Here is a 57,671-nt window from a genome sequence, read left to right on the forward strand (position 1 = left end):
CGGACCGGCCGCGGGGGTCGCCGGTGAACAAACCACCGACACGTGTTGTTGCCGCAGTCCTGCTGCCGTTGGCTGCGGCGGTGGCCTGGCGCGGGTTGCCCACCGCCAGCCACGGTCGGCAGCAGCCACACGACGGGGATCCCGCACCGGCACCCGGCGGCGGCGACACTCCACAGGACGGTCCCCCTGAGACACCGTCCCGCCAGCACCCGGATACAGCCGGGACGACCACGAACGGTGACCTGCCCGGTGACAGTGACACCGCCGCCGTGCCCGCCGACGAGGCCGCAGACCCCGCAGCAGAATCCGCGGGGCCCGCACAGCCGCGCGTCAGGGGGCCGTTGCGGCGCAAACGCCGTGACCTGGTGGCTGCCGGCGTCATTGCCGCGGTGTGCTGCGCACTGGTGACCACCGTGTGGGTGGGGGCACCGGTGCGCCACTCGCATCTGACGACGTTCAGCACACCGTTTGACCCGGTTTCCGCGATTGACCGGGCGCCGGACAATCTGGCGGAAGCCTGGCGCCGGCCATCGCCTGCGGTGCCGGAACTGGCCCTGCCGCTGGTCGACAAAAACTCCGGGCTGGTCTTCGCCGGAACCGACGCCACCGTCACCGCCCTGGATCCCACCGACGGCCACGAGGTGTGGAGCTACACCCGTGACAGCACCCTGTGCTCGATGTCGGTGGCCAGCTGGGGAAGTGTCATTGCCGCCTACGCCTTCCCGGGCGGCTGCGGTGATGTGACCGCCATCAACGCCGATACCGGCACCTACCGGGCGACCCGCAGCGATATCGCCTCTTTGTCGGGGGCACCGGTGATGTCCAACAGTGCCGCGGGCACCGTCGGCCCCGACCGGCTGGAGTTGTGGCGCTCCGATCTGGTGCGCACCATCGAATACGGGGACAAAACCGCCAAACAGGAACCGAATATGCAGCCCACCGAGAACTGCACCATCGATTCTGCACTGACACGGACTGAAACAGTGGCCATTGTCGAGGTCTGCCCGGCCAACCACACCGAAACAGACGGCGATGAGGGCACCAAAGCAACAGGTGAGCCGATCATTGTCGACGGCCAACAGTGGTGGCTGCGTTTTGTCGGCCGCGTTCCGGAGGATTCCCGCAAACCCGAGTTCAGCGCATCCGTCCCGCTGGACGCCCCGGCCCATCTTGTCGCCGTCGGCCAGGGACTTGCCGCAGTGGAGCTTCTCACCGGCCGGGACAGTGCCGAGATCGCCTCATTCGATGACGCCGGCACACAGATCAGCCGGCAGCCGGTGCCGCGGATGCCCGCCGATCCCCCGGGAAGCGGTGCGGTGTTTACCCCTGTCACCAGCGATCTTGCCCATGCGATGAGTTTTTTCGATGGCGCCCGGCTGATTCTTTTCTCCCCCGACACCCTGGAGATCATGGCCGTCTTCGATCAGGCGACCGGCACCCCGGTTGACATCGACGGCCAGCTGTTCATCCCCACCAACCAGGGCTATGACGTCACCGACGGCTACTCGACGGTGATCACCCGCTCCATTGCGGTGGACCGGGACAGCTACACCGGTGTCGTCGGCGTGGCGGTGGCGGGACCGGCCATCGTGGAAAAACGCGGCCGCACCCTGGTGGGGCTGCGCGACGCCGACGAAGTCGCCAAAGAACAGGCCGCCACAGGCCAGGCCACCACCACCCCGGCCGGGAGCTGATACACCCGACCGGCCGTCAACCGGCGGGCGGACACCGACACCGCCGGACGGAAAAGAACAACCTCCGCTGCCCCTGCCCCGCTGACAACACCGTGAGGGTGGGGGAGAAAAAGCGGGGTTGGCAGCAAAGGTTTTTTCCCTGCGCTGCCGACGGTGGCGCGCAAGCGGTCACGGTGCACAGGCGGTGCTGTTTATGCGGCCGTCAATGACGACGAGCCTTCAAGAAGACACCACTCACGGGGGTCAACAGCGTTGTCCTTTTCCCGGCTTCAGGAGCACGGCGCACGGTGAGGCTCTCACTGTTTGAAGGCGTAGGTGGACTGTGCCCGGCTCACCGCGGCCGGATGGATGAGCAGATACAGGCCGGTCAGTGCCACAGCAGCCACCACCACGGCCACCGGCCAGTGGCCGGATTGGATGATGTACCAGCTCACCGGCAAAAGAAGAATCTGCAGCATGAACACCGGGCCGCGCCCGAAGCGTCCGCCGCGCATGTAGTTGACCCCGGCGGCGGCCACCCCGCCGAACATGAGGATCAGGCACAGCGCTGTTCCCACCCCCAGAAAATCGGCCCGGCCCGCCGCCTGCTCGGCGAACACCGCCGAGGGATCCCGGTAGCCGAGAACATCCCGGATGATCAAAAACACGGAATAGACGAGGACCAGTGCCGATTCAGCGATCGCCAGCATTCCCGCCGCACGGACGGGCCAGGGCACGGGCACGGGATCTGTGGTGGTGGTGTCAGTCACGGGCTTCAACTCTACCCGGCGGGCGGTCGCGGCCTGCAACAGGTTTTCCGCTACACTGCCCACCATGCGAGCCCTGATGCTGTCGAATCCGGAATCGACGTCCCTGACGGACTCGGTGACCCGCCGAATCGTCGGCCCCCTGACCAAAGTCTGCACGATCAAATCAGTGCACACCATGTACGCCGGACACGCCGAAGACATCTGCCGCGGACTGTCCCGCAGCGACTTTGATGTGGTCATCGTTGTCGGCGGCGACGGGACGGTCAATGAGGCCGTCAACGGGTTGTTGGGCCACGATCCCGACCACCGGCCCGGCCCGGGGGATATTCCCGCTCTGGCGGTGGTACCGACCGGCAGCGCCAATGTTTTCGCCCGCGCCCTGGGCTTTCCCAACGATCCGGAACCGGCGGCCAAACAACTCGCCTCCCTCATCGCCTCCCGGTCGGTGCGCCGCCTGCCCCTGGGCAGAGTGGAAAACCGCTGGTTCTGCGTCAACACCGGCATCGGTTTGGATGCCAATGTGATCGACAAAATGGAACGCCTGCGCAAGCGGGGCATGATCGCCACCCCGGGCGCCTATCTGGTGCTGGGCCTCAAGGCCTGGGCAGAGGTGGTCAAACGCCGCCCGACGATCAGTTTCCGGGCGCACTCCGGGGAGAAAACCACCCATGGGGAGCATCTTCCCCTGGTGATGGTCTCCAACACGAACCCGTGGACCTACGCCGGCCCCCTGCCGGTGATCCTCAACCCGTCGGCCGCCGTGGACAACGGCCTGTCGCTGTACGGGCTGCGCGATATCGACGGGCCGGGCGGCGCGGCGGCCCTGCTGCACGCCCTGGGAATCGGCCAGCGCCGCTGGAGTCTCATGCGGGTGGATTTCCGCGAAATCCGGGTTGACGATATCGACCGTCTCGTACTCACTTCCCAGGAACCACTGAAATGGCAGGTTGACGGCGAATCAGCGGGCAAATCCAAGAAACTCGAACTTGTTTCGTGTGCCGAAGTGATCGATGTTGTGTCACCTAGCGACAATGGAAAATAGTGTTCTTTGTCACATTTTCGTCTTAAACACTAGTATTTTCGGGATATCCGTGCGAGCATAAACCCTCGTTGGATCAGCCGCGGTCACGCGTCCGGCGATGCCACCCACTCTGTCACAGGGGTCGGTGGCGGTAGTTTCCGGATCGTATATCCCGGCTGACGAGATTGACGGTCACATGCGACCGCCCAAGGTTGACGGGGTTGACCACCTCCACCGCTTCCCTTGCACAAAGGCGGGCGGCGGACAACCTCCTTCGGACCCGTCGGAAAAGTTTTTCCGCCCGACCGGTTGGTCCCCTGTCCCTGGTACCACCGCAAGGTTTTTCCGTGTCTGTGGAAATGCCCTGCTTTTCGCGTGCGATCAGTCAGTTCCAAAGAAACTATCAATAACGTCCGTTTTCCGGCAGTACAGCGGCGGGCAACAGAACTTTTACCCAGAATTAACATCAAGGAGACAATCATGGACTGGCGCCACAAGGCAGTATGCAGAGACGAAGACCCCGAACTGTTTTTCCCGGTCGGTAACTCCGGCCCGGCTTTGGCCCAGATCGCCCAGGCCAAAAAGGTGTGCAACCGCTGCCCGGTGACTTCCCAGTGCCTGGCATGGGCACTTGAGTCCGGCCAGGATGCCGGCGTGTGGGGCGGTATGAGCGAAGATGAGCGCCGCGCCCTCAAGCGCCGCAAGAACCGTGGCCGCGCCCGCGCCGCCAGCCGGGTCTAGTATTTAGCCGCAGCCCGCAGCACAGCTTCCGGGCGAGAGGTCTCCACCACCGGAACCTGTCACCAACCTTCCACCCCGCCGGGTCGGCCACCGCCGCCCCGGCGGGGATTTTTTTTGAAAACCGGGACCGGTTTGGGTGCACCATCCGGTCCCGACTAGACTTTTGGCGAACCATCCGCGGCGCGGATCACTTTTCCTCCGGCAGGTCACAGACACTCCGGTTTCGCCGCACCACCCCCAACGACTAAGGAGACCGACCATGAGCAAACGTGGCCGCAAGCGTAAAGAACGCCGCAAGAAGAAGGCCAACCACGGCAGGCGCCCCAACGCCTAGTACCGGCCCCTGACGCAAGCACTGTCAGGACTGCCTGTAACCGCCCCCGGATATTCATCCCCCGGCCGGTTGTGTCGTTTTCCCCCGCCCGCCGCGGCAGGTGCAGCCCAGCTGCGGCTGCACCTGCCGCGGCGGGCAAAGACAAGTCCCTGACAGCGCCACCGGCGTGTTCTGTTCGCCCCCACCGGCTGCGCCGGTGGGGGTTTTCACGTGCCTGCGCCATCCGCCCGCGGATGATGGTGGCGGCGGTTGCCGGGGCCTGCGGCTCAGTCGCGGCTGTGCCGGATGGTGGTGGTGTGCACCCGCAGGCGCACCACAATGCGTTCTTTCAAGTGCGCCGGGGCCGGTTCACAGCAGGAACGTTTGATCAGGCGGGCAACCTGTTTTTCAATGCCCAGTTTCTCCAGGCAGCCGGGACAGTTGTCGATGTGGGCGACAAGGGCGGCGCGACGGGATTCGTCGCAGCGGCCGTACACCAGCTCGTAGACGGAGGCGTAGACCTCCGCGCAGTCGCAGTTGCAGTCGTTGCGGCTCATTTCGTGGCTCCCTTCGCGGTCGTCGGATCGGCAGCATCGACATCAATGCCTGAATCACGTGCCACTTCACGTAACTTGTCGCGGAGCTGTTTTCTTCCCCGGTGCAGCCGGCTCATCACCGTTCCGATCGGGGTGTCCATGATCTCGGCGATCTCTTTGTAGGCCAGGCCCTCCACGTCGGCGTACCAGACCACCATCCGGTAGTCGTCGGATAAATCATTGAAGGCTTCGGCGATATCGTTGTTGGGCAGCAGCTTCAGCGCTTCCACTTCCGCCGACTCCAGTCCCTGCGCCTGGTGGGAGGACGAGGTCAGAAGCTGCGAATCGGTGATCTCGTCGGCCGATGTCTGCGACGGGCGCCGTTTCGCTTTCCGGTAGGCGGAAATGTAGGTGTTGGTCATAATCCGGTACAGCCAGGCCTTCAGGTTGGTTCCCTTTTTGAAGGATCCGAACGCCTGGAAGGCCTTCATGTAAGTGTCCTGCACAAGATCTTCCGCATCCGCGGGATTGCGGGTCATGCGCAGTGCACCGGCATACAGCTGATCGATAAAGGGCAGTGCTTCCTGCTCGAAGCGCCGTTCGAGTTCGTCTGGCGTGTCATCGGCCACGACGCTCACCTCCGCTGGGTAGTCGGGTCCGGCGGTAGCACCGGGGCCTTGCAACATGCGGTGTCCGCCGCAACCATAGTAGTGGATGGCCCTGCTGCAGCAGTCCCGCTGCCGGGGGGGGCGGAACCCGGGCGCGGCAACTGCCGCCACAGCTTTTCCCGCAACAGACGGCACGGTCCTAGGCTTGGGCACATGGCAAAGAAGAAGAAATCGGCGGCCACCCCGGCCCTGCAGGTGCTGACGCAGTCCGGTGTTGCCTTCGGTGTCCACGAATTCGACCCGGGTCACGACCACTTCGGTGACCATGCCGCGGCGCAACTGGCTGCCGAGGGAATCGAAGCCGGCCAGATTTTCAAGACACTGGTGATCCGGGAACACGGCACCACAGGCAACCGCGGACTGGCTGTCGCCTGTGTGCCGGTCACCGGCAGCCTGTCGCTGAAAAAGGCCGCCAGGGCGCTGGGATGGTCGGCCAAAGCGGATATGGCCGACCAACAGGATGCGCAGCGCTCCTCCGGCTACATTGCGGGCGGCATCTCCCCGGTCGGACAGAAAAATCCGCTGCCCACGGTCATCGACTCTTCCGCCAACAATTACGGCCGGATATGCGTCTCCGGGGGCAGGCGCGGACTCGACATTGAGCTTTCCCCGCAGGATTTGGCAGCGGTCACCGGCGCAGTCACCGCCGATATCGCCGCCGACTAGAACAGTTCACCTGCCGGGCTGATCAGGTGCCCGCCGGTGGTGCGCGAATCACCCACTTGCCTGCCGACCCGGCGGGTCACGAGGCTGTTGACAATCGTCTCCTGCGTGGTGGCGGCAACAGCCACGGCCTCGTCCGCGTCCCGGGTCAGCCAGCGGACGGCATTGTCGCCCTCCAGAAACACCGGCATTCTGTCGTGCAGCCAGTCGATCGGTTCCCGCGCAGCGGTGGTGACAATGGCCGCGGACACCAGGTCCAGCCCGGTATCCCACAGGCCGGCCGCCCACAACACGGGCGCGGTGCTGTCTCCGGCTTCCGCCCCGCATCCGCTGTCCCCGGCGGGTGAGACAAAGTAGGGCTGTTTGCTGCGCCACTCGTAGTAGCCGTTCATCGGCACCAGGCAGCGGCGGTATTTCACGGCCGCCCGGAAGGAGGGTTTGGCGGCCATCGTTTCCGTGCGTGCATTAAACAGCACGGGACCGTCCAGGTCTTTTTTCCAGTGCGGCAGCAATCCCCAGCGGGCGGGAACAACCAGCAACTCCAGCCCTGCAGGTGACGACCCGACCACCGACAGTGCCCCGCGGGCGGCAGCTGCCGCCGATGGATTGTCCCCTTGACCTGCCGCCCGCACAATCGGGACCGGGGTGGTGGGGGCGATATTGAATCTGGGACCGGGCAGACCTTCCGGGGCGACAACTGTGCCGATTCCCGGCCACGCCGCAGCTGAGGCCAGCAGATGGTCACCGCCGCTGAACAATACGTAACGCCCGCACACGGCCACCGATTGTATCGGCTTGTTTTTCCCGCCGGTGGGCCGCCGGACCGGCGGGCCGGCACCCCCTATGATGGGCTGTGTGACCGAAACCCACCACCACGCTGATTCCTGGCCCGCCCCGCACCCGCGGCACCCTGTGACCGGCACGCTGAGCGTTCCCGGCAGCAAGTCGATCACCAACCGGGCGCTGATCCTGTCAGCCCTGGCTGATGGCCCGTCGACGATTACCGGTGCCCTTGTGTCCCGGGACACTGAACTGATGGTTGACGCATTGCGCGGCCTGGGGGTGGCCATCACCATCGACACCACCGGCCCGCTGCCGGTGATCAGCGTCGACCCGGCGCAGCTAGGCCCCGGGCACATCGAGTGCGGGCTGGCAGGAACCGTCATGCGGTTCGTGCCGCCTGCCGCCGCCCTGGCCGGCGGGGAGGTCACTTTCGACGGTGATGCCCAGGCCCGGCTGCGCCCGATGTCGACCATGCTGGATGCGCTGGCCGATTTGGGGGTGACAGTCACCGGTTCCCGGTTGCCGTTTACCATCGATTCCTCCGCCGGGGTACCGGCCGGCGGCAGGGTCACCATTGATGCGTCGTCCTCGAGCCAGTTTGTCTCCGGGTTGTTGTTGTCGGGGGCACGCTATGCAACCGGCATCACCGTCACCCACGTCGGTGGGGCGCTTCCCTCCCAGCCGCACATCGACATGACCGTCGACATGCTGCGGCAGGCGGGCGTCACAGTGGACGCCGGATCGGATTCGTGGACCGTCCACCCGGGTCCGGTGGCGGCACACCACTGGGTCGTGGAACCGGACCTGTCGAATGCGGGTCCTTTCCTGGCGGCGGCGGCTGTCACCGGCGGCAGTGTGGGCATCAGGGCCTGGCCCAAGACGACAACCCAGCCCGGCGCGCAGTTCATCCCCATTTTCGAGGCCATGGGATGCACGAGCCGGTTCGACGCTGATCCGGATCATCCCGGATGCGGCACCATGACCTTGACGGGGCCGAAACCGGGGACTGTGACCGGCATCGATATTGATTTGAGCGATCTCGGGGAGTTGACCCCCACTGTGGCCGCGGTCGCCGCTGTAGCCACCACCACGTCCCGGCTGACCGGTATCGGGCATTTGCGCGGGCATGAAACCGACCGTCTGAAAGCCCTGACCAATGAGATCACCCGTTTGGGCGGGTGCTGCCGTGACAGCGCCGACAGCCTGATCATTGAACCGGCGCAACTGCACGGCGGGCATGTGCACACCTATGCCGACCACCGGATGGCCACCTTCGGCGCGATCATCGGCCTGGCGGTTGCGGGGGTCACTGTCGCCGATATCGGGACCACCAGGAAAACCCTGCCCGATTTCAGTAGCCTGTGGCACCGGCTGGTCGACGGGCCGTCACCGCGGCTGAGCGTGGTCGAGGACGGTGAGAACTAGTGGCAGCACGTCGCCGGTGGGATGAATCGGATGTGAAAATCCGGCCCGGTAAACGCTCCCGGCCCAGATCCAAGGTCCGGCCCAGCCACGATGACGCCGAGTTCGGGCTGGTGGTCACCAAGGACCGGGGCCGCTGGGGGGTGGTGCTGGACCGGGACGCCGGCAGCCCGGACAGAGAGCCGATTGTGTGCATGCGCGCCCGGGAACTGGGTCGGACCGGCATTGTGGTCGGGGACCGGGTGGGTGTGGTCGGTGACACCTCCGGTGCACCGGGCAGTTTGGCCAGGATCGTCAAACTGGAAGAGCGCACCAGTGTGCTGCGGCGGACCGCCGATGACACGGACGCCTTCGAACGGATTGTCATCGCCAATGCCGACAAGCTGCTCATTGTGTGCGCGGTCGCCGATCCCCCACCCCGGGCCGGTTTCGTCGAGCGTGCCCTGGTGGCCGCCTTCGCCGGCAAGATTGAACCTATTGTGTGCCTGACGAAGTCGGATTTGGCGGATCCGGCCGAATTCGCCGCCAACTTCGCCGCCCTGGATGTGCCGGTGGTCACCTGCGGTATCGACGATCGGCTGGAATCGGTCACCGATCTCATCGACGGGCATGTCACCGCGTTAATCGGCCATTCCGGGGTCGGTAAATCCACTCTGGTCAACAGGCTGGTACCCGATGCCGACCGGGCGACCGGGGAAGTCTCCGGGGTGGGTAAAGGCCGTCACACCTCCACCCAGTCGGTGGCACTCAGGCTGCCCGGCGGCGGCTGGATCATCGACACCCCCGGTATCCGCAGTTTCGGTTTGGCCCATATCCAGCCCGACACCGTCATCGGGGTGTTCGACGATCTGCGCGACACTGCCGCCGACTGCCCCCGCGGCTGCACCCACCTGGGTCCACCCGCCGATCCCGAATGCGCCCTGGACAGTCTCGACGGGGCATCGGCCAGGCGGCTTGCGGCCATCCGCCAGATCATTGAGGCCCTCAACACCAACGACGACTGGGATATGTAGACCCCTCCGCAGAACCTGAAAACCCTTAAACCCTCCGGTTTTCGCCCTCCCGGCACGCCGGCCGGATCATCACCCGGTGACCCGGGTGTCCAACGGGTGCCCCACCGGCGGGTTTGATCCGCCCAATCGGCCGGCAACAGACCTTGTGACCGGTTAGTCTGGGTGAGACAACCCTTAAAATTTCCCGGCAGCACCGTAAGCCGGGCGGAGTATTTCCTTCATTTTTTCAGTACCAGGGAGCATTCATGGGCTGGTGGATCGGCAGCGGGCATTCCCGCGACGATGACCATGCTGGGCGCCCCCTGCCTGAACGCCGGGTCGATGACGCCCATCATGACCGGTCCCCCAACCCGGACACCCGCTCTTCGGGGGCCAAACGCCGGCACAAAAAACGGTCCAGGCTGTGGGGAAGAAAACGGCGGCACCACAAAACCGTCGAGCACAAGGACAATTCCTCCCAGGCTTCACCACCCATCCTGCGGGCCCCGATGACTGAAACACCGCTGAACCACCTGGCGCTCTATGCGGTACTCACCGGCATTGTCACCGGTCTTTTGACGGCAGCTTTGAACTACACGGTGCTATGGACCGAGGAAAAGGTCTACGGCGTCAACCACTACTCATCGGTGTTTCCCGGCTCGAATGTCAGCCCTTTCCGACTGGCGGTCACCTTGTTTCTGGTGGGGCTGTTCAGCTCCTGGACGTGGTATCTGCTCAAACGCTTCGGCCGTCCGGCAGTATCTGTGCCGGGTGCCATGGCAGGGACGAAAATGCCGGTTTTCGAAACAACCGTGTCAGCGTTTGCGCAGGTAACAGCCGTTGCCGCGGGTGCACCGGTGGGACGCGAAAACGCCCCGCGCCTGGCTGGTGGTCTGGCAGCTTCACGCATCAGCTCTGCGCTGCACCTGGACAGTGACGCCCGGCGCATACTGGTCGCATCGGCCGCCGGTGCCGGTTTGGCGGCATCCTTCCACCTTCCACTGGCAGGCGCCCTGTTCGCCCTGGAACTGCTGCTGGTTGAGATGTCCACCCGCACCGTCGTCACCGCCATGTTGACCTCGGCGACAGCGGTGGCGGCAGCCGGTGTGTTCATCGACCCGCACCCGATCTACGCGACAGTTGAATTGAGCGAAAAACCGCAGATGCTCATCGCTGCCCTGATTGTGGGTGTGTGCGCGGGCCTGGCCGGGCACCTGTTCGGTATCGGCGCCCGCAAGGCAGCAGCTGCCAGGCCCCTGGGTGCGAATATTCTCTGGGAAATGCCGATTGTGTTCATCGGTCTGGCGGTGGCCGCAAACTTCGTGCCCGGCGTGTCCGGTTCCGGCCGGTGGGCGGCGGAGGAAGTCTTCACTGTCGGTATCCCGGCGCTGACGCTGGTATTTCTGGCCATCATCAGAGCCACCGCCATCATCATGTGTTTCCGGGCCGGCACTGTCGGCGGTACCCTGACCCCCAGTTTTTCTTTGGGGGCGATTATCGGGGCGCTGATCGGCACCCTGCTGGCCCCGCTTTTTCCCGATGTTCCCACAGCAGCCTTCGCCATTATGGGGGCAGCGGCTTTCCTGTCGACCACCATGGCGGCCCCCATGTTCGGCATGCTGGCCGCGGTTGAATTCACCGACATGGCAGCCCAGGGCTACCTGGCACTGTTTTTGACGGTCATCGCCGCCGCCCTGTCGGTGCGGGTGCTGGGCGTCATCCTGAAAAAGGAAGTGAAACTCGCGGCTTTCACCACCGCGGCCTGGACCGGAACCAGTTCCTCCAATGACTCGGTCGGCAAACAGCACGCCAACAGCGACGGCAAAATCCACCCCGATGTCACCCACAAAGACATCAAACCCAACGACAGGGAGTCCGCCGACGGTAACCCGTTGGGCAGCCACCCGGACGAAGTGGCCGACAAACCCAAAGGCCCGGACGAAATAGGTGACGACGACACCACCCGGGCCGCCCAGGACAGCGATACCCTGGACCGGGATCCCGGCCAGAGTGGGGATACCCCACGACAGTAGGTGGGTTTTCTGCAGATTTTGGGGTTTCCGTTGACGCGCACGAAGCGGTTGATCAGCCGCGTTGAACCGACGTGATGTCAACCGCAGACAACCCTCTAGCCGACAACGATTTTTCCGTTTCGACACATTCGACGGGGGTCAATGCACGGCACCCCCAAGGCCTCTGCAGCATCAGGAATCTTGACTTTTGATTTTGCGGACTTCGCACTGACTTCATAGGTAACGATCGTCAGGTGGCGGCTTGTGGCAGCCGCCACAATCCAGGAATCCGCAACCGACAAAAAATCTTTTCCGGCCCCCAAAGTTATACGGGCGGTGTTCGTTCTTTGCCCGTTCAACCAATTCCCGGTAACAGGAAAAGCTGATCCTCATCTACCGGTACTCATGCTTCAGGAGGCACACATTCCTTGAACCACTTGTTTACTTGATCGTCCCACACAACGGTTTCATCCCTGACCTTCGTGTGAAAAAAAGGTCTTCCCGGAAGAGGCAAGATTGCTTGATTCACGCCACTACCCGGGAAAAATACCACAAGGATACCGACTCTCCCCTCCGCGAGAATGTTGGTGTCAATCAAGTACACGATTACGCGGCCTCCGAGCCGAAGTCCACCACGGTGCAGCAAAGCTGCGGCATTGCGCACTCCCGGAAAAACGTGCCGCATCCCGTTGGAACAAATCACCGCTCATAGCGGCCTCGGCAACAGCTCCCACAAAGTGACGCCCCAAACGGGTCCGTGTGGTGTATCCGAACCGCCGCCATCTTTCTTCCTGCGGCTGACAGGTGGGACAGAGGCAATCAGTGTCTCAGCTTCAGCGTGGCTGATTTTTCTCCGATCCACCAAGCGCCATGTCACGGCCTCACGGCTGACGCCATAAGTACGAGCCTGTTTTTCCACACATTGAAGTGTGTCTTTTTTCCCGGAAAAACGTTCGACAATATCAACCCCGGGAAGCGGAAATTCTGCCGCAAAACGATTGCACCAGCGCGCGGCGCGATCCTGCTCTTCCTCATCTCCAAAAAATACCGGGCTCACCCAGGACAACGTGCCCCAGTTCATGGGCCAAACTGAATGGCTGAGCGGTCTTCGCGTCAGCTGCATTGATGAAGATCAGAGAATAACAATCGTCCACCAGATTGAATCCGCGGAATTCATCTACGCTCAAGACGCCGGCGAGTGTTGTTGCCCACAACAAGAGTTGCGCATCACAACAATCCCAGCATCCTCGTTCACGTCGGGCAAAGAAGCGATTGTTTCCCGGCCACGTTTTTTACCTCCTGCGGCCCATCCGAGAGTCTTGGCCACCAGTTGCTCTGCTTTGTTTGGGGATTAGTCGAGTCCAGCACTACCCAACAGGCTAGGAGCTTCAATGCCGACTTCACCGGCATATTCCGCGTAGCAGGACAGACGAAGGGAACACTCGTTGATGACATCCCGTGGATCGGGGCTGACGGTGGATGGTTGCCGATTATTCAGGGTACGGAAATCGGGAAGGTTGAGGGGATCGTCGGTTGCTTCATCCAGGAGGAGGTATCCAAAGGGAATCCGGGCAGCCGCGGCAAGGACTTCCGCCCGACGCAGGGTGGGCTTGCTGTCTCCGGAGAGCCAAGAGTGCAGCCGACGGAGGTCAACTTATTTTGCAAGATCTTCGGGAGTAAGTCCTGCTCGGTGAACTGTCCACTGCGGCACACAAGGGGTGATGCTGATATGCAACCCCATTGGCCCCTCCTTTCGTTGTTCCCATCATCTTGCCTGCAGAGACAAACCACCAGGAATTTCAACTCCCCTCTCGTCAGCCCCTCCCGGTATCAATGAAGAACCGAAAAGACCTTTTTGGGGCGACGCCGATTGGGAAAACACGCAAGTGTGCTCCGTTTTTTCCAACGTATATCCCGGGAAGAACCTGGAGCAACCACTATGAGATTCCACAACAGCCGTTGTAGAAACAGCCTTTTCGTTGCATGCCACCGTGTTGCACCGGCATCACCGACCGGACAAAAACCATCTTTCCCGACCCGGATTTCAGATTGCCCGCGGCGGAGATGGTCACAGGCTTTTTCCGGATGAACAGGACGATGCCGTTGTCGTCCGCATTGTTGTCTCAACACAGCACCCCGGCCTCAACTTCCCCGGCCGGGCCGGTGAATCGGATGGTGAAAACAGTCAGATCTCGGCGGCCCTGATGCAGGCTCACGGCCTTCTGCCCGGCGGCCGGAGTCCACACAGCAGACCTGATATCAGCCAATTTTGCACAAACTGCACTACCCGGGTAGCCGTCAACCGGGTGCCTGCAGGGCAGACACCCGGTTGTGGGTTGCCGTTTCATCCGACCGAACCGGCTACATCAGTGCCACAAGAACATTCAGCTCTGTCGGGTCGTACCAGGCGAGGAAGTTGTCCAGTGCATCCCCGACAGTCAGTTCCGCGTCCTCATCGCCCAGATCGGCGTCGTGGACGGCTTCCACACCCTGCGCCGTGGCTTCCTCGTTGGCACCGATATCGACGTGCAGGGCAGCCAGATCAGCAAAACTGATCCGCTGCGGATCAAGGGAAACAACCGCTTCCCCGTTTTCAGGCGTCGGCGTGACCTGCTTGTCATCCACGTCGACAGTGACAACCACCCGGCGGTGCGGGAAATGCTCGGTTCCAAGACTCAGCAGCCGAAGCGATGCACGGGCGGCCTCCTGGAACGCCACATGGGCTATTTCCTCTTCATCGCCGACGGTGTAAAACTCTTCGAGTGCCGGGGTGACGGCAAAACCCCAGCCCTGCTGAACCACCATTTCCCCGGTATCGGACAATTCCTTCAAGCTGGCGAATGTCGCCGGAAGATAGACACGCATGTCGTTGAAATAAACTCCTCGGTAGATGCAGCCGCAGACTGTTTTTGTGGTGTCCCCGGCTGGTGGGGCAGGGTGCGGGGCCTGTCGGCCTAGAACTCGCCCTCGATGTTGAACAGACCGGTGATCTCGACGACTGCCCGGTCGAACTGCTGGTAGTAGACACCGACCAGACCGTTGTCGACAGCGGCGCGCACATTGAGAATCGAATCGTCGACCAGCACACAGTCGTTCATCTCCACACCGATGGTGTCGGCGGCAATGGCGAAAGCCCGCGGATCCGGCTTGTCGTGTCCGATCTCCCCGGAGAGCACCACAGCATCAACAATGCCGTTGAACTCCCATTCACGGATGTGCTCGGCACCGGGGCCACCGGGATCATTGCTCAGCACAGCCGTTGCGACATTGTTTTTCCTCGCGGCTGCAAAAAGAGCCCGCCAACGGCGGGAATCCTCTTCACTGACATCAAGGACACCACAGTAATCGACGATCAATCCTCGCACTTTGCTTTCTCCACCAGTCTTTCATCTGTTTGTTTTCTGCTGTGTGCACGTCTTACCCGCCACGGCAACAACGGCTGCAGCCACAAGCGGTATCCGGATGAGCCACGCTTCGGGGCGACACAATCCGCGCTGTCACAGCGGCCACGGCAGACGGCATATGTCCCTCCCGGCGCCCGGTGGCATCCGGGGGTCGGTGGGGTTTACCACAAAAACCCTACACGCCGCGGCCGTGGCGCGGCTTTCACCACGACGGGTGGGAACCGGCGACCGGTTTTCCAAGTCCAACTGGATATCGGGTGTGAGGGGCCACCCCGCCCCCGTTGTCACACAGCCACAGCGGCCCCGTGGCCGTATCTTGTCCCACCCATCCAGGAGAGCAAACCACCATGACCGTCCTCGCCCCGGTTCCGGGTTCAGCCCATCTGAAACTGGTTGATTCACCACAGCTACCACCACCGGCGACCGCCCGGCCCGGGACAGCTGTAGCCCGCACGATGGCCTCCCCCCGCAGTTTCGGCCCCTGCCCGGTCGACCGGGACACCTTCGGCTGGATGTGCCGCAAGATTGTGCTGTGCGTGGAAACAGCCGCCGGAACCAGGCCGCTGACCATGATGGACCGACCGGAATTTGGTGCCGCTGTCCGCCGGGAGGTAGTCATCCAAGTCAACACCGCCCGGCGTCCTGACACTCCTGTCAGTATGTTGTCCTGCCATGTGCAGGCCGTGCCCGGAACCAGCCGCTACGAGGTCGCCGGTTCTCTTCGCTGCGGCACGAAGCGACAGGCCTTCTGCGGGTATTTCGTCGCTTCCTCCGACCGGCGTATCAGCACGAAACTTCAGCTGGCCGGCCTGCGGATCCTCTAGCGGGACTCTGTCCCCTCCCCGCTTTCGCAGGGTGGTGGTTGCCCCGGACACCGTCGGGTCGAATGCGCGGCAGTGGGATGTGAAACGGCGGATAAAAAACACCACCGCCGTCGGTGGGGCGGGATTTTCCCCACCCCGCCGACGGCGGTGGATGGCGCTACCGTGCCGGGACCGGATGCGTGCCCGGCCGGGCTGGCTGGCTGTTTTACACCTCGTCGGGTGCGGAGTACTTCATGGCGGAGGGATCCGGACCCTGGTCGGGGTTGGGGTCGAGGTCTTTTTCATCGACCACCCCGTCATTGTTGGTGTCCGGGTTGCCGGAGGCCTGGATGGCGGGCAGCACCTGGGAGCGGACGGTGAACAGGCTGCGGACGGTTTCTTCCATGATGGCGTCCTTCATGGCGTTGAACATGTCGCCGCCTTCTTTCTGGTATTCCACCAGCGGGTCACGCTGCGCCATGGCACGCAGGCCGATGCCCTCTTTGAGATAGTCCATCTCGTAGAGGTGCTCGCGCCACTTGGTGTCGACCACCGACAGGATGGTGGAGCGTTCCAGATCCCGCATGTTGGAGATATCGCCGGTGAGCTGTTCGACACCGTCTTCCAGTTCTGTGTACTGCTCCTGGGCGTCCTTGATCAGCGTTTCCAGCAGATCGTCGGCGGCCAGCTCGCCCTTCGGGCCGCAGTCGGGGGATTCCAGCAGTTCTTTCCACCCCTTCGACGGGCCGTAGAGGGATTCCAGGGCCTTCCACAGCTTGTCCATGTCCCAGTCCTCGACATAGCCTTCGGAGGTCTCGGCCGCGACATAGGCGGTGATGGTTTCCTCGATCATGTTGCGCACCTGCGGGGCAACATCGGCGCCGTCGAGAATCTGGCGGCGTTCTTTGTAGATGACCTTGCGCTGCTCATTCATGACCTCGTCGTATTTGAGCACGTTTTTGCGCATCTCGAAGTTCTGCTGCTCAACCTGGGTCTGGGCACCCTTGACGGCGTTGGTCACCATTTTCGCCTCGACCGGAACATCATCGGGCACATTGAGGCGGTTCATCATGTTTTCCATCGACTGGCCGACGAAACGCACCATCAGCTCGTCACGCATCGACAGGTAGAAGCGGGTCTGGCCCGGGTCGCCCTGACGGCCGGAACGACCGCGCAGCTGGTTGTCGATGCGGCGGGACTCGTGGCGTTCGGTACCCAGCACATACAGCCCACCGGCCTCACGGACCTTCTCGGCGTATTTCTGCTGGCGGGCCTTCATCTTCTCGATTTCCTCATCCCAGGCGGCCTCGTATTCGTCCGGGGTTTCCACCGGGTCGAGGCCCCGCTCACGCAGGTTGATGTCGGCGAGAATATCGGGGTTGCCACCGAGGACAATGTCGGTGCCGCGGCCGGCCATGTTGGTGGCCACTGTCACCGCACCGGGCAAACCGGCCTGGGCGACGATTTCGGCTTCTTCCTCGTGGTGCTTGGCGTTGAGCACATGGTGTTTGATGCCTTTGCGCTGCAGCAGCCCGGACAGGTATTCGCTTCGTTCCACCGAGGTGGTGCCCACCAGCACCGGCTGGCCTTTGTCGACGCATTCGGCAATATCGTCGGCCACCGCGGCGAACTTGGCTTCCTGGGTCTTGTAGATCAGGTCGTCGAGGTCTTTGCGCTGGTTGGGGCGGTTGGTCGGAATCTGGACCACATCAAGCTTGTAAATCTGGTGCAGCTCACTGGCTTCGGTTTCGGCGGTACCGGTCATCCCGGCCAGCTTGTCGTAGAGACGGAAGTAGTTCTGCAGGGTGATGGTCGCCAGGGTCTGGTTTTCGTTTTTGATCTCCACGCCCTCTTTGGCTTCAATCGCCTGGTGCATGCCCTCGTTGTAGCGGCGGCCGGGAAGCACACGGCCGGTGAACTCGTCGACGATGAGCACCTCGCCGTTGCGGACAATGTAGTCCTTGTCGCGGGTGAACAGCTCCTTGGCTTTGATGGCGTTGTTGAGGTAGCTGACCAGCTGGGAGTGCTCGGGGGCGTAAAGGTTGTCGATGCCGAGCTGATCCTCGACGTAGGAGACACCTTCCTCACGCACACCGATGGTGCGTTTGCGGTGGTCGACCTCGTAGTGGATTTCCGGCTTCATGCGCGGCACGATCTCGGAGAAAGCGTGGTACCACTCGCTCGAGCCGTCGGCCGGCCCGGAGATGATCAGCGGGGTACGGGCCTCGTCGATGAGAATCGAGTCCACCTCGTCGACGATGGCGTAGTGGTGTTCGCGCTGCACCAGCTCGTCGAGTGATTTGGCCATATTGTCGCGCAGGTAGTCAAAGCCCAGCTCATTGTTGGTGCCGTAGGTGATATCGGCGTTGTAGGCTTTGCGCCGCTGCGGCGGGGTCATATCGCCCAAAATAACGTCGGTTTCAAGCCCCAGGAAACGGTGCACGCGGCCCATCCACTCGGAGTCGCGTTTGGCCAGGTAGTCGTTGACGGTGACCACGTGCACGCCCTTGCCCTCCAGGGCGTTGAGGTAGGCGGGAAGCACACAGGTCAGGGTTTTACCTTCACCGGTTCTCATCTCGGCGACGTTGCCGAAGTGCAGGGCCGCACCGCCCATGATCTGAACCTTGTAGTGCTTCTGGCCGAGAACACGCCACGATGCCTCACGGGCAACGGCGAAGGCCTCCAGCAAAAGATCATCGACGCTTTCCCCTTTGGCGAGACGGTCTTTGAACTCGCCGGTTTTCGCCTTGAGGTCGTCATCGCTGATATCGGCGTACTGCGGCTCAAGGGCCATCACCTGGTCGGCGATTTTGGCGAGCCGTTTGACGGCGCGGCCTTCGCCGACTCGGAGAATGTTGAGCATTTTGAACACGGGCAGTCGTCCTTTGAAAGTAATCCGGGAATGTATACGTTCGCTATTGTTTTTTGGGCCGGTGCGGTCGACGGCATCCGCGACACCACGGAAAAAACCGGTGCCAAAGGGCATCCTCATTACTCCGGTCAACCGTGGCAAACGGTCGGCAACGGCCTGGTCGGATGGATGCCGGCGGGTACACCGCCCATATCACCGGTTCATTCTACGCAACCGGTCCACACACCTGATGCACCGCCGCTGGCTAAAACAAGGCCAAACCCGGATCGGGTGCCACACTCACCGGCACCCGATCCGGGTTTGCTCACAAGTTTTCTGCCGTGTCACCGGCCCGGTCACCGCCCGGCGGGAAGCAGGTTTTTTCAAAAAACCGGGTTGCCATCCCACCTGCGGGACAGACCTTCCGGGATGGGGCTTGCCATCCCGGAAGGTGTGCTCCGGGGGTTAGCCGTTGTCTTCTTCCTCGGCCAGGGTGATCAGGCCGTAGTCGAAGGCGTGGCGGCGGTAGACCACCGACGGGCGGTTGTTTTCCTCGTTGACGAACAGGTAGAAGTCGTGTCCGACCAGTTCCATCTCGCTGAGAGCGTCATCGACGCTCATGGGGGTGGCGGAGTGCTCCTTGCGGCGGACGATCTGGCCGGGGACAACATCCTTGACCGAATCGGCGTAGGGGTCGTTGTCGAATTCGGACTGCTCCTTGGCCGCCTGCGGCTCACTCAGATCAGCGACAGCGGCTGCCGCCATTTCACCGGTGGACAGGGGGGCACGGTGTCCGGAACGGGCGATCTTGCGGCGGGCCTTGACCTTGCGCAGGGAACGCTCCATACGGGCGAGAGCAGTTTCCAGGGCGGCGTAGAAGCTGTCTTCCTTCGCCTCGGCGCGGGCAATGTGCCCCTTGCCGGTGGCGGTGATCTGAATCTTGTCGGACTGGTCACCACGGCGCGGGTTCGGCTCATGGTGCAGTTCGACATGGAAGAAGGTCAGCGTCGGGTCGAGTCGTTCGATCTTCGCCAGTTTCGTGTTCACGCGCTCGGCGAAGTGGTCGGGGACCTCGACATTGCGGCCGGTGATAGAGACCTGTGTCTCCGGTCGCAGGGCGCTTTCATTGTCAGCAGGTGTGGTCACGTGCTTTTACCTCCCGGTATCGGCTCACCCCGGCACTGTGAGCGGGATTACTGACAGTGCCCTCGGGTGACGGGGACTTCCACGGCCAATTCTACCTGTGGGCGCCACCGGCTGAAGGGGTTGAAAAACACAATCCGGCAAAAACCCGGGAAAGCGGACTGTTGCTGACTCGTTAACGCAGTTCAAATTTTCTCCCCCACCCCCTATGCGGGGGGCCTGCGGGTATGGCAAGCCCAACCGGCGGTTGCCCCACTGGTCCGGTAATTCTCCGCTCCCCGCCCGGAGCACACGGGGCCGGGCTTGTTGCCGGCCCCGACCACTAGTTGGCGACCACCGGCACAGCCCGGGTGCCCTGCACCGCCGGAACTTCCCGCCAGAAGGCGGCTGCCGAGGCTGCGGCGGGAAGCTGCAGCATGGCGTGGGCGTCGGTGAGATACAGGGTGGAGGGGCTGGCGGCCACCGCCACCACCGGGGCAGTGATATTGCCGCTGGGCAGCGGCGTCAACGAGGATCCGTCGGTTTCCACATGCCACACCGGGGTGGCCGGCGAGGAGGTGCCCACCACCAGTGAGCCGTCCTGCAGCCAGTCCAGCGATAAGGCGGTATCCCCCAGGGCCGGGGCGATTTCGGTGGCGTTGGCGATCGCCCGGTCACCGGGTTTGGGCCGGGAGACCGTCGACACCCACACCGACCCGTCGCGGATGAATGCCACCCGCACACCGGTCGGTGACAGCCGCAGCACACTGATCGGCTCCCCGGGCCCGTCGGGCGACTGGCCGGAAAGAACAGAAGAATCGACTTCGATCTGCGACATCTCCCCGGTGGAGGTCGACCGGGCGATGCGGGTGATGGTGCGCCCGTCAACCACACTCCACACGGCGGTGGCCTCATACTCGAACGACGGGCGGGTCAGTGTCCTGGCTTCCTGCACTTTGGTCGTCGGCCCGCCCACCGGCCCGAGCACCAGTTCAGAGACTTTGCTGTCCCCGCTGCCCCGGCTGATCACCGCAGCGGCCACTCCCCCGGAGGAGGACACGTCAGCTGATTCGACCTGCTGGGATTGACCCAACGGACCCGGCACCGGGGTGACGGTGTAGCCGTCGATGGTCGACAGGGAACCGTTTTTCAGCGCATACAGCGGGGAGATGGTGCCCGCCTGCGCATTGGGGTTGAATTCGGCGACATCCTCCACCGAAAGCTCCAGATGATCCGGGTCAATCGGGGTGCCGTCCAGCTGCACCCGGTAGGGGCCGGGGATTCCGGCGCGGGCCAGAACCCACACAACCTGGGCCGCAAAACGGTGCCGCTCGTCGGAGTCCAGATCCTCGAATCCGGTAAACCCGTAGACCCCCTGCTCGTAGCCGGCGAACACCCCGGTGGGCGGGATGTCGTTGACCACCCCGGGGGCGAGCAGTTTCTGCGGGCCTTCCATCAAAAGTGACAGCAGCGCGGTGTCCAGGCTGGCCTGGCCGTTGTAGACCCACCGCCGGTCACGCACCAGCATCCGCCCCGACGGGTTGAAAAAGAACAGTTCCTGCGGGGTGTAGCGGTTGCGCAATTCGGTGCGTTCCATGATCACCCCGGGCGGCAGGGCCGATATCCGCCACTGCCCGCCCGTGCGTGACAGTTCCATTTTCGCCTCGTAGGAGGCGTTTTCGGGGGTGAACACACCACCGGTTTCCAGTTTGCCGACCACCGTGCCGCGCACCACGTAGGAGATGTTGTCTTCACTGGCCCCGGGTTCGGCATTCAAATCGATCCGGTCCAGAATGAGGGTGGCCGCCGAATCATCCCACCGCTCTGCCACCGACGGGGTCAAAAACGCCCGGGCCGCCTGGTGTTTCTGGGTCGGTTTACCGGAAGCGGTGAAAAAATCGCGCAGCAAAAGATCCGGTTCCTGGCCCGGGGTGGGCGCAATTTCCTCTTCCGTCGACGGCGCCGGGCTGAAACTGCGCACCACCTGCGGTGAGGAATCCCCCGGCAGGCTGGTGCAGCCGCCCGCGACAAGACACACCGCAGCAAGGACAGCCGCGGCAGCAGCCCTGCGCCCGGTCCGGGTTACCCGTGTGAAACCTGCTGTTGTCATCATCACAGTCCTCGCTGCCCGGGGTTCTCGGTTCCGGGATGATCCATCCCGGCCGACGGGTGGAAGATGTGGGTCACCCCGTCGGTATCGGCTTGCGCATCAACCAGACTGTCATCAAACCCACGGAACCCGGACACCATCCCGTTGTCCCGGGCGGGGGCCGAATCCACCGGCTGCGGTACCGGCTGGACTTTCGGTTTGCCGGGCGGAACATGCGGGGCCGGGACCGCCAGCGGCAGCGGTGAATCGGTGACGGTCTGGCCGGGGATGCGGGGAATGGTCAACCGGAAGCAGGATCCGATCCCCGGTTCGCCGCACGCGTCCAGTGTCCCGCCGTGCAGCAGGGCGTCCTCGTGGCTGATCGCCAGCCCCAGGCCGGTCCCGCCGGAATGCCTCACCCGGGAGGAATCAGCCCGCCAGAAACGGTTGAACACCAGTTCTTCCTGGCCGGGTTTCAGCCCCACCCCGTGGTCGGTGACGGTGATCGCCACGGCATCGGTGGTTGCCGCCAGCACCACTTCCACCGGGTTGCCCTCCGAATGGTCGATGGCGTTGGCCAGAAGATTACGCAGAATCCGTTCAATGCGCCGGGTATCGACGGTGACGATCACCGGCTGGTCGGGCAGCCGGAAGGTGACCTCCACCCCGAGTTCATCGGCCAGGTGGGACACCTGCGGCCACACCGAGGTGATGCAGTTGCGGATATCGACTTTTTCCTCCGACAGATCAGCCACCCCGGCATCGTGGCGGGAGATTTCCAGCAGATCAGCCAGCAGCGATTCGAAGCGGTCCAGCTCGCGGGTCATCAGTTCACTGGCCCGGGCGGTGTAGGGGTCGAGTTCGTCTTTTTTGTCGGCGATCATGTCGGCGGCCATCCGCACCGTGGTCAGCGGGGTGCGCAGCTCGTGGGAGACATCGGAGGTGAACTGTCTTTGCAGGTTGCCGTATTCCTCCAGCTGGGTGATCTGCTTCGACAATGATTCGGCCATGGCGTTGAAGGAGTCGGCCAGGGTGGCCATCTCGTCTTCGCCTTCCACCCGCATGCGTTCTTTGAGATGTCCGGCGGCGAAACGCTGCGCAATCCGCGAGGCCGACCGCACCGGGGCGGTAACCTGCTGGGTCAACAGCCAGGCGATCCCGAGCAGCAGCACAATCAGCACCACCCCACCGGCCGAGAGCAGCCCACGCATCAGCGCCAGGGTTGATTCCTCGTTTTCCAGCGGCAGGACCAGATAGACCTGCAGCCCGGGGATATCCGAATCAGTGGGGGTGCCGATGATCAGCGCCTTGTAGGTCGACCCGTCGGCCCGGTTGATGGTCGAATACTGGTAGGCCACCTGGTTTTTCGACACGAACTGCCGCAGTGAGGCGGGTATCCGGTAGCCCTCCGGGGAGGCGGTGACCGTATCGTCGTTGCCGGTGACAATGACCACCGGTTCGAAGACGGCCGTGGAATCGGCCGACGTGGATCCGGATCTGTTGGTCAGGGCGGCGCGCGCCGAATTCAGCCTCACCTGCAGCGTGTTGGAGGTGTCGGTGGCCGCGATCTGCTGTTCCACGGTGGCCCGGGCCCGCTCGATCTCGCTGGTGGCGATGGTCAGTTTCGAGTCGACCAGCTGCTGGGCGACAAACGACACCATCACCAAACCCAAAATCAGCACCACCGCAGATGAAGCGGCCAGAATAGAGCCGATCACCCTGACCTGCAGCGACGTCCGCCAGGAGGTGAGGGCTTTATTTTTCAGCCTTGTGGAAAACGAACTGATGGCGCTTGATCCTCGTCGGTCAACCACACCACAGCGGCGGACGTGCCGCCGCCGGTGGTGTACGGGTGGGAAATGGGTGAAAACTTCAAAAAACAACGTCTCCGGCGGCTATTCGCCGGTTTTGTAGCCCACCCCACGAACAGTGAGCACGATCTGCGGGTTTTCCGGATCCTGCTCGATTTTGGCGCGCAGCCGCTGCACATGGACATTGACCAGCCGGGTGTCGCTGGCATGCCGGTAGCCCCATACTTTTTCCAGCAGTTCCTCGCGGGTGAACACCTGCCGGGGTTTGCGGGCCAGTTCCAGCAGAAGATCGAACTCCAGCGGGGTGAGCTGAATTTCCTCCTCACCGCGGGTGACCATGTGGCCGGGAACATCGATGGTGAGATCCCCGACTTCCAGCAGCTCGGCGGGATCTGTTTCCTTCCGCCGCAGCCGGGCACGGATGCGGGCGACGAGTTCTTTCGGTTTGAACGGCTTGTTGACGTAGTCGTCGGCACCCGATTCCAGTCCCAGCACCACATCGACGGTGTCGGTTTTCGCGGTGAGCATGACAATCGGCACCGAGGATTTCTGGCGGATCGCCTTGCAGATGTCGATGCCGTTCATGCCGGGAAGCATCAAATCCAGAAGGATCAGATCGGGTTGTTCCCGTTCCGCGGTCGCCACTGCCTCAGCCCCGTCCATGACGGCGACAGTCGCGAAACCCTCGGCCTGCAGGACCAGGGTGAGCATCTCGGAGATCGCGGGGTCATCGTCGACGACGAGGATTTTCGAATTCATGGGATTCCTTAGCAACAAGCTGGGAGAAAAACGGTGGGCACGGGCGCCAGTGACACTCTACTGCCCTTCCGACACCCCTTCCGGCGGGATGTCCTCTTCCGAAAATATCACGCACCCGCCGCGCGAGTACCGCGGCATCGGCTGTCTGCCCAGTTCAAACTGGTTGACCCACCCCATCGCCTCCCCGGATCCCACCGCACCGCCGGCCGCATCCACCGGCCGTGTCCGCGGCACGGCCCCAAAAACCTTCCCCGGAAAAACTGCAGGCTCGCGCCACCCCCGGCGCGGGGATACGTCAACCAGCCGTCACCTTTTTCCGGAAAACACCCGTCGCCGGCACCGGCAGCACAACCGCTGTCACACAGTTGTGTGATTGCGCCGCAGGTCATCTGGAACACGGCCACTATCTTTCGATCACGCATGGTTTTTCATCGAAGTGCTCGATGGCATCATCATCCGTCCATGCCGGAGAACATGAGTTTTTTCCGCCCCCAACAGCAAAGGACTTCCCATCATGGCCACCGCCGAAACCCCCGACCTGCCGCAGCAGCCGACCACCGCCCCGGGAAACAAAACCACGGGGGCGGGCAAAGCCAAAGGCTGCGGCATCGCCCTTGCCGTACTGGCGATGATCGCAGTCGTCGGCTCCTGTATCTCCAACGGGGATACGACCGCCACCGACACCACGACAGCTGCCGGCACCGCCGGTGCCGCGCCGGCGGGCGGGCAGTCGGGTAGTCCGGCTGCGCAACCGGCCGCCGAGCAACCGGCGGTGGCCAGCGGTGACACACCCGCTCCGGCGGAGGCCGCCCAGCCGCCGACCGACGATGATGTGCCCCGGGAGTTCAGCAATGCTGTGCGTTCGGCGAACAACTACCTGTCATTCCAGGGATTTTCCGAACGGGGCCTGTTTGAGCAGTTGACCAGCCCCTACGGTGACAAGTTCCCGGACGATGCCGCCCAGTGGGCGGTTGACCATGTCGCTGCCGACTGGAATGAGCAGGCGGTGCGCGCCGCAGAAAACTACCTGTCCATGAGTGGTTTTTCCAAAGCCGGCCTGGCTGACCAGTTGAGTTCGGATGCGGGGGATAAATTCACCGAAGAGCAGGCGCAGTACGCCGTGGAGCATGTTGACACCGACTGGAACGACAATGCCCTGCGCAGCGCACGCAGCTACGCCGAGATGGGCATGTCGACCGCAGCCATCAAAGATCAGCTGCAGTCGGATTTCGGGGAGAAATACACTCCGGAGCAGGCGCAGTACGCGGTGGATCATTTGGGCCAGTAGCAGGCCCTGCGGCGGCGGTGTGTCAGTCGGCGCCGTAGCCCAGGCTGTCAAGAATATCGCTGGCGGTTTGCCGCGGGCTGTTGACCCCTGCGGCAACCACATGCCACGGCGACGCCCAGCCGGTGGCCGCCAGATCCCGGTAGGCGTTCAGGGTCGCCGCCTGCAGTGCGGTATCGGATTCGTAGGCGTCCACTGCCCGGGAGGGATCGCCGGCGGCCCGGCTGCTGGCCCGCTGACCGGCTACCGCCGGGTCGGTGGCCAGCAGAATCTGCAGGTCGGGGGTGGGCAGACCCAGGAAGCCGAATTCCAGATCATAAACCCACTGCGCCACAGAGCTGTCGGAGGTGCGGGCCACCGAATAGGCGGCGTTGCTGGCCACATACCGGTCCAGCAGCACCAGACAGTCCTGCAAATCCCCGCCGGGCGCGTAGCGGGCCAGACGGTCTTTCGCACCGGCCCGGTCCAGGGCGAACAGCACCGCCATGCCGTTGACCGAGTCGGTGAGATCGCCCATTTTCCCGTAGAGCGCCTGCCGGGCCAGCTGCGCCTCGACGGAGACCCCGTAGCGGGGAAAAGCGATGACTTCTGCGTCAATCTGGTTGCAAATGGCAGTGACGAGGGTGTTTTTTCCGGCCCCGTCGATACCTTCAATGCTGATGATCACGGTTGGTGGTCGTCTCTTTTTTCTGCGGCACACCACCTGCCGACGGCGGGTGTGCGGTGGATGGGCAACAAAGGGCGGATGCGGGCGGCGGGATTTACCCCACGTCCGCGGAGGACAGCGCCTCAATGAAGGAATCCAGGTCGGCTTCCACCTCGACGGCTTCCAGGATGTCGCAGGCGTCGGTGAACATCTGTTCTTCCCCGTGTCCGATCAGTTCCCGGATGAAGGGGTAATCTTCGACGACTTCGCCCGCGGTATACGGTGCCCCGGCCCAGATGGCGGCGATGGTGGCTGCGGCCCGGCCGATGAGCAGATCATCATCGGTGATGTTGGGGTCCCGGGTGACAAGAGCGCAGGCGTCGGCGACGGCTTCGACGATCTCCTCACCGTCAAGATCGGCGAGTTCATCGAAGAAGTCCTGGCTGGTGTCTTCGTTGAAAATCATCAAATCCCATGGCTCCATGACGGACTCCTCACTGGTCCCGGCAAGCGGGTGGTAAACGGTACTTTTTGGAAAAAACTAGGGAGCGGACACGACCGGTCGGGGGCGTGGCGGGGCACGCGTGCCCGCCGCCGGTGGCGGCTGCACACTGTTTACCCTTCAGGTCCATGCTAGTCTCGCAGCGTTACCGGATTGTGACAACTGGCGATCCGGTGTCGGTGAAACTACCACCACCGTAGCGCCACGGCACAGTATTCGTGGTCAGGTTGGTCGACGTGTCCGGAAAAGTTTTTTTCCCCGGCGCGCCCCGCCCGCCGCTGGCGTGGCACAGGCAACCCGGTGTAGGTTGGCGGCACCGGTTGCGTGGGGGCTTGCCGCCGGCACCGGCTGGACGGTGTGGTCCCGTCCCAATCGTTGTCCCCGCCCCCACGGCATCACCCTGTGCCGCGCAGCAGCTGCCGCGGCAGGCGGTGTTTTTTCTTCCCCCGCAGGTTGGTTTGACACAAAAGGAGGCCCCATGGCACGGCGCAACCGCACCGGCGCGGTGTTTGCGGCCGTGGGCCTGCTGTCGGCCGGGATGGCCGGCATCCACCACCTGCAGTCCCCCACTGACGGTGATCCGGCCAATCAGGCCGGGCCCGCCAGCACCGCGGCAGCTGCGCCGGCCGCCACCCGCACGCAGACGGTCCCCGGCACCGATATCCCTGCCGCCGCTGATTCGTCGACCGCGTCACCGGTGCCATCACTTCCCGCCCCCGCCGCGCAGACGGCAGCCCCGACACAGCTTTTCGCCCATGATCCCCTCCTGCCGCCGCATGCCCATTTAAGCCGCAGGCACGGCACCACACCACAGCCGACAACCACTTATTCCCCGCAGCCGGTGGCGCCGAAAGCGGAAATCGTCGGCGGCCTCACGGGTTTCCCGCTGCCGCCGGAACCGACCTATCTGGACCACCGTCCCGTTCCGTGGGGCAGGCCGGAAAACCGGGAACCGGCCCCGGCGCTGCCGCCGACGGCACAGGCCACCACCACCGCCCCGGCGGACAAGGGCACACCGGCCGGCACCGGCTCACCCACCCCTGCCCCGGTGCCCACCGGCACCCCGCCGACGGGCACCCCCACCGATTCTCCGGTTCCCCCGACGACACCGGATAATCCGGAACCGTCAACCACCACGCCCCCTGCTTCCCCGGATCAGACAGGCACACAGCCAACCACGTCCCCGTCCGGCACACCACAGCCCACCCCGACCGAGGACGACCCGGGGGTGACGGGCACCCCGCCGACCCCGACGACGGGACCGGCGACGACCCTGCCGGAAGGGACCACGACCACAGCGCCGGCCGCCGAACCGTCGCCCACCGGCACCGACCCCACCGCGCCGGGGTCCCCGCGGACGGCACGCCCGGCCCCCGGGGCAGCGGCCGGCACGCCTGCCGCTGAAGCAGGTGACAGTGCGGCCCCCACCGGCCCGGTGGTCCGGCAGCCGGACAACGATCCCGCAACCGGTGAAACGGTGGCCGCCCGCCCCGACTGACCGCAGTGCCAGTCGGCACCGGGGTCGCCGGTGTTTTTCTCCCGCCCGGCGCGGATCCCGGTTGTGCCCTGTGCCCCTAGCAGCCGGCGAGGAACAGCTGGCCGGTTCCGGTGGCGTTGACCGGCCCGTCGGAATCCGGAATCCAGGCCGCCTGGGTGGGGTGGAGGACCAGTGTCTGGTTGTCCCGGACCCGCTGCAGGGTCACCGTTGCGCTGGTGCACAGGGCAATCCGCGGGCCGGATGCGGCAAGCGGCTGACCGCTGGTGGTGCACTCGTGGCGGGTGAGGGTGAATTCGGCGGCGGGAATGTCGTAGTCGGTCTGACGGCCGTTGCCGATGGTGGTGATACGCGGATCGGCCAGCGGATCAAAGGAGAGCACTTTGACCAGTTCGGGCACGTCGACGTGTTTGGAGGTCAATCCGCCGCGCAGCACATTGTCGGAGTTGGCCATGATCTCCACTCCCAGGCCGCTGATGTAGGAGTGCAGGTTGCCCGCGCCCAAAAACACGCCCTCGCCCGGGGCCAGATTGACTTTGTTCAGCAGCAGCGCGCCCAGCACCCCGACATCGCCGGGGTAGCGTTCGGCGACGGCCACAATCGTTGCCAGCACATCAGCAATCCACGGCTGATCATCGGGCCCGTGGCTGTCCAGGTAAGCCTGGGCGGCGCGGGTGACCGCATCAACCAGTGTGGTGCGGGTGGCCGCCGGCAGGGCGATCCAGGTGGTAAACAGTGCCCTGAGAGCCGTGTCCGGGTCCACCGGACTGGTTCCGTCGCCGGCCAGCATCCCGGTGTACTGGGCGAGTTCACGGCAGTTCAGGGCGGTGAACAATTCTCCTGTGGCAGCGATGGGGCGGAAACCGGCGAAAGCCTCAAACGGGGTGAGGGCCACCAGGGTTTCGGGTTTGTGGTTGTCGTCGCGGTAGTTGCGGTTGTCGGCATCGCGGGCAATACCGGCCTCATCCTCGGCGGCGCAGCCGGCCTCGGCCTGTGCTTTCGACGGGTGTGCCTGCAGGCTCAACGGCTCGGCGGCGGCCAAAAGTTTCAGCAGATACGGCAGCCGCGGCCCGTGGGCGGCGACAGCTTTTTCCCCCAAAGCGGCCACCGGGTCGGCGGCGATCAGGTCGTTTAATGCGGTGCCGTCGACTGTGGCCGGGGCGCCGGGGTGGGCGCCGAACCAGACTTCGGCCACCGGGGACTGACTGGGTCCGTCGCCGCGCATGGCCGGAATGAGCGTGCGCGATCCCCACGGGTAGGAGCGGACGGCCCCGGTCACAAGCTTCATGTGTAAAAAGTCACTTCCCTAGGTATCGCGGATACGGCACGGTTGCCCGTCTGCCCCGGGCGGTGTGCACCGTCCGGCAGGACCATCTCCCCGCACAGGGGCAGGCAACCAGTGGCGCTGCCGGAGGATCACCGGGGCGGGTTGTGTCCCGGACCGGTTGTTCCCCCGCAGCTAACCACAGCCCACCGGGGTGTGTCAGACACACACTGCCGCGGGCGGTCCGCAGCAATGGTACCCGGTGGGTTGCCCACCCGGCCATCCGGTGGCACCACAACTGCTGACCGGCTAGGGCTGGAAGACTGCCGCCGCCCACGCCCGGGTGCACAGCGCAAGACCGGCCGCCAGGCTGTGGCCCGGGCGTTCCTCGATGGTTTGTTCCAGCCCGTCAGGAAGCCCGTCGACGGCTTCCGCCCAGGTCACGGTCCGCAGCGCCGGGCCGGGCGGGGTGGATGCCCCGGTGGTGACGGGGTCGAAGAAAATACTGTCCGGATCGTCTTCCGGTGGTATCCCACGGTCGTCCCGGCGGCGCCGGGTGTGGGCCTGTGCGGCCAGGGCGGCACTGTTGCGGTCAAGGACCATTCCGCTGTGCCCTTCCACCGCCAGCTGGTGGGCGGCGATACGGGCAATCGCCAGACCGTAGCGGCTGGATGCGGTGTGGATGACCGGATGGTCGACCACATGCCGGTTCAGCTGTGCCGCCGGGTTGACCAGGCTGTCGCGGTCGGGGGCGCACAACCCCAGCTGCCCGTCGATGCTGTCGGCGGTATCGTTGGCGGCCGCGGCCACCATGTCGACCGGATGGCCGGTGACAAGCCCCATCACCGCATGGACAGTGGCAGCCACCGACGCCGGGGTGATACCGGTGACATGCGGTGGGGCGGGAACCACCGGCACAGCCGACGGCACAGCCCCGCTAAGACCATCCCCGCCGCCGATGGCCACCACCCCGGCGCCCCGGCTGCACGCATCAGCGACTGCCCGTGCGCTAGCCGGGGTGGTCTCATCGACCACCCCCACAACCACATCCAGGGCGCCCACATAGGACGGCAGGGTGTCGGTGACAACCAGCGGCACCTGCGCCGGGGTGGCCAGCGCATCAACCAAACCGGCAGCAGCCGCCGCCAGCCGGTCACCGGTGACCACCACCACCGACCGGGGTGCGGTGCCGGCGATATCGTCCACACCGCCGTCGGATAGGAAGCCGGCCACGGCACGCACCCGGGCGCCTTCATGGGCAACATCGAAAAACCGGACGGCGGCCGGGTTGTGGGATGGGTCTCCCGAGAAAAACTCCTCAGCGGATGATCCATTCATGGCGGTCTTTTGTGCTCCTGTCCCTGATCCCTTGGTGTCGGTGTGGAAGTGTCAGCCGGCGGGTGGGCTCAGCCGCGGATGACGGCGAGAATCTCCTCCGTCAACGCGTCGCAGGCCTCTTTGGTCGGGGCCTCGACGTTCAGGCGCAGCAGCGGCTCGGTATTCGACGGCCGCAGGCTGAACCAGGCCGGGGTGCCAGTCAGCTGCACGGTCACCCCGTCCAGGCGGTCGACGGATTCGGTGCGGTCGGCAAACGCCTCGAGCACCGCGTCGGTGCGCTGCTTTTGCGCTTCCGCCGACTCCAGGCGGGAGTTGATCTCCCCGGAGGCGGCATAGCGGTCGAATTCACCGGCCAGCTGATCCATGGGCCTGTCGGCGTGCCCCAGCACACTGATCACGTGCAGTGCGGCCAGCAGACCCGAATCGGCGTTGAAGAATTCCCTGAAGTAGTAGTGGGCGGAATGCTCCCCGCCGAACACGGCGTTTTCTTCGGCCATGGTGGCTTTGATGTAGGAGTGCCCCACCCGGGTGCGCACCGCGGTGCCGCCGTTGTCGGCGATGATTTCCGGCACCGTTTTCGAACAGATCAGATTGTGGATGATGGTGGCACCGGGGTATTTCGCCAGATAGTTTTTCGCCACCATGGCCGTCACCGCCGACGGGGAGACGGGATCGCCGTTGTTGTCGACGACGAAACACCGGTCGGCGTCCCCGTCGAAGGCCAAACCGATGTCGGCGCCGGTTTGTTTGACGTGGTTTTGCAGATCAACCAGGTTTTTCGGATCCAGCGGGTTGGCCTCATGATTGGGGAAGCTGCCGTCGAGCTCGAAGTAGAGCGGTTTGATGGTGATCGGCAGGCCGGTGAATACCGCCGGCACGGTCAGCCCGGCCATGCCGTTTCCGGCATCCACCGCCACCGTCAACGGGCGGATACCCTCCAGATCAACCAGGCCGCGCAGGTAGGTGCCGTAGTCGGCCAGCACATCCGCCCGGCTGATGGTGCCGGGATTGTCGGCCGCGGCAAGCCCCCCGGCCACCAGGTCATCGGCGATGGCGGCCAGACCGGTGTCCCGGCTGACCGGTTTCGCGCCCGCCCGGCACAGTTTGATGCCGTTGTAGCTGGCCGGATTGTGGGAGGCGGTGAACATCGCCCCCGGGCAGTCCCACACCCCGGAGACGTAGTACATCTCGTCGGTGCCGGTCAGCCCCAGCATCACCACATCCATGCCGGCGGTGGCCGCACCGCGGGCGAAGGCCGCGGCCAGTGCGGGTGAGGAATCCCTCATATCGTGGCCGACACAGATTTTTTCCGCGCCCTCTTTGCCCATCAACACGGCAAACGAAGCGCCCGCATCCCGGGCAAGCTCCGCATCCAGCTGGGTTGCCACCAGGCCACGGATGTCGTAGGCCTTGACAATCGCGTCAACATCGGCACGGGAACGTTTGGTCATTTGTGGATTCACCGACTGCTTTCACCACCGCACCTTTTGGAAAAAAGGGGCGGGGAAGAACAAAAGAAAATGGTTGGAAACTTAACGCGGGAGGATACCGTGGTGTTTTTTGGAAAAACCCCACCGGTGAAGTTGTGGTGCGGGACGAACAGCACGCCGCCGGTTTTCCCCGGCGGCTGTCCACCGCGGCTGACAACAACGACCCGTCGATCCCGCTGCCGCCCACCGGGGTGATGCAACTCCGGTGCGCGGGTGGGTTTTTTCAAAAAATCCTCCCGCCACACCCCGACAGCATTCCGGCGGGATGGTCACGCCGACGGGGTGGTTTTCCAGCTTATCCGAGTTTTGCACAAACCTCTGCGGGCACGCCAAGGCCCACCACCGGGGATGTGTCCGTGTACCGGATGGCCGGGGCAGGAGATGGGGTGACGCTACCGCTCCGGGTCGGCACCGGTATCGGCCACCAGGTGCAGGTGCCGCCGCCGGCCGGGGCGCCGGCGCATCTGGGACGGGTGGGTGCCGCCGGGTCCGGCCGGGGGCGGCACCGGCCCGGCCGGGGCCGGCGGTTCGGCAACCAGCCCGGTGGTCAGCCGTCCTTTTTCGCGGACCGCTTCAGCCAGGGCGGTGAGTGATTCGACATTCCGGCGACGGGTTTTCCGGGAAAAACCGCACGGGTCGATGAGCGTCCAGCCGACCGGGGCACCGATGCGGGATGCGTGATCGACACACAAATCCCAGGCATGGGGGTTGTTTTCCGGGGCCAGCTCACGCAAAGTCGCCCTGAACTTCGACTGCGAGTAAGTCAGGGTGGCGACTGCGGGCTTGCCGCAGCCGGGTCGGCAGCAGCGTCGGGAGGTACTCACGACACCACAGTCTAAAGGTTTGGTTGAGGTTTAACTAGTCCACCGCCTGTCCGGCGCGCCCTCAACCACCGGGCCGGGGCAGGGTAATAGGGTTAAACCCCATGCAGCCGAATTCCTCCCGCGACCGCCACGGCAGGGGTGTGCGCGGCATGGTCATTCCCCCGGCCGCCCCCGGTTTCACGCCGCGCCCCCGCCGTTTCGACACTGCCGTCATTGACGCCTACGCCGAATTGGATGAACGTTTCGCCGCGGAGCTGGCGGGCCTGGATATTGCGGTTGACACGATTCCGCGCATGCAGCTGGATGCCGACACCACCTATTTCACCCGGGAAATCGCCGCCGACGGGCCGGTTCCCCTGGGCCGGTTGATTCCCACGGCCGTCGACAGCACGGGCCAGCCCACCCGGGCCAGAATCGTTGTCTTCCGCCGCCCGGTGGAAGCCCGCTGCCGGAACGCCGAGGAGCTGGCGGAGCTGTTGCACCGGATTCTGGTGCAGCTGGTGGCCGCCTACCTCAATATCGACGACACCGACATCGACCCGGATATCAGGGCCTGGGACTAGCCGGAAACAACAAAGACCACACGGGATGAAAAAACCGCCGTAGCGCATGCACTGCCGGTAAACGGCACCGTCACACACCACGACGGACAGGCAAACTGACGCGAACCGGGTCGTCTAGGAGGCGAGATTGCGCTTCCAGCGGCGGCGTTCACGCTCCGACAGCCCGCCCCAGATACCGAAACGCTCGTCATGCTCGAGGGCGTATTCCAGGCATTCGTCACGCACCGCGCAGGCCTTGCAGATGCGCTTGGCGTCCTTGGTCGAGCCGCCTTTTTCGGGGAAGAATGCCTCGGGATCGGTCTGTGCGCACAGAGCCTGTTCCTGCCACTCCCCCTCGACCGCGTCAAACAGGGCATCGATACTCATGGTCGCCGCAGGAGACAACCCGGATGTACGGCGTACCGCACCACCGTGCGGCGTACCGCCGCGGCGGGACTTATCGCCAGCGATATCCTCCACGGGCTCTCCCTTCATAGAAATGTTCATTGGGCCTGTTCCGGTCCCGGCCGACCGGCGGCGGGAGGGGAAAATAAATCATTGACTTTTTCAGCGGTGCTGCCGGAGTCTACGGGATGCTCCGCCGTGCGGACAACCACTGTCCACCATGCGGCACCGGGGCGGGACATACCCGCAAAATCTGCGGTTGCCGGTCGATGGCGTTACACAGCTGATTACACACGCGCCGGTAAGCAAGCGTCAACCTTGGGTGAAATAAATCCTGCACACATGGTAGTTTCCCCCGACAACCAATCACATCAGTCACACCAGCACCATTTCCCCCATCCCGGGTGTAAAAGCCGGGGGTACCACATATTGTGGCTGCATCCATCATGCACCCCAAGACGGCCATTCCGCGGCGTGTCGCACCCACTTCCCGCCGCCGTCGGTGCTATCACCCCCACCTGGTGCCGCACACCAAAAGCCGCCACCCACACCTGCCACAGGCCGTACCCCCATCACCGCAGCACAATTGGGCTGCACATATGCGCCACCCCTGACATTGGCGGGGTGCACCACCCGCACCGGGTGCCACAGCCCCCGCTCCGGGACCCCGCCCGACTGACCGGCGGACCATCCCGACCAGATCTACTTGGGGGTGTTTGCCGGTGCAGGAAAGGGAAGGCCAAAAAAATAACCCTCCCGCCACCTGCCGTGGCGGGAGGAACATACCGCGGGCACGCATCCATTTTCCGGGCGGCCGGCACCGGGCGGTGGGCTGCCCTGCCCCGGCCGGACAGGGATTTTTTTCAACCCGCCACCACCTCCCCTGCCGGCAGCCCCCGCTGCCGGGGGAGACAGACACACCACCCGTGGCGGATGTCAGGCGTCGGTGGAAAACCTTATGCCGCCGTCGGGAATCGTGACCCCGGGCCATACCCGCATGCCTTTGCGCAGCTCACAGCGCGCCCCGATGCTGGCTCCCTCACCGATCAGGCAGTCAAACACGCGGGCATTCGGGCCGATGTGCGCCCCGTCGGCGATGATCGAATTTTTGATGATCGCCCCCGGCTCGATGGTCACGCCATCGAAAATGGCTGAATCATCGATACGGCAGCCCGCCCCGATCTCGGTGCCGCGGCCGACCACCGTGCCACCCAGCAGCAGCACCCCGTCTTTCACACAGGCGGATTCGTGGACGATCGACTCCCCGGTCTTGCCCTTGAGTACCGGCGAGTAGACGATACCGCGCACCAGATCAGAGGATCCGCGCACGAAATCGTGCGGGGTACCCATATCCCGCCAGTAGGAGGTATCGACAAACCCCTGCAACAGCTTGCCCTGATCCAGCAGCCCGGGGAAGATGTCACGCTCCACAGAGACCACTTTCCCGGCCGGAATGGATTCGATGATTTCTTTTTTGAACACGTAGCAGCCGGCATTGATCTGGTCGGTCGGCGGATCCATGGTTTTTTCCAGAAAAGCCTGCACCCGGCCGGAAGCATCGGTGGGCACACACCCGTAGGCCCGCGGATCAGACACCCGCACCAGATGCATGGTCACATCCGCGCCGGTTGAGTGGTGGTTGTCCAGGATCGCATTCAAATCCAGCCCGCCGAAGACATCGCCGTTGAACACGATCACCGTGTCATGGGTGAGCTTCGGCAGCACATTGCGGATCGCCCCACCGGTGCCCAGCGGCTTTTCCTCGAACACATACTGGATGTCCAAACCCATTTTTGAACCGTCACCGAAATAGTCCTCGAAGACTTCCCGGCGGAAACTGGTGCCCAACACCACCCGGGTGATGCCGGCTTGTTTGATGCGGGCCAGAAGATGCTCCAAAAAAGGCACCCCGCCGGTCGGCAGCATCGGTTTGGGGGTCCGGCAGGTCAAAGGCCTCAGCCTGGTTCCCTTACCGCCGACCAGCACGACAGCTTCGGCGGGCGGATGGGCTGGTTGGGTGGAAGTGTCCATGGCGTGATCGTGTTTTCGTATCGGGTCTAATGGGTGAAAAACTGTGCCTTGCAATCCCCCGCCGGCGGGCTGTGGCCGGTGCGGCAGACACAGACGGCTATTAATTTTTGCCGATTCTACGCCGCGCCGCCACCACGGCCGCCCGGCAGCGCACAGCAAGTCCAAGACGAAGCGCAAGCCGCAGGGGGGCGAACACCCACCCGGGGTGCCGGTCGGCCTGGAAACGGTAGGCGGAGGCGTGGTGGGCGGGAAGCATGGTCTCCGGGTGTTTGCCGGCCGCATGTCCCCTGTCGTGGCGCACCGTGGCGGTGGGGCAGTACACGTTCGCCCAGCCGGCCCGGGCCAGCCTGTCGCCCAGATCCACGTCTTCCATGTACATGAAATAGCGTTCGTCGAATCCGCCGATGGCGTCAAAGACCTCCCACCGGACCAACAGGCAGGATCCCGACAGCCAGCCGCAGGTGTGCTCGCCCGAAAGGTCCCGGTCTTTTCTGTACGTCCGGGAGAAAGGATTGTTTTTCCACACCCCACCCAGCAGGGCATGCCCGATTCCGTTGCCGAGGGTGGGCAAAGCCCTGGCCGACGGGTAGGGGCTGCCGTCGGGTTCCCGGATCGCGGGGCCAACGGCCCCGGCCTGCGGGTTGCGCCGCATGCAGTCGATCATGGCGTCAACAGACCCGGTGTCGAAGACCACATCCGGGTTGGTGATCAACAGATAATCCCCCTCGATTTCACCTTTGTCGCGCAGTGCGGCCAGCGCCTCCACCCCGCGGTTGACACCGGCCCCGTAGCCGACATTTCCGCCGGTGGGCACAAACCACACATTCTCCCGCCGCTGCGCCTGCTCCCTGGCCGCACCGTCGGTGGATCCGTTGTCGGCAAGCACCACGGCAGTGCCACGGGTGGTGGCTTGATCGAGCGAGTCGAGCATCTGGGCCAGATACTTGCCCGGGCTGTAGGTCACGGTCACACAGGCGATGGCGGGTTTCACAGTCACCAGAGTGTAGCGGGCCGGGGGCATGTTTTTGTCACCGCCGTGCGGACACGGTCGGTAAAACCGGCAACCGGCACATCCACCACATCGCGTGAGGTGGCAAGAACCGACCAGGCCGGCCGGGGCGCCGGGCGCGGATAGTTCGCTGTGGTGGTGGCGCACACCCGGTCCGGGTCGTAACCTGCGGCAGCAAACACTTCCCGCGCCAGCAGATACCAACTGGCCGGCTTCTCACCCGCCGCATGCAGCACTCCCGCGGCCGGGCAGGTCGCCGACCGGTAGATTGCAGCCGCATCCCCCACGCTGAAGGCGTTCCCCACAGCCCGGTGGCGGCTGACAATCTTTATCCCTGTCAGCCGCCACAGCCACCGCGCCAGATCGGGGGCGAAGGTGGGCGAGCCCCACTGGTCATCGACGACGGCGGGGCAGACCCCCTGTTCCGCCAGCCGCAGCATGGTGCAGACGAAATCACCGGCATGCCGCTGCCCCAGCGCGCGGCCGGTGTACAGCCACGCGGTACGCACCACACTGGCCTGCGGGCAGGCCGCCGCCAGAAGCTGTTCGCCGAGCAGTTTCGTTGCCCCGTACATACTGGACGGGCAGGGCGGATCCTCCGGGCGCAGCGGCCGGCCCACCACGCCATCTGCGGCGGTGTCCGCCCGCCCCGCCACCGGGGCGCCGAACACGTAATCGGTGGACACATGGATCAGCGGCAGCCCGCGACTGGCGCAGCGCCGGGCAATATATTCCGGGGCGCCGACATTGACTCTGTGGACCTCATCCTGTTTGGCCGAATCCTGGGCGGCGTCAACAGCGGTAAAAGCCGCGGTGTTGATCACCGCATCCACCCCCCGGAAAACCGGTGACCGTCTCACTACCGAAGGGTCGCCGACATCGAGTGTCTCCCGCCCGACAACCACCATCTCAACATTGTTGGGCTTGGTTGCCGCCAGCGCGATCGACAGCTGTCCGGTACCCAGGACAAGCACCCGGAAGACCCGGTGTCCCGGCTGTGGCGTGTTCCTGGCAGGCAAAGCGGGTCCTCTCATCATCTCAATCTCAACAGGGCCGACTTTCCCGGCGGCACCACAGCTGCATGCGGTGGATGCGCATCGGCCCGCCCGGGGTGTGCGGCGTGCGGGAAACCGGTTGATTTCGAATGCAACCGCATCCACGGCCTATTATCTATCTACAGCAACGGTTTGCACCCGGTGCGGCCCCGGCGTGTTCACCGCCCGCTTGCGGCCACCGACCACATCCGACGACACCGCCAGGAGTATTTGTGGCATCCCCATCCCGCCCCGTGCGCGACATCCACGCGGCCCCTGTCCCGGCCAATCCCGCCGCACAGTCGGGGCCGCGCTTCGTCCGGATCCTTGTCGCGGTGCTGGCGGTGATGGTGCTGGCTGTCTCCGGGGCGGGCTGGGCGACAGTCGGCAGAATCAGTGAGGACATCAAATCCGACAGTGCGCTGCATCTCGGGGAGGAGATCGCCGGCGGTGGCGGGGCGATGAAAGCCCCCGTCCACGGTGAAGCCGCCGACGGCGCCACCGATATTCTGCTGGTCGGATCCGATTCCCGGGCCGATGCCCAGGGCAATCCACTCACCCCGGAAGAAATTGCGATGCTGCGCGCCGGTGATGAACAAAACGACAACACCGACACCATCATGGTCATCCGGGTACCCAATGACGGTTCCTCGGCCACCGCGATTTCGATTCCGCGGGACACCTACATCCATGACCCGAAAATGGGCAACCTGAAAATCAACGGTGTCTATTCCTCATACAAGGCGGCGAAAGCCACCCAGCTTGTTGAGCAGGGGGTCACCGACCAGCAGACCATCGACGAAAAATCCACCGAAGCCGGCCGCGCCGCCCTGATCAGGGCAATCTCCCGGCTGACCGGGGTGACCGTCGACCACTACGCCGAAATCGGTTTGCTCGGCTTCGTCCTGCTCACCGATGCTGTCGGCGGGGTGGATGTGTGTTTGAACAATGCCGTCTACGACGAGTTCTCCCAGGCTGATTTCCCGGCCGGTGTGCAGACCCTGGGCGGCCCCGACGCGTTGAGTTTCGTCCGCCAGCGCCACGGTCTTCCCCGCGGCGACCTGGACCGGATCACCCGCCAGCAGGCGTTTATGGCTTCCCTGGTCAACAAAGTCCTGTCCAACGGAACCTTGTCCAGTCCCGCGAAACTGTCGTCACTTGCTGATGCGGTCCGCCGCTCGGTCATCATCGACCAGGGCTGGGACATTATGGGCTTTGCCAACCAGCTGCAGAACCTGGCCGGCGGCAAAGTGAAATTCGCCACCATCCCGGTGACCTCGATCGACGGTGTCGGCGACTACGGCGAATCCGTGGTCACGGTCTCGGTGCCGGAGATCCACGCCTTCTTCAAAACCCTGCTGGGCAGCCAATCCCCCAGCCCGTCACCGACAGCCCCCACCACCACCGAAGCCCCGCGTAAAACCCTGGAGGTCCACACTCTCAACGCCACCACCACCAGCGGTCTGGCGGGCCGGGTGGCCGGGGCGGTGAAAAACATGGGCTACCCCATCGGCGAGATCGGCAATGCCCCCGACGGCCTCTACACCTATTCGCAGGTCCTGGCCGACGACACCACCGACCCGGATGTCATCGCCCTGGCCAAAGACCTGGGTGGGCTGCCGGTGGAACAGGCCCAGTCCCTGGAGCCGGGGGAGGCGGTTATTGCCGTCGCCGACGACTACACCGGGCCGAAATCAGATGAGCCGCTGTCTGCCGACGGCACCACCGGCACCGGCACCCCCAGCGTGATCGGGCAACCGGGTGAAGCCCCCGCACCGCCGACCACCCCGGTCATCGACGGTGGCGGCAACGGCCCGCGGTGTGTGAACTAACCCCGGGCACAACCACCAGCCCCTGCACATCCACGGTTCGGAGATGCAGGGGTTGTCTGTGTCCCCGGTCCCGAACGGGATGTGGCAGGCACCTCCCCCAAAAGCGTCATCCGCCACTTCCCGCGCCGGTCATTGACAGTCCCGTAAAAACCGCCCGGTGCTTTATCCACCGCGTGCTCCAGCGTGTCGGGGGTCTTCCAGCAGTGCCGCGGAACAGCGAAGACCGGACGTGACTCGCCCGCCCCCGTGACAAGGGAATCTATCCCGGCCTTGCTCCAGACCACATGAAAACGTGGGGGGACAACCAGATTTACCCTGTCTCTTGTTCAGGAGTGCAGAAAGTGGACCTGAGACGATGACGCATGAGACGGGCAACCGGTTGCACCCACCGGCACAACCGGCGTTTCATGCCTACCCTGGGCGGGTATGGAACTGCTGAACGCTCTTTTGACGAGTGATCCCGCGGCCCCGCGACTGACGGTCTACAACGAAACCACCGGGGCCCGTCTCGATTTTTCCGCCACCACCCTGGACAACTGGGCGGCGAAAGTGGGCAACATGCTCGTCGAGGAGTTCGATTGCGAACCGGGCTGCCGTATCGCCGTTGATTTACCGGCCGGCTGGCAGCCGGTGGTGATTGTGCTGGGGGCATTGGCCGCCGGTATCGATTGGACCATCGGCATCCCCGATGATGTCCCGGAGGTGGTGTTCACCTCCCCGGACCGGATCACCGATGACCTGGTGGAAGGAAGCGACTGCGATATTGCCCTGGTCACCGATGACCCGATGGGCCGCGGCGTCGTCGAAACCGGTGGTGAGGTACCGGACGGGCTGGTTGATTTCGGGCCGACGGTGCGTGTCTACGGCGACATATACCCGGCCCCCACTCCGCGACTGGACACGCTGTACCCGGCTGGTCCGGACACGCCACGGTCGACCCCGGCCCGGGTTATGTCGACGGGTTTTACCGACACCGCCTCCCTGATCAGTACCGTGCTTGAGCCACTGGCAGCCGGCGGATCAGCGGTCATTGTCACCGGCCCCACCGGTGCCGACCGGCTGGAGACCATCGCCGCGGAAGAAAACGTCACCCAGATTCTGCGGTAACCGGCAGCACACCTTCCCGCCCCACCCACACCCTTGGGGTCCCGGCCACTGGTGCCGTGCGGATGATCAGCCTGTGAATCCGGGCAAAGGTGGGTAGATTGGCCGATATGGCGCAAGTTGAGTTTTCCAATGTCACCATCCGCTACCCCGGTGCCGACAAACCCAGTGTCAGCAACCTGAATTTGACCATCGACGACGGGGAATTCCTGGTGCTGGTGGGACCGTCCGGCTGCGGAAAATCCACCACCCTGCGTGCTCTGGCGGGACTGGAAAACATCGAATCCGGCACGGTGTCGATCGGCGGCGAAGATGTCACCCACACCGATCCGAAAGACCGGGACATCGCCATGGTGTTCCAGACTTACGCGCTCTACCCGCACTATTCGGTGAAAAAGAACCTGGCGTTCCCGCTGAAACTGGCCAAAGAAAACAGCACCGTCATCGACAGCAAAATCGACAAGGCCGCACAGCTTCTCGGGTTGATCGAATACCTGCAGCGCAAACCGAAGGATCTTTCCGGCGGGCAGCGCCAGCGGGTGGCCATGGGGCGGGCGATTGTGCGCACCCCGCAGGTGTTTTTGATGGATGAGCCGTTGAGCAACCTGGACGCGAAACTCAGGGTGCAGACCCGCACCCAGCTGGCTGATCTGCAGCACAGGCTGGGGACCACCACCGTCTATGTCACCCACGACCAGGTGGAGGCGATGACCATGGGTGACCGGGTGGCCATTTTGAAAGACGGCGAACTGATGCAGGTGGCCACCCCCGCTGAACTGTATGACCGGCCGGCCAATGCGTTTGTGGCGGGTTTCATCGGTTCCCCGGCGATGAATCTTCTGGCGGCCACCCACCCGGATCATGGGGCTGTGACTGTCGGTATCCGGCCGGAGCACACCCGTCTGGTGGTTGCGGGCCATCCGGTCGAACCCCACGAACTGGGGGTTGCAGCACACATTGATGTCGTCGAGGAACTGGGCAGCGCCACCTTTGTGTACGCCCACCGCACCGATGACCCGCAGGTGATGGTGACCTGCAGGTTGTCCGGTCAACCATCCCCTGCCCCGGAGCAGACGGTCACACTGGCTCTCGACATGCGCCGGGCACATTTTTTCGACGCCGAAAACGGGCAGCGGATCGAGTGATCATGTCCGGGCTTTTTGCCCCAAACCCTGTGCAATACCCTCAGGATGGGTAGGATCGAGACAAGTGTTCCGTCTGCGGGCACACTGCACCGCCCGGGGGACGGGTTGCCTCACCCCCTGTGCTGTGTGTTTGCCGGGCATCCCCCTGAGACGGGGCGGCATGCCCGCCGCAGCCGCGCTGTTTCGCCACCGGGTCGCGGTGACGGCAAAACAGATGTGTGCGGTGGCCTTCAACGGCGCCCGTTTCCCGGCGGAAGACCCATCAACTGAGAGGGAATTTTTCATCCATGACCATCTACACCCGTAAAACTCTCGCCGCACTCGGGGCGGCCACGCTGACAGCTGCCGTCGCCTTGTCCGGCTGTTCCTCCGACGCCGGTTCCTCCGACAGCTCCTCCGACGGTTCCTCCTCGACAGCCGCGGCAGAAGCCACCACGGAAGCCAGCGCCGACAAAGACAAGGACAAGGGCAAGGAGATGGAAGCCGGCCGCGGCCCCATCACCTTCGCGATGGGTAAAAACGACACCGACAAACTCAAGCCGGTGATCGCGGACTGGAACAAAGAACACCCGGACGAGAAAGTCACCTTGAAGGAACTGGCCGGTGAGGCTGACGCACAGCGCGAAACCCTGGTGCAGTCGCTGCAGGCCAAGTCCGGTGAATACGATGTCATGGCCCTCGATGTGGTGTGGACCGCCGAGTTCGCCGCCAACCAGTGGCTGGAGCCGCTGGAAGGCGACATGGCCGTCGACACCTCCAAGCTGCTCAAGCCCACTGTTGATTCGGCCACCTACGCCGGCAAGCTCTACGCCATGCCGCAAAACACCAACGGCCAGCTGCTGTTCCGCAACACCGAACTGGTGCCGGAAGCCCCGAAAGACTTCGCCCAGCTGGCAGCCGACTGCACTAATCTGCCCGATGGCACTGACTGCCTGATCACCCAGCTCAAGCAGTACGAGGGTCTGACCGTCAACACCGCCGGCTTTATTGAGGGTGCGGGCGGACACATTGTCGGCGATGACGGTAAAACCCCCGAGGTCACCTCCGCCGAGTCGATGAAGGGCCTGGAAACCATGGTCGGCGCCTACAAAGATGGTGTGATCGCCAAGGCCGCAACCGGCGCCAACGAGGAAACCACCCACCTGACCTTCATCGAGGGCAAGTCCGCCTTCGCCATCAACTGGCCGTACATGTACGACATGGCCAAGACCAACGATTCCTCCACGGTCAAAGACCACTTCGACGTGCAGCCGCTGGGCAAAGACACCCTCGGATTCGCCTCCACCCTGGGCGGCTACAACAACGGCATCAACCCCTTCTCGGAGAACAAGCTGACCGCCCGTGACTTCGTTGAGTTCATCACCAACGAAAAGAACCAGAAGTCGTTTGCCGAAGCCTCCTTCCCGCCGGTTCTGGCCTCCATCTACGATGATGCGGACCTGATCAAGGACTACCCGTTCCTGCCCGCGCTGAAGCAGTCGCTGGAAAATGCGGTCCCCCGCCCGGTCTCGCCCTTCTACCCGGCGATCTCCAAGGCCATCCAGGACAACGCCTACGCGGCTTTGAACGGTGACAAGTCTGTTGAGGACGCGTCCAAGGACATGGAAGCCGCCATCGGCCAGGCCAACAAGTAAATAAGCGCCCACATTTTTTGTGGCTTTACATCCCCCCGCCGCCCGGCGGCGGGGGGATGGCACGGGGTGCGCCCGGCCCCGCCGGCGCACCCCGTTTTTGTGGCTTTTTTCCAGAGATTTCCCCTCCAGGACCCCGCAGCTGCAGCACCCCGGGGCACGGTAGCCTTGAGAGCACATGCCACAACCGGCCGCCGCACGGGCTCGCGCCCGCCCCTCCCGGCCGGTTGACCGGACGCCAGCCGGTCCAACGTGGCTTTTTAATCCATCCACCGCAGGAGTGTGATAACCGGTGACACGGTTGAAAGAAACCCGCGCGGCGATGTTTCTGATCGCCCCGGCACTGACGGTGCTCGCCGTGGTGATCGGCTATCCGATCATCCGGGCGATCTATCTGTCGTTCCAGGCCAACAAATCCTTCAACCCGAAGACCGGTTTCTTCGAGGAAGGCGGCTTCGCCGGTTTCGAGCACTACATCTACTGGCTGACGCAGCGCTGCGCCTCGCCGACCGATCCATCCGGCTACACCACCTGCGCGCCGGGTGTGCTGGCCACCGACTTTTGGCCGGCCATCCGCATCACCCTGTTTTTCGCCGTGGTGACAGTCACCCTGGAAACCATTCTGGGGTTTTGGATGGCCACAGTGATGAACCGGGAATTCCGCGGCCGGGGTCTTCTGCGGGCCGCAGTGCTGGTGCCGTGGGCCATCCCGACTGCGGTGACCGCGAAACTGTGGCAGTTCATTTTCGCCCCGCAGGGCATCATCAACGCGCTGCTGGGAACCGATATCGCCTGGACGACTGATCCGTGGGCGGCCCGCACCGCGGTGATTATCGCCGATGTGTGGAAAACCACGCCGTTTATGGCGCTGCTGATTCTGGCCGGACTGCAGATGATCCCGAAAGACGTCTATGAGGCAGCCCGTGTCGACGGCGCGAACCGGTGGCAGATTTTCACCAAAATCACCCTGCCTCTGGTGCGCCCGGCACTGATGGTGGCCGTACTGTTCAGAACACTGGATGCACTGCGCATGTACGACCTGCCGCTGATCATGATTTCTTCCTCCTCCAACTCACCGACGGCGACGATCTCCATGCTGGTGGTCGAAGACATGCGGCAGAACAACTTCAACTCCGCCTCGGCACTGTCGACGTTGATTTTCCTGCTCATCTTCGCCGTGGCTTTCGTGATGATCAAGTTCCTGGGCGCCGATGTCAGGGGCAGCTCCAGGCAACCATCCACACCCCCGGCACCACAGGAAGATGAGGTGTCGTCGGCCAGTCCGCTGGTTGTCGACCGGGCCGTACTGGCCGCGGCCGACACGACACGAGGAGGGATATAAGCAATGAAAACCATCCGCACCTATTTCGGCGTGGTCCTCATTCTCATCTGGGGGCTGGCCCCGTTCTACTGGATGCTGATCACCGCGCTGCGGGACGCCGACTTCACCTTCGACACCACCCCGTGGCCGACCCATGTGACACTCGACAACTTCGGCAAGGCACTGTCGACCGCGGAAGGCAACGATTTCCTCTCCGCGATCATCAACTCACTGATCATCGGTATCGCCACCACCATTGTGTCGGTGGCGGTCGGGGTGTTCACCGCCTACGCCCTGGCCCGGTTGAATTTTCCGGGCAAAGGCTTTGTCACCGGCATTGTGCTGGCCGCCTCCATGTTCCCGGGAATCGCTTTGGTGACCCCGCTGTTCCAGCTGTTCACCGACCTGGGGTGGATCGGCACCTACCGGGCGCTGATCATCCCCAATATTTCTTTCGCCCTGCCGCTGACGATCTACACCCTGGTCAGTTTCTTCCAGCAGCTTCCCTGGGAGCTGGAAGAAGCTGCCCGCGTCGATGGTGCTTCCCGGGGAACAGCTTTCCGGAAAGTACTGCTGCCGCTGGCAGCCCCGGCGCTGTTCACCACCGCTATTTTGGCGTTCATCGCCTCGTGGAACGAGTTCATGCTCGCCAAACAGCTGTCGAATCCGGACACTGAACCGGTCACCGTGGCCATCGCCCGGTTCTCCGGGCCGTCGAGTTTCGAATACCCCTACACCTCTGTCATGGCCGCAGGGGCACTGGTGACCGTACCGCTGGTGATTATGGTGCTGCTGTTCCAGCGCCGGATTGTCGCCGGGTTGACCGCCGGGGGCGTGAAGGCCTAGAAAAAATCAGCCCACTGTCCCCGCCGCAGACCGGCAACGGCTTCGCGGTGTGGGGTGGCGTATGGACGATTGTTCAAGGAAGCAACAGCTGTGTCACCAACAAAAAAACACCACGACAGTCAGCGCCAGCAGCTGGTGCGTGACTCGGTGGTCGGTTTCGTCGGATTTTTCGCCTTCCTGTCCGTGGTGCAGGCGGTGATCAATGTGCTGCGCCCCGAACCGCTGGTGTGGCCGGCCCTGCTGGCACTGGTGATGGTGATCCTGTTCGTGGTGGTCTACCGGATCACCCGGCCGGGAAGGCGCGGCTGAAACCCTCCCGCAGGCACGGCGCCGGTGGCCGGGTGGAGCCGTTGTGCCTTCCGGTGCCTGTCACCCGTAGAGCTGCAGGCCGTAGGTGTCCAGAATCGTTTTCAGCCCCTGGAACCAGCCCTGGTCCGGCCGGTAATCGTTGCGGTAGCTGGTCACCCCCACCGGGTAGAGCACTTTGTCGACGAAGGCGAACACCGGGCCGCCGGAATCCCCGCGATCGCCCGGCGCGTAGGCGGAAAATGTTTGTCTGTTGGTGATTTCCGCCAGATCACCACAGGTCATTCCGGTGCGGAATCCCAGACGGCACACCATCGGATCGGCTTTCTGCAGTTCATCGAAGCCCCAGAGCCGGGTGACTTTTTCCTTCAGCGGCGGGGAGGAATACCAGGGGGCCTGCGAGTCGGTGACATCGACCAGCCCGATATCGATTTTTCCCATGGTGTTGTCGCTGACGACATATCTGCCGAGAAGGAATTTCTCGCCCTGCTTGTTGACGAACACCACCCGGTCGCCGACACTGCCGCAGTGCCCGGCGGTGACCATTATTTTGCGTTCGCCCTTGTGCGCGAACCAGCCGGCCGAACAAGAGGTTTTCCCGTCGACGTTGTATACCCGCACCCCGGGAACCACCCGGTCGGTTTTCGTGAGCCACTCCCAGTCACTGCTGTTGTGGTAGCGCTCCCGGCGCTCCCGGCTGGGTTTCGGCTGATGCGTGGGGCTGTCGGGTTTTTCTGCCTGCGGTACCTGCGGCAGTGCGCTGGTGGTGGCGGACATCGACTGTGGGGCAGCAGGCGGGGGCGGGGGCTGATTGTCCGGGACATAAGGCTGCGCGGTGGTGGTGACCCTGGCCGGGCCGGTGGGCTGGTTGCCGTGTCCGCCGGGTGCCCCGTCCGGGGAGGAGTTCAATGTGACGATCACCCGTGTGCCGTCGCTGTCCCCGGAGCCGGAACAACCGGCAACGAGCAGAGTCGCTGCAGCCGTCACCGCCAGCATGCCGGCCCGAATGATCGACGTCGATTCCATTGTCTGACAGTTTTTCCCGTGTTCGATTCCGCGTGGACACACCGGTTGCGCGGGCAGTGCAGTCCCCCGGCCGGTGGGCTGTGCCGGTGCTGTTGTCCATCCTATCGGTTGTGCTGGCTGCCGGTGGCTGATGGCCTCGACTGTCCCGCTCCCCTTTCGCCCCGGCCCGAAAACCGGACAAGCCGCAGCCCCCCGTGATCCGCAAGCCCGATGATCCCCGGGGAAGGTGGAGAAGTCCCGAAACAATAGTTAATGCCCCTTATCGAATACACCGGCAACCGGCGGCACCAGGTTTTGATCACACCTGTAAACCGGGGGACACCGGCAGGTTGCAGGGTGTTCACCGCCCCGACAACCGGACTGCCACCAGCCTGCCCCAAGGTTCACCGCACAGATATCCCGCCCCCGGCCCCACCGGCCAGTTACCGGTTCTGAACAGCCATTGTGCCGCTGACCCGCCCGCGGCTGAGTCCGGTTGCAACCGGTGGGGTACCTGCTCGGCCACCGGGGCAGAGACGGATAGATAGCGGGTGTCAGCCCATGATGTGCCGGGACCCGGTTTTATCTCTGCGGCTGCTTGTCACCGTGGTTTTTCCGGCACTAACGGCACCGGTGAGCAGACGGTGGCCTGCGCTATCGCGGGATGGGTAAAAGTTCATGTGCCGTTTCATGCCACAGCCCCACGATGTTCACTGTCGTTTCGTAACGTCGCCAGACGTGAATGCACCGACAACATCCGGCAACGCACCCGGCACCACCGGCCACCGGGACACCGGCAGGCCCAGTTTCACCGGCGACCGCCGGGAGTGGATCCTCGCGGCAGTGCTGCTGGTGCCGAACCTGGTGCTGCTGGGACTTTTCACCTACCGGCCGCTGGTCGATAACCTGCGGCTGTCACTGACCAGTTGGAACATCGCCTCCCCGACGGCGACATTCATCGGTTTCGACAACTACGTCAACTGGTTCACCAACCCCGACAGTTGGCTGATCGTGAAAAACACGGTGATTTTCACCGGGGTCACCGTCATCGGGAGTCTGTTTCTGGGTCTGGGGCTGGCACTGGTGCTGGACCAGAAAATCCTCGGCCGCAATCTGGTGCGCTCAGCGATATTCGCCCCCTACGTGATCTCCGGGGCGGCGATCGGTGTGGCGTTCCAGTTCGTGTTCGACCCGCAGTTCGGCCTGATCAAGGATTTGCTGGGCCGTTTCGGGATCCTCTCCCCCGACTTCTACCAGGTGCCCGGCTGGGCGCTGGTGATGATCACCGCCACCTACATCTGGAAGAACCTGGGCTACACCTTCGTCATCTATCTCGCCGCGCTGCAGGCCCGGCGGAAGGATTTGGATGAAGCGGCCGAAATCGACGGTACCCCGGCCTGGCGTCATTTGACCCGGGTGGTACTGCCGCAGCTGCGGCCCACCACCTTCTTCCTGTCGATCACCGTGCTGCTCAATTCGATGCAGGTCTTCGACATCATCAATGTCATGACCCGGGGCGGTCCGCAGGGGATCGGCACCACCACCATGATCTACCAGGTCTACCAGGAAACATTCGTCAATCTGCGGGCAGGCTACGGCGCCACGGTGGCCACCATCCTGTTTCTGGTGTTGTTCGTGGTCACCATGCTGCAGGTCCGTGTCATGCAGAAAGGCGAGGAGAACTAACCGATGACCGATCCCACCATGTCCGCCGCCGCCACAAGACAACAGCGCCGCAACCGTGGCACCAGTGGCCGGGGTTTGTCCGGCCAGCCGATCGCCTACCGCCTGGCAGGCTATGTGACCCTGCTGATCACGGTGCTGGTGGTTGTGGTTCCGGTGTGGTGGATTGTGGTCGCCTCCTTTAAAACACAGGGCGATATCTACACCACCCCGGCCACCTGGTGGCCGCAGCCTTTCACCTGGGGCAACTACCACGACGTGACCGAAAACATCCAGTTCGGCGCCTATCTGCGCAACTCCATCATCCTCACGGTGGTGCTGTCGTCGATCAAGATCGTCATCGGCGTCACCAGTGCCTACGCCCTGTCGCTGGTGCGGTTTCCGGGCAGGAACCTGGTGTTTTTGATTGTGGTGGCCTCTCTTCTGGTGCCCAACCAGATCACCATTATCTCCAACTATTCGTTGATCGCCGGGCTGGGTCTGCGCAACACGTTCACCGGCATTATTTTGCCGCTGGCGGGTACTGCGTTCGGCACGTTTTTGATGCGCAACCACTTCATCTCTTTGCCGAAAGAAGTCATTGAGGCCGCCCGCATGGATGGGGCCGGTCCGGTGAAGATGCTGTGGCGGGTGGTGCTGCCCATGAGCTGGCCGACACTGACGGCTTTCGCACTGATCACCATTGTCGCCGACTGGAACGAATACCTGTGGCCGTTTTTGATGAGCGATGACGCCCGCACCGCCCCGCTGCAGATCGGTTTGACTTTCCTGCTCAACAACGACGGCCTGACCAACTGGGGGGTGGTGATGGCGGGCACCGTCCTGGCGGTACTGCCGATGCTGATCGTGTTTGTGCTCATGCAGAAAAACATGATCAAAGGCATGGTCACCGGCGCCGTCAAAGGCTAGGGGCGGCAACACCCGCCACTGAGACACAACCGAATACAGGCCACGGACACCACCGGTTTTCCTTCCCCGGTGCGTTATCCGGAGACCGGCCCCGGCAGCCACCGGGACCTGTCCCCGGGTCGCACCGGCCGGAGAGCATTGCCTTCCGGCTGCGCGTTCCCGTGCCGCTTGTCCACCCATTTTCGCTTTCCCGCCGAAAGGCACTGTAAGGAATCCCCATGAAACACACCACAGCTTTGGTTACCTTCGTCGGCGCTGCCGCCCTCCTGGCCGGCTGCGCCGGAACCGGCACCACCCCGGATGTCGCCTCCACCGCGGACGATAAGTCGCAGGCATCGTCCCAGTCCTCATCCGGCAACTCCGCCGCGAAGTCCGACTCGTCAACAACCACCATCGAGTTCTGGTCGAACCATCCCGGCAACTCACTGGAGCTGGAAAAGAAGATCATCTCCGATTTCGAGAAAGAAAACCCCGATATCACAGTCAAACTGGTCGACGGCGGCAAAAACTACGAAGAAGTCGCGCAGAAGTTCAACGCCGCCCTGGCCGGTGGGCAGGTGCCGGATGTGGTCGTCGCCTCCCGATGTGACCTGGTTCAACTTCGCGCTCAACGACCAGCTGGCCCCGATCGGTGATCTGCTGGAAAAAGTCGGCGGTGATCCGGCCGACTACATCTCCAACTTTTACGACGAATACACCCTGGACGGCAACCACTATGCGGTGCCCTATTCCCGTTCCACGCCGCTGTTTTATTACAACAAGGACATGTGGGCCAAGGCCGGTCTTCCCGAGCGCGGCCCGAAAGACTGGGACGAGTGGAATGACGAGTTCGCCCCGAAGCTGAAACAAACCCTGGATGCGGGTGTGTCCCCGCTGGTCATCCCCGACGGCACCAACTACATGGACTGGTATTTCCAGGGCATGATCTGGTCGCTGGGTGGCGCCTACTCCAACGAGTGGACCATGGCCATGGGCGATGACGACTCGGTCAAAGCCGGCCAGTTCCTCAAATCCCAGTTCGAGCAGGGCTACTTCAAAGCCGCCAAAGACGCCACCGCCCCGTTCCTGGCCGGACAAACTGCCGCGATCCTGGAATCCACCGGTTCGCTGGGAGGTTTGACCAAGGCCGACAAAATCAACTTCGGCACCGCTTTCCTGCCCTCCCCGGAGGGTGTGGAAGGCTGCCCGACCGGTGGTGCTGGTCTGGCTGTTCCGGCGAAGTCGAAAAACCAGGAGGCGGCCGCGAAGTTCGTGGCGTTTGCCACCAACACCGCCAACACCAACTACTTCTCGGAAAACACCGGCTACATGCCGGTGCGTACCTCCGCCATTGAGCTTCCCGAAGTGCAAAAACGCATGCAGGAGGATCCGAACTACTCCACTGCCATCGAGCAGCTGCCGCACACCAAAAAACAGGATGCCGGCCGCGTGTTCGTGCCCGGCGGCGGTATGCGCATCGGCGCCGGTCTGGACAAGATCGCCCAGGGTGCCACCGTCGAGGAAGTATTCGGCGGCATTGATGCCGAGCAGCAAAAGCTCATCGATTCCGAGATCACACCGAAGCTGAAATAGCCCCCGCGGCAGCACGCTGGGACCCCGGTCTGTCCCCCCACCCGCCACATGTTTTTCGGCAGGTGGGAAAAACCGCCCCCTGTCTCCCCGGCAGGACCCGGGAAAAAGCAGGCGGCACAGCTGGTGTGCGCAGGTGGTGTGTGCCGGGCGGATATCCGCCCGGCCCCTGCCGCTGCTCCGGCGTACACCACCACGATTGCTACCTGGTTTTTCCCTCTTCTTTTCTTTTGTGCCCGGTCAGCGTGTTGCCCGGCCGGGTTGCATGTTGTTTTCCCCTGTCCGATACCTGTTACCGATGTGAAAGCGTTGTAGGCACCCGCACCCATGGCAAACGTTATTTTCGACCACGCAACCCGCCAATTCGACGACTCGCCCATCCCGGCGGTGAATGATTTGACTCTCACCATCGACGACGGGGAATGCGTTGTGTTCGTCGGCCCGTCCGGCTGCGGGAAATCAACATCGCTGCGCATGGTGGCAGGGCTGGAACCCACCACCTCCGGCACAGTGCTGATCGGGGAAAAAGATGTCACCGGGGTGCGTCCCCGCCAGCGGGATGTGGCCATGGTCTTCCAGTCTTATGCCCTGTACCCGAATATGACCGTCGCCCAGAACATGGCGTTCGCGTTGGAAAACCAGAAACTGCCCAAAGACGAGATTCGGCGGCGGGTCACCGATGTCGCCGACATGCTGGAGCTGACCGATCTGGTCGACCGCAAACCCGCGGCACTCTCCGGCGGGCAGCGCCAGCGGGTGGCGATGGGCCGGGCGATTGTCCGCAAACCGAGGGTGTTCTGCATGGATGAGCCGCTGTCGAATCTGGATGCGAAACTGCGGGTGACCATGCGCGGGGAACTGGCGTCCCTGCAGCGCAGGCTGGAAACAACCACCATCTACGTCACCCACGACCAAACGGAAGCAATGACCATGGGGCACCGGGTGGCAGTGCTCAAAGACGGCCAGCTGCAGCAGATCGACACCCCGGAAACCCTCTACGCCAATCCGGTCAACACATTTGTCGCCGGTTTCATCGGATCCCCGGCGATCGGTTTGTTCGACTGCCCCGTCGACGCCGACGGCCGGGCGCATCTGGCCGGAATCACCATCGGTCTTCCACGGGAGGTCCGCAGCGTCCTCACCGGGGATACGGTGTGCATCGGTATCCGCCCCGAGTCGTGGCGGATGGCCGGGGCTGATGAGCAGGCCGTGGAGCTTTCCTGCCAGCTGGTGGAGATGCTCGGATCCCAGAACTACTGCTACGGGCAGACCACCGTGCCCGTGGATGTCCACACCAGTGACCAATCATCGATGACGCGGGCCAAAAAGTCCGGGCAACCGGTGCGCAAAAAAAGCCGCTTCGCCACGCTGCGCGCCACCGGCCGCACCAGCGCCGAAACCCCGTCATCGACCGGCAGGGGTCCGTCCACCCGGCGCATCGCCGTCATGCTGGAACGCGGCCGGCGCGTCAGTGTTGATTCCACCATCCGCGTGGCACCGATTGCCGGGGAAATCCATGTCTTTGATCCTGTCACCGGCACAGCCGTCGGCCGGGTGTGACATCTGTGGTTGCGCGGACAACACCCGCACCGGCCTACCGGCCGGTGAGCCTCCGGATCATCCGCCGCCAGACCACCCGGGCGGCGGAATGGCCCAGGGCCGCAATCTCCCGGGTCCACAGATACGGTGCCCGGGCAAGCGGGGTGGGGGCGCTGACCACTGTCACCGTGTAGCCGTGGTGCCAGGCCCACATCGCCACCCGTGGTTTGTGGAAGTCACTGGTCACCACTGTCCATCCGGTGCAGCCGCCCAACAGTTCCCGGGTGTATTCGAGGTTCTCGTTGGTGGATTCCGCCCGGTTTTCCACCAGGATTGTTTCCGGATCCACGCCGTGACGCGTTAACCACTGCGCCATCGCCGGGGCCTCATTGCGTCCGGTGACCACCACCGTCACCCCGGGGTGAATCAACGGCAGGGCCGCAGTCAACCGGGCGGACAGTGCTGTGCCCGGTACCCCGTTGGTCAAACGGCATCCCAGCACCACGACAGTGTGTGTCCCGGCCATGGTTTACCCCCAGTGTTTCCGGTATAAGCAGGGTGCGGGCGCTTGCGTTAGTCCTGCCCGCCCATGAGACGGTTTTTCAGGGCCTGTTCTTTTTCTTCCACCTGGTCGGCCATCTGCTGCTGGTAGGCGACCATTTTCTGCTGCAGCGCACTGTCACAGGCCCCGAGAATCCTTACTGCCAGAAGGCCCGCGTTTTTCGCCCCGTCGATGCTGACGGTGGCCACCGGAACCCCGGCCGGCATCTGCACAATCGACAGCAGCGAATCCATGCCGTCCAGATTGCCCAGGGCACGGGGAATACCGATCACCGGAAGCGGGGTGGCTGCAGCAGTCATACCGGGCAGGTGGGCGGCACCCCCGGCGCAGGCCATGATCACTTTGATCCCGCGGGTGTGGGCCGATGAGGCGTAGGCGAGCATTTTCTCCGGGGTGCGGTGGGCGCTGACCACCCCCACCTCGAAGGGGATCTGGAATTCGGCGAGAATCTCGGCGGCCGGGGCAACGGTCGGCCAGTCCGAATCCGATCCCATGATGATTCCGACAACAGGTTTTTCAGGCATTGCTTTCTTCAGCGTCCTTCACGAAAAGAGGGTGGGGCAGGTGAGGGTGACAAGAGGTAAAAAACCATGCCCGCTTCAGCCGGTGGTGGTGTATCCGTCCTCCCAGCGGGCGTGCATGAGGAAACCGGCCGCACACCTGGTATCGGCCAGAAGCTTTTTCGGGCTGCGGTCACTGGCGGCGATGGTGACGTGCCCGAGCTTGCGGCCGGGCCGCCAGTCTTTGCCGTAGAGGTGGATTTTCGCCTCCGGGAAGCGCTTCCACACCTCGCGGACCCGGGCTTTGATCCCCATCTCGGGATCGGTGTCGGCTCCCAGCACATTGACCATGCAGGTGTAGTCGGCGGTGGGGCTGGTATCCCCCAGCGGGGCATCGGCCACAGCCCGGATGTGCTGCTCGAACTGGCTGGTCACACACCCGTCCTGGGTCCAGTGCCCGGTGTTGTGGGGACGCATCGCCAGCTCATTGATGCTCACCCGCTGGGTGCCGTCGGGGGCGGTGAACTCGAACAGTTCCACCGCCATCACACCGGTGACGCCGAGGGTCCCGGCGATGGTGACCGCAATATCCTGGGCGGTGCGCGCCAACGTGTCGCTGATCCCCGGGGCCGGGGCAATGGCTGTGGTGCAGATACCGTCCTCCTGCACCGATTCAACCACCGGCCACACTTTCGTCTCCCCGGAAGGCCGCCGGGCCACCATGGCCGACAATTCCCGGGTGAGGGTGATTTTTTCCTCCGCCAGCACCTGGACACCATCGGACAGGAGTCTGTCGACCAGCTCGATCATCTCCTGCTTGCTGCCGGGAAACCACACCCCCTTGCCGTCGTAGCCGCCGCTGGCCGCTTTCACGCACACCCGCGACTGCACCAGATCCCAGAAAGCCCCGGCATCATGGGCACCGGTGATCTCGGCGAACACGGGAACCGGCAGCCCATGCTCGGCCAGCATGGTGCGCATGGCCAGCTTGTTCTGGGCGTATTTCAGCGCGCCCGGCCCCGGCTGCAGGTTGACCCCCCGGCTGGCCAGCACGGCCAGGTGTTCCTGCGGGACATGCTCATGGTCGAAGGTGACCACAGTGGCCCCGTCGACGGCGCGCAGAAGATCGTCCAGGTTCGTGTAGTCGCCCACCACCACATCGGCGGTGACCTGGGCGGCCGATGAATTGTCGGTCCCGGCCAGAAGACGCAGGGACAGGCCCAGTTCAATGGCTGCCGTCTGGGTCATCCGGGCCAGCTGGCCGTCACCGATGACGGCGACCACCGACAGACCGTCAACATGGGCCGGATGCTTGTGGGCGTGCGGATCATCGTGCTCATTCACGCCCCCAACTATATAGGGCAGAGCCGATCCGCCGGCCGGGCACTGCCCTACGGGCGGATGGGGCAGCCGAGCTGACCGCCATCCGCTGCTCCCCGGGGCACAGCCCCCGTGGGGCAGGAATACGGAAATGTTTCTTTTAGCCCCTTTAGTATTTGCCGTACCGTAATGGCAATTGCCCGCACCGGATATAACGTTTTCTTTTTTAAATACACTATTGTATGCGCCCTACCTGTGCAGATGCCGCAAAAAACAACCGTCGGGACGGGAAAAGGGGGAGATTTTTCGATGCATTCGGGTATTTTTTCGCCATACCCCAATGTATCGTCACCGGTAAAAGAAATGAATTCCATTCTGTGATTCAGATCACAGCCATTTTTCCTTGGTAATTCTATTTTCCAGTGGTTACAGTGCGGAGCCATGACGCCTCCCACACAAACCATGATCGATGTTGCGGCTCTTCCCGGCATTTCCACCACCGCCGGAAAGATCGCCGATTTGAAAGCCCGCCGCGCCGAAGCCAGTGTGCCCGTCGGCGTCGGCCCCATCCAGAAGGTTCATTCCCAGGGCCGGATGACCGCCCGGGAACGCATCAGTTATCTGCTCGACGAGGGTTCTTTCATTGAGACCGATCAGCTGGTGCGCCACCGCACCACTGCTTTCGGCATGGATGCCCGGCGACCGGCCACCGACGGCATCATCACCGGCTGGGGAACCATCGACGGGCGGGAAGTGTGTGTCTTCGCCCAGGACGGCACCGTGTTCGGCGGAGCGCTGGGTGAGGTGTTCGGCGAGAAAATGACCAAACTGATGGAATTCGCCATCACCACCAACCGGCCGCTGATCGGCCTGTACGAGGGTGCCGGTGCCCGCATCCAGGATGGTGCGGTCTCCCTCGATCTGATTGCGCAGACATTCCGCCACAACATCAACGCCTCCGGGGTGGTGCCGCAGATTTCGGTGATTATGGGCGCGTGCGCCGGTGGCTCGGCCTATTCCCCGGCACTGACGGATTTTACGGTCATGGTCGAGGGCACTTCGAAGATGTTTGTCACCGGACCCGATGTGATCAAAACCGTCACCGGTGAGGAGATCTCCCAGGAGGAACTGGGCGGGGCGGCCACCCACATGTCGACCGCCGGCAACACCCACTACACCGCCTCGTCGGAGGAAGACGCCCTGGAGTGGGTGCAGGAACTGGTGGGTTATCTGCCCAGCAACAACCGCATGACCGCCCCGGTGGAGGATTTCGAGCCGCAGACAGGTTCCATCGACGAGGAACTGACCGCCGATGATCTGGCACTGGACGGCATTATCCCGGATTCGGCGACAGTTCCCTACGATGTACGCGACGTGATCTCGTGTTTGACCGATGAAGGTGACTTTTTCGAAATCCAGGAAGACCGGGCACCGAATGTGGTGTGCGCCTTCGGCCGTATCGAAGGCCAGTCGGTCGGTTTTGTCGCCAACCAGCCGATGCACTACGCCGGTTGTCTGGATATTGATTCCTCGGAGAAAGCCGCCCGCTTCATCCGCACCCTGGACTGCTACAACATTCCGGTGATCATGCTGGTTGATGTGCCCGGTTTCCTGCCCGGTGCAGGCCAGGAATACGGCGGTATTTTGCGCCGCGGCGCGAAACTGCTCTACGCCTACGGGGAAGCGACAGTACCGAAGATCACGGTGATTTTGCGCAAATCCTACGGCGGCGCCTACTGCGTGATGGGGTCCAAGGGCCTGGGGGCGGATGTGAATCTCGCCTGGCCGACCGCCCAGATCGCGGTCATGGGCGCCAAAGGTGCGGTCGGTTTCATCCACCGCAAGCAACTGGCCGCGGCGGAAAAAAACGGGGCCGATACCCAGGCGTTGTTCGCCGAATACGAACGCGCCTACGAAGAGCACATGCTCAACCCGTATCTGGCTGCCGAGCGCGGCCTGATTGACGCGGTGATCCTGCCCTGTGAAACCCGCGGCACCATCGCCCGTTCGCTGAGAATGCTGCGCGACAAGCATGTCTCCCGCCCGGCGCGCAAACACGGCAACATCCCGCTGTAGGAAAAGCACAGCCCGCCGGGAATGT

At 63.6% G+C, this 57,671-nt stretch carries 53 protein-coding genes; 25 read left to right on the top strand and 28 right to left on the bottom strand.

The window, feature by feature from the left end:
* Positions 1-1,694 (top strand): Rv3212 family protein (locus JZY06_RS07495; RefSeq protein WP_207278941.1); only part of this gene is annotated, 1,694 nt, incomplete at its 5' end.
* A 296-nt stretch (positions 1,695-1,990) separates the two neighbouring features.
* Here JZY06_RS07495 and JZY06_RS07500 read toward each other — a convergent pair.
* Entirely contained in the window at positions 1,991-2,443 is a 453-nt protein-coding gene (locus JZY06_RS07500; protein ID WP_207278942.1) for a hypothetical protein, read from the bottom strand.
* A gap of 64 nt (positions 2,444-2,507) precedes the next feature.
* Here JZY06_RS07500 and JZY06_RS07505 point away from each other — a divergent pair, with 64 nt between their 5' ends.
* The 3 genes from JZY06_RS07505 (at position 2,508) to JZY06_RS12620 (ending at position 4,539) form a co-directional block, all read left to right on the top strand.
* The gene (locus JZY06_RS07505) at positions 2,508-3,485 is read left to right on the top strand and encodes a diacylglycerol/lipid kinase family protein (protein WP_207278943.1); all 978 of its coding nucleotides are present in this window, start codon (positions 2,508-2,510) and stop codon (positions 3,483-3,485) included.
* Between the two features lie 459 nt (positions 3,486-3,944).
* On the top strand, positions 3,945-4,205 hold the full coding sequence (locus tag JZY06_RS07510) for a WhiB family transcriptional regulator (protein ID WP_207278944.1): 261 nt from the start codon (positions 3,945-3,947) through the stop codon (positions 4,203-4,205).
* A gap of 259 nt (positions 4,206-4,464) precedes the next feature.
* The gene (locus JZY06_RS12620) at positions 4,465-4,539 is read left to right on the top strand and encodes a 50S ribosomal protein bL37 (protein ID WP_377769095.1); all 75 of its coding nucleotides are present in this window, start codon (positions 4,465-4,467) and stop codon (positions 4,537-4,539) included.
* 266 nt (positions 4,540-4,805) lie between these two features.
* On the opposite strand, the gene rsrA is transcribed toward JZY06_RS12620, so the two are convergent.
* Both rsrA and JZY06_RS07520 read right to left on the bottom strand, forming a co-directional pair.
* A complete protein-coding gene (rsrA, locus tag JZY06_RS07515; RefSeq protein ID WP_207278945.1) occupies positions 4,806-5,075 on the bottom strand; it encodes a mycothiol system anti-sigma-R factor in 270 nt (89 codons plus the stop codon).
* A complete protein-coding gene (locus JZY06_RS07520) occupies positions 5,072-5,683 on the bottom strand; it encodes a sigma-70 family RNA polymerase sigma factor (protein ID WP_330617188.1) in 612 nt (203 codons plus the stop codon). The genes rsrA and JZY06_RS07520 overlap by 4 nt, the downstream gene beginning before the upstream one ends.
* Positions 5,684-5,875: 192 nt before the next feature.
* Here JZY06_RS07520 and ybaK point away from each other — a divergent pair, with 192 nt between their 5' ends.
* A complete protein-coding gene (ybaK, locus tag JZY06_RS07525; protein ID WP_207278947.1) occupies positions 5,876-6,388 on the top strand; it encodes a Cys-tRNA(Pro) deacylase in 513 nt (170 codons plus the stop codon).
* On the opposite strand, the gene JZY06_RS07530 is transcribed toward ybaK, so the two are convergent.
* Complete coding sequence (locus JZY06_RS07530; RefSeq protein ID WP_207278948.1) at positions 6,385-7,161, bottom strand: SOS response-associated peptidase; 777 nt, start codon at positions 7,159-7,161, stop codon at positions 6,385-6,387. The genes ybaK and JZY06_RS07530 overlap by 4 nt on opposite strands.
* A 70-nt stretch (positions 7,162-7,231) precedes the next feature.
* Between JZY06_RS07530 and aroA the strand changes: the two genes are divergently transcribed.
* From aroA to JZY06_RS07545, 3 genes are all read left to right on the top strand, one after another.
* On the top strand, positions 7,232-8,593 hold the full coding sequence (gene aroA, locus JZY06_RS07535; RefSeq protein ID WP_242516826.1) for a 3-phosphoshikimate 1-carboxyvinyltransferase: 1,362 nt from the start codon (positions 7,232-7,234) through the stop codon (positions 8,591-8,593).
* Positions 8,593-9,603: a ribosome small subunit-dependent GTPase A gene (rsgA, locus tag JZY06_RS07540; RefSeq protein ID WP_207278950.1), complete on the top strand. Its 1,011-nt coding sequence runs from the start codon at positions 8,593-8,595 to the stop codon at positions 9,601-9,603. The genes aroA and rsgA overlap by 1 nt, the downstream gene beginning before the upstream one ends.
* A gap of 245 nt (positions 9,604-9,848) precedes the next feature.
* Entirely contained in the window at positions 9,849-11,615 is a 1,767-nt protein-coding gene (locus JZY06_RS07545) for a chloride channel protein (RefSeq protein ID WP_330617189.1), read from the top strand.
* 95 nt (positions 11,616-11,710) lie between these two features.
* Here JZY06_RS07545 and JZY06_RS12625 read toward each other — a convergent pair whose 3' ends face one another.
* From JZY06_RS12625 to JZY06_RS07565, 5 genes are all read right to left on the bottom strand, one after another.
* A complete protein-coding gene (locus tag JZY06_RS12625) occupies positions 11,711-11,953 on the bottom strand; it encodes a DUF4411 family protein (RefSeq protein WP_377769090.1) in 243 nt (80 codons plus the stop codon).
* Positions 11,954-12,300: 347 nt separating this feature from the next.
* Entirely contained in the window at positions 12,301-12,651 is a 351-nt protein-coding gene (locus JZY06_RS07555) for an ImmA/IrrE family metallo-endopeptidase (protein WP_407929823.1), read from the bottom strand.
* On the bottom strand, positions 12,626-12,748 hold the full coding sequence (locus JZY06_RS12630) for an ImmA/IrrE family metallo-endopeptidase (RefSeq protein WP_377769096.1): 123 nt from the start codon (positions 12,746-12,748) through the stop codon (positions 12,626-12,628). The genes JZY06_RS07555 and JZY06_RS12630 overlap by 26 nt, the downstream gene beginning before the upstream one ends.
* 1,207 nt (positions 12,749-13,955) lie before the next feature.
* The gene (locus JZY06_RS07560; RefSeq protein WP_207278952.1) at positions 13,956-14,459 is read right to left on the bottom strand and encodes a DUF6912 family protein; all 504 of its coding nucleotides are present in this window, start codon (positions 14,457-14,459) and stop codon (positions 13,956-13,958) included.
* Positions 14,460-14,548: 89 nt separating this feature from the next.
* Positions 14,549-14,959: an HAD family hydrolase gene (locus tag JZY06_RS07565; RefSeq protein WP_207278953.1), complete on the bottom strand. Its 411-nt coding sequence runs from the start codon at positions 14,957-14,959 to the stop codon at positions 14,549-14,551.
* A gap of 386 nt (positions 14,960-15,345) precedes the next feature.
* Here JZY06_RS07565 and JZY06_RS07570 point away from each other — a divergent pair, with 386 nt between their 5' ends.
* A complete protein-coding gene (locus JZY06_RS07570; RefSeq protein WP_207278954.1) occupies positions 15,346-15,822 on the top strand; it encodes a hypothetical protein in 477 nt (158 codons plus the stop codon).
* 205 nt (positions 15,823-16,027) lie between these two features.
* Here JZY06_RS07570 and secA read toward each other — a convergent pair whose 3' ends face one another.
* From secA to mtrA, 5 genes are all read right to left on the bottom strand, one after another.
* Positions 16,028-18,664: a preprotein translocase subunit SecA gene (secA, locus tag JZY06_RS07575; protein WP_242516841.1), complete on the bottom strand. Its 2,637-nt coding sequence runs from the start codon at positions 18,662-18,664 to the stop codon at positions 16,028-16,030.
* Between the two features lie 453 nt (positions 18,665-19,117).
* Entirely contained in the window at positions 19,118-19,798 is a 681-nt protein-coding gene (gene hpf / locus JZY06_RS07580; RefSeq protein ID WP_207278956.1) for a ribosome hibernation-promoting factor, HPF/YfiA family, read from the bottom strand.
* Positions 19,799-20,117: 319 nt separating this feature from the next.
* The gene (lpqB, locus tag JZY06_RS07585) at positions 20,118-21,887 is read right to left on the bottom strand and encodes an MtrAB system accessory lipoprotein LpqB (RefSeq protein ID WP_330617190.1); all 1,770 of its coding nucleotides are present in this window, start codon (positions 21,885-21,887) and stop codon (positions 20,118-20,120) included.
* The gene (gene mtrB, locus JZY06_RS07590) at positions 21,887-23,629 is read right to left on the bottom strand and encodes an MtrAB system histidine kinase MtrB (RefSeq protein ID WP_242516843.1); all 1,743 of its coding nucleotides are present in this window, start codon (positions 23,627-23,629) and stop codon (positions 21,887-21,889) included. The genes lpqB and mtrB overlap by 1 nt, the downstream gene beginning before the upstream one ends.
* Before the next feature lie 129 nt (positions 23,630-23,758).
* Positions 23,759-24,433, bottom strand: a complete 675-nt coding sequence (gene mtrA / locus JZY06_RS07595; protein WP_207278958.1) for an MtrAB system response regulator MtrA — start codon at positions 24,431-24,433, stop codon at positions 23,759-23,761.
* Positions 24,434-24,947: 514 nt separating this feature from the next.
* On the opposite strand from mtrA, the gene JZY06_RS07600 reads away from it, so the two are divergent.
* Positions 24,948-25,721 (top strand): Ltp family lipoprotein, encoded by a 774-nt coding sequence (locus JZY06_RS07600; RefSeq protein ID WP_207278959.1) that lies wholly within the window; start codon positions 24,948-24,950, stop codon positions 25,719-25,721.
* 22 nt (positions 25,722-25,743) lie between these two features.
* Here JZY06_RS07600 and JZY06_RS07605 read toward each other — a convergent pair whose 3' ends face one another.
* Both JZY06_RS07605 and JZY06_RS07610 read right to left on the bottom strand, forming a co-directional pair.
* The gene (locus JZY06_RS07605) at positions 25,744-26,385 is read right to left on the bottom strand and encodes a dTMP kinase (RefSeq protein ID WP_207278960.1); all 642 of its coding nucleotides are present in this window, start codon (positions 26,383-26,385) and stop codon (positions 25,744-25,746) included.
* 94 nt (positions 26,386-26,479) lie between these two features.
* Positions 26,480-26,848 carry a hypothetical protein gene (locus tag JZY06_RS07610; RefSeq protein WP_207278961.1) on the bottom strand — a complete coding sequence of 123 codons (369 nt, stop codon included), beginning with the start codon at positions 26,846-26,848 and terminating at the stop codon, positions 26,480-26,482.
* Positions 26,849-27,344: 496 nt separating this feature from the next.
* On the opposite strand from JZY06_RS07610, the gene JZY06_RS07615 reads away from it, so the two are divergent.
* A complete protein-coding gene (locus tag JZY06_RS07615) occupies positions 27,345-28,364 on the top strand; it encodes a hypothetical protein (protein WP_207278962.1) in 1,020 nt (339 codons plus the stop codon).
* 76 nt (positions 28,365-28,440) lie between these two features.
* Here the strand turns inward: JZY06_RS07615 and manA are convergent, their stop codons facing one another.
* The 4 genes from manA to JZY06_RS07635 all read right to left on the bottom strand — a co-directional run bounded on the left by manA (position 28,441) and on the right by JZY06_RS07635 (position 33,277).
* A complete protein-coding gene (gene manA / locus JZY06_RS07620) occupies positions 28,441-29,649 on the bottom strand; it encodes a mannose-6-phosphate isomerase, class I (protein ID WP_207278963.1) in 1,209 nt (402 codons plus the stop codon).
* Positions 29,650-29,934: 285 nt separating this feature from the next.
* Positions 29,935-30,963 (bottom strand): hypothetical protein, encoded by a 1,029-nt coding sequence (locus tag JZY06_RS07625; RefSeq protein ID WP_207278964.1) that lies wholly within the window; start codon positions 30,961-30,963, stop codon positions 29,935-29,937.
* Positions 30,964-31,031: 68 nt separating this feature from the next.
* Positions 31,032-32,414 (bottom strand): phosphomannomutase/phosphoglucomutase, encoded by a 1,383-nt coding sequence (locus tag JZY06_RS07630; RefSeq protein WP_207278965.1) that lies wholly within the window; start codon positions 32,412-32,414, stop codon positions 31,032-31,034.
* 431 nt (positions 32,415-32,845) lie between these two features.
* A complete protein-coding gene (locus tag JZY06_RS07635; protein ID WP_207278966.1) occupies positions 32,846-33,277 on the bottom strand; it encodes a DUF3499 family protein in 432 nt (143 codons plus the stop codon).
* Between the two features lie 101 nt (positions 33,278-33,378).
* Between JZY06_RS07635 and JZY06_RS07640 the strand changes: the two genes are divergently transcribed.
* On the top strand, positions 33,379-33,840 hold the full coding sequence (locus JZY06_RS07640; protein ID WP_207278967.1) for a metallopeptidase family protein: 462 nt from the start codon (positions 33,379-33,381) through the stop codon (positions 33,838-33,840).
* 114 nt (positions 33,841-33,954) lie between these two features.
* Here JZY06_RS07640 and JZY06_RS07645 read toward each other — a convergent pair whose 3' ends face one another.
* From JZY06_RS07645 to JZY06_RS07660, 4 genes are all read right to left on the bottom strand, one after another.
* Positions 33,955-34,206: a WhiB family transcriptional regulator gene (locus tag JZY06_RS07645; protein WP_207278968.1), complete on the bottom strand. Its 252-nt coding sequence runs from the start codon at positions 34,204-34,206 to the stop codon at positions 33,955-33,957.
* Positions 34,207-35,160: 954 nt separating this feature from the next.
* A complete protein-coding gene (manB, locus tag JZY06_RS07650) occupies positions 35,161-36,255 on the bottom strand; it encodes a mannose-1-phosphate guanylyltransferase (protein ID WP_207278969.1) in 1,095 nt (364 codons plus the stop codon).
* Between the two features lie 100 nt (positions 36,256-36,355).
* A complete protein-coding gene (locus JZY06_RS07655; protein WP_207278970.1) occupies positions 36,356-37,276 on the bottom strand; it encodes a glycosyltransferase family 2 protein in 921 nt (306 codons plus the stop codon).
* Positions 37,249-38,283: an SDR family oxidoreductase gene (locus tag JZY06_RS07660; protein WP_207278971.1), complete on the bottom strand. Its 1,035-nt coding sequence runs from the start codon at positions 38,281-38,283 to the stop codon at positions 37,249-37,251. The genes JZY06_RS07655 and JZY06_RS07660 overlap by 28 nt, the downstream gene beginning before the upstream one ends.
* A gap of 248 nt (positions 38,284-38,531) precedes the next feature.
* Between JZY06_RS07660 and JZY06_RS07665 the strand changes: the two genes are divergently transcribed.
* From JZY06_RS07665 to JZY06_RS07695, 7 genes are all read left to right on the top strand, one after another.
* Entirely contained in the window at positions 38,532-40,130 is a 1,599-nt protein-coding gene (locus tag JZY06_RS07665; protein WP_377769092.1) for an LCP family protein, read from the top strand.
* A 426-nt stretch (positions 40,131-40,556) separates the two neighbouring features.
* Complete coding sequence (locus tag JZY06_RS07670; protein WP_207278973.1) at positions 40,557-41,237, top strand: TIGR03089 family protein; 681 nt, start codon at positions 40,557-40,559, stop codon at positions 41,235-41,237.
* A gap of 107 nt (positions 41,238-41,344) precedes the next feature.
* Positions 41,345-42,379 carry an ABC transporter ATP-binding protein gene (locus JZY06_RS07675; RefSeq protein ID WP_207278974.1) on the top strand — a complete coding sequence of 345 codons (1,035 nt, stop codon included), beginning with the start codon at positions 41,345-41,347 and terminating at the stop codon, positions 42,377-42,379.
* Between the two features lie 287 nt (positions 42,380-42,666).
* On the top strand, positions 42,667-44,013 hold the full coding sequence (locus tag JZY06_RS07680) for an ABC transporter substrate-binding protein (RefSeq protein WP_207278975.1): 1,347 nt from the start codon (positions 42,667-42,669) through the stop codon (positions 44,011-44,013).
* A gap of 319 nt (positions 44,014-44,332) precedes the next feature.
* Entirely contained in the window at positions 44,333-45,352 is a 1,020-nt protein-coding gene (locus JZY06_RS07685; protein WP_242516846.1) for a carbohydrate ABC transporter permease, read from the top strand.
* Between the two features lie 3 nt (positions 45,353-45,355).
* Positions 45,356-46,177: a carbohydrate ABC transporter permease gene (locus tag JZY06_RS07690; RefSeq protein WP_207278977.1), complete on the top strand. Its 822-nt coding sequence runs from the start codon at positions 45,356-45,358 to the stop codon at positions 46,175-46,177.
* Positions 46,178-46,267: 90 nt separating this feature from the next.
* Positions 46,268-46,486: a hypothetical protein gene (locus JZY06_RS07695; protein WP_207278978.1), complete on the top strand. Its 219-nt coding sequence runs from the start codon at positions 46,268-46,270 to the stop codon at positions 46,484-46,486.
* A 60-nt stretch (positions 46,487-46,546) separates the two neighbouring features.
* On the opposite strand, the gene JZY06_RS07700 is transcribed toward JZY06_RS07695, so the two are convergent.
* On the bottom strand, positions 46,547-47,509 hold the full coding sequence (locus tag JZY06_RS07700) for a chymotrypsin family serine protease (RefSeq protein ID WP_207278979.1): 963 nt from the start codon (positions 47,507-47,509) through the stop codon (positions 46,547-46,549).
* A gap of 810 nt (positions 47,510-48,319) precedes the next feature.
* Between JZY06_RS07700 and JZY06_RS07705 the strand changes: the two genes are divergently transcribed.
* From JZY06_RS07705 to JZY06_RS12495, 5 genes are all read left to right on the top strand, one after another.
* Positions 48,320-49,174 carry a carbohydrate ABC transporter permease gene (locus tag JZY06_RS07705; protein ID WP_330617206.1) on the top strand — a complete coding sequence of 285 codons (855 nt, stop codon included), beginning with the start codon at positions 48,320-48,322 and terminating at the stop codon, positions 49,172-49,174.
* 3 nt (positions 49,175-49,177) lie between these two features.
* Positions 49,178-50,080 carry a carbohydrate ABC transporter permease gene (locus tag JZY06_RS07710; protein ID WP_242516828.1) on the top strand — a complete coding sequence of 301 codons (903 nt, stop codon included), beginning with the start codon at positions 49,178-49,180 and terminating at the stop codon, positions 50,078-50,080.
* A 218-nt stretch (positions 50,081-50,298) separates the two neighbouring features.
* Complete coding sequence (locus JZY06_RS12455; RefSeq protein ID WP_255568493.1) at positions 50,299-50,715, top strand: extracellular solute-binding protein; 417 nt, start codon at positions 50,299-50,301, stop codon at positions 50,713-50,715.
* On the top strand, positions 50,666-51,652 hold the full coding sequence (locus JZY06_RS07715) for an extracellular solute-binding protein (RefSeq protein ID WP_330617191.1): 987 nt from the start codon (positions 50,666-50,668) through the stop codon (positions 51,650-51,652). The genes JZY06_RS12455 and JZY06_RS07715 overlap by 50 nt, the downstream gene beginning before the upstream one ends.
* A 324-nt stretch (positions 51,653-51,976) precedes the next feature.
* On the top strand, positions 51,977-53,209 hold the full coding sequence (locus JZY06_RS12495) for an ABC transporter ATP-binding protein (protein ID WP_207278981.1): 1,233 nt from the start codon (positions 51,977-51,979) through the stop codon (positions 53,207-53,209).
* A gap of 34 nt (positions 53,210-53,243) precedes the next feature.
* Here JZY06_RS12495 and JZY06_RS07725 read toward each other — a convergent pair whose 3' ends face one another.
* From JZY06_RS07725 to JZY06_RS07735, 3 genes are all read right to left on the bottom strand, one after another.
* Positions 53,244-53,714, bottom strand: a complete 471-nt coding sequence (locus JZY06_RS07725) for a YdcF family protein (RefSeq protein WP_207278982.1) — start codon at positions 53,712-53,714, stop codon at positions 53,244-53,246.
* Between the two features lie 47 nt (positions 53,715-53,761).
* On the bottom strand, positions 53,762-54,274 hold the full coding sequence (purE, locus tag JZY06_RS07730) for a 5-(carboxyamino)imidazole ribonucleotide mutase (protein WP_207278983.1): 513 nt from the start codon (positions 54,272-54,274) through the stop codon (positions 53,762-53,764).
* Positions 54,275-54,349: 75 nt separating this feature from the next.
* Positions 54,350-55,594 carry a 5-(carboxyamino)imidazole ribonucleotide synthase gene (locus JZY06_RS07735; RefSeq protein WP_207278984.1) on the bottom strand — a complete coding sequence of 415 codons (1,245 nt, stop codon included), beginning with the start codon at positions 55,592-55,594 and terminating at the stop codon, positions 54,350-54,352.
* 417 nt (positions 55,595-56,011) lie between these two features.
* On the opposite strand from JZY06_RS07735, the gene JZY06_RS07740 reads away from it, so the two are divergent.
* A complete protein-coding gene (locus JZY06_RS07740; RefSeq protein WP_207278985.1) occupies positions 56,012-57,646 on the top strand; it encodes an acyl-CoA carboxylase subunit beta in 1,635 nt (544 codons plus the stop codon).
* The last annotated feature ends 25 nt before the right edge of the window (positions 57,647-57,671 follow it).

It is taken from the genome of Corynebacterium mendelii, from assembly GCF_017307055.1.
Classification (GTDB): Bacteria; Actinomycetota; Actinomycetes; order Mycobacteriales; family Mycobacteriaceae; genus Corynebacterium; species Corynebacterium mendelii.

What these genes read in the sequence shown, in the direction of transcription:
- JZY06_RS07505 (WP_207278943.1), top strand. Translation starts at nt 2,508, where the DNA reads ATGCGAGCCCTGATGCTGTCGAATCCGGAATCGACGTCCCTGACGGAC.
- JZY06_RS07510 (WP_207278944.1), top strand. Translation starts at nt 3,945, where the DNA reads ATGGACTGGCGCCACAAGGCAGTATGCAGAGACGAAGACCCCGAACTG.
- rsrA (WP_207278945.1), bottom strand. Translation starts at nt 5,075, where the DNA reads ATGAGCCGCAACGACTGCAACTGCGACTGCGCGGAGGTCTACGCCTCC.
- ybaK (WP_207278947.1), top strand. Translation starts at nt 5,876, where the DNA reads ATGGCAAAGAAGAAGAAATCGGCGGCCACCCCGGCCCTGCAGGTGCTG.
- aroA (WP_242516826.1), top strand. Translation starts at nt 7,232, where the DNA reads ATGGGCTGTGTGACCGAAACCCACCACCACGCTGATTCCTGGCCCGCC.
- JZY06_RS07545 (WP_330617189.1), top strand. Translation starts at nt 9,849, where the DNA reads ATGGGCTGGTGGATCGGCAGCGGGCATTCCCGCGACGATGACCATGCT.
- JZY06_RS07560 (WP_207278952.1), bottom strand. Translation starts at nt 14,459, where the DNA reads ATGCGTGTCTATCTTCCGGCGACATTCGCCAGCTTGAAGGAATTGTCC.
- JZY06_RS07570 (WP_207278954.1), top strand. Translation starts at nt 15,346, where the DNA reads ATGACCGTCCTCGCCCCGGTTCCGGGTTCAGCCCATCTGAAACTGGTT.
- secA (WP_242516841.1), bottom strand. Translation starts at nt 18,664, where the DNA reads ATGCTCAACATTCTCCGAGTCGGCGAAGGCCGCGCCGTCAAACGGCTC.
- lpqB (WP_330617190.1), bottom strand. Translation starts at nt 21,887, where the DNA reads ATGATGACAACAGCAGGTTTCACACGGGTAACCCGGACCGGGCGCAGG.
- mtrA (WP_207278958.1), bottom strand. Translation starts at nt 24,433, where the DNA reads ATGAATTCGAAAATCCTCGTCGTCGACGATGACCCCGCGATCTCCGAG.
- JZY06_RS07600 (WP_207278959.1), top strand. Translation starts at nt 24,948, where the DNA reads ATGGCCACCGCCGAAACCCCCGACCTGCCGCAGCAGCCGACCACCGCC.
- JZY06_RS07610 (WP_207278961.1), bottom strand. Translation starts at nt 26,848, where the DNA reads ATGGAGCCATGGGATTTGATGATTTTCAACGAAGACACCAGCCAGGAC.
- JZY06_RS07615 (WP_207278962.1), top strand. Translation starts at nt 27,345, where the DNA reads ATGGCACGGCGCAACCGCACCGGCGCGGTGTTTGCGGCCGTGGGCCTG.
- manA (WP_207278963.1), bottom strand. Translation starts at nt 29,649, where the DNA reads ATGAAGCTTGTGACCGGGGCCGTCCGCTCCTACCCGTGGGGATCGCGC.
- JZY06_RS07625 (WP_207278964.1), bottom strand. Translation starts at nt 30,963, where the DNA reads ATGAATGGATCATCCGCTGAGGAGTTTTTCTCGGGAGACCCATCCCAC.
- JZY06_RS07630 (WP_207278965.1), bottom strand. Translation starts at nt 32,414, where the DNA reads ATGACCAAACGTTCCCGTGCCGATGTTGACGCGATTGTCAAGGCCTAC.
- JZY06_RS07640 (WP_207278967.1), top strand. Translation starts at nt 33,379, where the DNA reads ATGCAGCCGAATTCCTCCCGCGACCGCCACGGCAGGGGTGTGCGCGGC.
- JZY06_RS07645 (WP_207278968.1), bottom strand. Translation starts at nt 34,206, where the DNA reads ATGAGTATCGATGCCCTGTTTGACGCGGTCGAGGGGGAGTGGCAGGAA.
- manB (WP_207278969.1), bottom strand. Translation starts at nt 36,255, where the DNA reads ATGGACACTTCCACCCAACCAGCCCATCCGCCCGCCGAAGCTGTCGTG.
- JZY06_RS07655 (WP_207278970.1), bottom strand. Translation starts at nt 37,276, where the DNA reads ATGCCCCCGGCCCGCTACACTCTGGTGACTGTGAAACCCGCCATCGCC.
- JZY06_RS07670 (WP_207278973.1), top strand. Translation starts at nt 40,557, where the DNA reads ATGGAACTGCTGAACGCTCTTTTGACGAGTGATCCCGCGGCCCCGCGA.
- JZY06_RS07675 (WP_207278974.1), top strand. Translation starts at nt 41,345, where the DNA reads ATGGCGCAAGTTGAGTTTTCCAATGTCACCATCCGCTACCCCGGTGCC.
- JZY06_RS07680 (WP_207278975.1), top strand. Translation starts at nt 42,667, where the DNA reads ATGACCATCTACACCCGTAAAACTCTCGCCGCACTCGGGGCGGCCACG.
- JZY06_RS07685 (WP_242516846.1), top strand. Translation starts at nt 44,333, where the DNA reads ATGTTTCTGATCGCCCCGGCACTGACGGTGCTCGCCGTGGTGATCGGC.
- JZY06_RS07690 (WP_207278977.1), top strand. Translation starts at nt 45,356, where the DNA reads ATGAAAACCATCCGCACCTATTTCGGCGTGGTCCTCATTCTCATCTGG.
- JZY06_RS07700 (WP_207278979.1), bottom strand. Translation starts at nt 47,509, where the DNA reads ATGGAATCGACGTCGATCATTCGGGCCGGCATGCTGGCGGTGACGGCT.
- JZY06_RS07710 (WP_242516828.1), top strand. Translation starts at nt 49,178, where the DNA reads ATGACCGATCCCACCATGTCCGCCGCCGCCACAAGACAACAGCGCCGC.
- JZY06_RS12455 (WP_255568493.1), top strand. Translation starts at nt 50,299, where the DNA reads ATGAAACACACCACAGCTTTGGTTACCTTCGTCGGCGCTGCCGCCCTC.
- JZY06_RS12495 (WP_207278981.1), top strand. Translation starts at nt 51,977, where the DNA reads ATGGCAAACGTTATTTTCGACCACGCAACCCGCCAATTCGACGACTCG.
- JZY06_RS07725 (WP_207278982.1), bottom strand. Translation starts at nt 53,714, where the DNA reads ATGGCCGGGACACACACTGTCGTGGTGCTGGGATGCCGTTTGACCAAC.
- purE (WP_207278983.1), bottom strand. Translation starts at nt 54,274, where the DNA reads ATGCCTGAAAAACCTGTTGTCGGAATCATCATGGGATCGGATTCGGAC.
- JZY06_RS07740 (WP_207278985.1), top strand. Translation starts at nt 56,012, where the DNA reads ATGACGCCTCCCACACAAACCATGATCGATGTTGCGGCTCTTCCCGGC.